This is a genomic window from Actinomyces oris (assembly GCF_001937665.1).
In the GTDB taxonomy this organism is placed as follows: domain Bacteria; phylum Actinomycetota; class Actinomycetes; order Actinomycetales; family Actinomycetaceae; genus Actinomyces; species Actinomyces stomatis.
On sequence record NZ_MSKL01000029.1, the window covers coordinates 1 to 57,671 of the forward strand.

Annotated in this window: 44 protein-coding genes and 1 pseudogene (1 of these 45 running past the window's edge); 11 read left to right on the forward strand and 34 right to left on the reverse strand. The window is 69.0% G+C overall.

Annotation, left to right across the window (positions count from 1 at the left end):
* Nucleotides 1–2,046, reverse strand: a 2,046-nt coding sequence (locus tag BKH28_RS11250; RefSeq protein ID WP_075418881.1) for a right-handed parallel beta-helix repeat-containing protein, incomplete at its 3' end; no start/stop codon positions are given.
* 186 nt (nt 2,047–2,232) lie between these two features.
* On the opposite strand from BKH28_RS11250, the gene BKH28_RS11255 reads away from it, so the two are divergent.
* Complete coding sequence (locus BKH28_RS11255; protein WP_075418882.1) at nt 2,233–2,499, forward strand: RNA-binding S4 domain-containing protein; 267 nt, start codon at nt 2,233–2,235, stop codon at nt 2,497–2,499.
* 26 nt (nt 2,500–2,525) lie between these two features.
* Here BKH28_RS11255 and BKH28_RS11260 read toward each other — a convergent pair whose 3' ends face one another.
* The 12 genes from BKH28_RS11260 to BKH28_RS11315 all read right to left on the reverse strand — a co-directional run bounded on the left by BKH28_RS11260 (nt 2,526) and on the right by BKH28_RS11315 (nt 17,279).
* Nucleotides 2,526–4,529 (reverse strand): BCCT family transporter, encoded by a 2,004-nt coding sequence (locus BKH28_RS11260; protein WP_075418883.1) that lies wholly within the window; start codon nt 4,527–4,529, stop codon nt 2,526–2,528.
* A 307-nt stretch (nt 4,530–4,836) separates the two neighbouring features.
* On the reverse strand, nt 4,837–8,430 hold the full coding sequence (dnaE, locus tag BKH28_RS11265) for a DNA polymerase III subunit alpha (protein ID WP_075418884.1): 3,594 nt from the start codon (nt 8,428–8,430) through the stop codon (nt 4,837–4,839).
* Nucleotides 8,431–8,610: 180 nt separating this feature from the next.
* Complete coding sequence (locus tag BKH28_RS11270; protein WP_075418885.1) at nt 8,611–9,579, reverse strand: ketopantoate reductase family protein; 969 nt, start codon at nt 9,577–9,579, stop codon at nt 8,611–8,613.
* Between the two features lie 66 nt (nt 9,580–9,645).
* Nucleotides 9,646–10,248 (reverse strand): GNAT family N-acetyltransferase, encoded by a 603-nt coding sequence (locus tag BKH28_RS11275; RefSeq protein ID WP_075418886.1) that lies wholly within the window; start codon nt 10,246–10,248, stop codon nt 9,646–9,648.
* Between the two features lie 57 nt (nt 10,249–10,305).
* Nucleotides 10,306–11,226 (reverse strand): RluA family pseudouridine synthase, encoded by a 921-nt coding sequence (locus tag BKH28_RS11280; protein WP_075418887.1) that lies wholly within the window; start codon nt 11,224–11,226, stop codon nt 10,306–10,308.
* Nucleotides 11,223–12,017: a signal peptidase II gene (lspA, locus tag BKH28_RS11285; RefSeq protein WP_075418888.1), complete on the reverse strand. Its 795-nt coding sequence runs from the start codon at nt 12,015–12,017 to the stop codon at nt 11,223–11,225. The genes BKH28_RS11280 and lspA overlap by 4 nt, the downstream gene beginning before the upstream one ends.
* A gap of 228 nt (nt 12,018–12,245) precedes the next feature.
* Entirely contained in the window at nt 12,246–12,854 is a 609-nt protein-coding gene (locus tag BKH28_RS11290; protein ID WP_075418889.1) for a DivIVA domain-containing protein, read from the reverse strand.
* A 165-nt stretch (nt 12,855–13,019) separates the two neighbouring features.
* Nucleotides 13,020–13,316 carry a YggT family protein gene (locus BKH28_RS11295; protein WP_075418890.1) on the reverse strand — a complete coding sequence of 99 codons (297 nt, stop codon included), beginning with the start codon at nt 13,314–13,316 and terminating at the stop codon, nt 13,020–13,022.
* Nucleotides 13,317–13,328: 12 nt separating this feature from the next.
* Entirely contained in the window at nt 13,329–13,793 is a 465-nt protein-coding gene (locus BKH28_RS11300; RefSeq protein ID WP_075418891.1) for a cell division protein SepF, read from the reverse strand.
* A gap of 152 nt (nt 13,794–13,945) precedes the next feature.
* Nucleotides 13,946–14,779: a polyphenol oxidase family protein gene (locus tag BKH28_RS11305; protein WP_075418892.1), complete on the reverse strand. Its 834-nt coding sequence runs from the start codon at nt 14,777–14,779 to the stop codon at nt 13,946–13,948.
* A gap of 30 nt (nt 14,780–14,809) precedes the next feature.
* Nucleotides 14,810–16,183: a cell division protein FtsZ gene (gene ftsZ / locus BKH28_RS11310; RefSeq protein ID WP_178388877.1), complete on the reverse strand. Its 1,374-nt coding sequence runs from the start codon at nt 16,181–16,183 to the stop codon at nt 14,810–14,812.
* Nucleotides 16,184–16,451: 268 nt separating this feature from the next.
* Nucleotides 16,452–17,279 carry a cell division protein FtsQ/DivIB gene (locus BKH28_RS11315; RefSeq protein WP_256695866.1) on the reverse strand — a complete coding sequence of 276 codons (828 nt, stop codon included), beginning with the start codon at nt 17,277–17,279 and terminating at the stop codon, nt 16,452–16,454.
* Between the two features lie 28 nt (nt 17,280–17,307).
* On the opposite strand from BKH28_RS11315, the gene BKH28_RS13455 reads away from it, so the two are divergent.
* Nucleotides 17,308–17,643, forward strand: coding sequence for a hypothetical protein (locus BKH28_RS13455; RefSeq protein WP_143224138.1), 336 nt, complete (start codon nt 17,308–17,310; stop codon nt 17,641–17,643).
* A gap of 40 nt (nt 17,644–17,683) precedes the next feature.
* Here BKH28_RS13455 and murC read toward each other — a convergent pair whose 3' ends face one another.
* From murC to dinB, 13 genes are all read right to left on the reverse strand, one after another.
* Nucleotides 17,684–19,258 (reverse strand): UDP-N-acetylmuramate--L-alanine ligase, encoded by a 1,575-nt coding sequence (murC, locus tag BKH28_RS11320; RefSeq protein WP_075418894.1) that lies wholly within the window; start codon nt 19,256–19,258, stop codon nt 17,684–17,686.
* Nucleotides 19,255–20,514 carry an undecaprenyldiphospho-muramoylpentapeptide beta-N-acetylglucosaminyltransferase gene (gene murG / locus BKH28_RS11325; RefSeq protein WP_075418895.1) on the reverse strand — a complete coding sequence of 420 codons (1,260 nt, stop codon included), beginning with the start codon at nt 20,512–20,514 and terminating at the stop codon, nt 19,255–19,257. The genes murC and murG overlap by 4 nt, the downstream gene beginning before the upstream one ends.
* Nucleotides 20,498–22,033, reverse strand: coding sequence for an FtsW/RodA/SpoVE family cell cycle protein (locus tag BKH28_RS11330; protein ID WP_075418896.1), 1,536 nt, complete (start codon nt 22,031–22,033; stop codon nt 20,498–20,500). Before BKH28_RS11330 ends, murG begins: the two co-directional genes overlap by 17 nt.
* Nucleotides 22,030–23,589, reverse strand: coding sequence for a UDP-N-acetylmuramoyl-L-alanine--D-glutamate ligase (murD, locus tag BKH28_RS11335; RefSeq protein WP_178388878.1), 1,560 nt, complete (start codon nt 23,587–23,589; stop codon nt 22,030–22,032). Before murD ends, BKH28_RS11330 begins: the two co-directional genes overlap by 4 nt.
* A gap of 105 nt (nt 23,590–23,694) precedes the next feature.
* Nucleotides 23,695–24,795 (reverse strand): phospho-N-acetylmuramoyl-pentapeptide-transferase, encoded by a 1,101-nt coding sequence (gene mraY / locus BKH28_RS11340; protein ID WP_075418897.1) that lies wholly within the window; start codon nt 24,793–24,795, stop codon nt 23,695–23,697.
* Nucleotides 24,792–26,243, reverse strand: a complete 1,452-nt coding sequence (locus BKH28_RS11345) for a UDP-N-acetylmuramoyl-tripeptide--D-alanyl-D-alanine ligase (RefSeq protein WP_075418898.1) — start codon at nt 26,241–26,243, stop codon at nt 24,792–24,794. The genes mraY and BKH28_RS11345 overlap by 4 nt, the downstream gene beginning before the upstream one ends.
* Nucleotides 26,228–27,814 (reverse strand): UDP-N-acetylmuramoyl-L-alanyl-D-glutamate--2,6-diaminopimelate ligase, encoded by a 1,587-nt coding sequence (locus BKH28_RS11350; protein ID WP_075418899.1) that lies wholly within the window; start codon nt 27,812–27,814, stop codon nt 26,228–26,230. Before BKH28_RS11350 ends, BKH28_RS11345 begins: the two co-directional genes overlap by 16 nt.
* Nucleotides 27,815–27,922: 108 nt before the next feature.
* Nucleotides 27,923–29,722 (reverse strand): peptidoglycan D,D-transpeptidase FtsI family protein, encoded by a 1,800-nt coding sequence (locus BKH28_RS11355; RefSeq protein ID WP_075418900.1) that lies wholly within the window; start codon nt 29,720–29,722, stop codon nt 27,923–27,925.
* A gap of 6 nt (nt 29,723–29,728) precedes the next feature.
* Nucleotides 29,729–30,193 carry a hypothetical protein gene (locus tag BKH28_RS11360; RefSeq protein ID WP_075418901.1) on the reverse strand — a complete coding sequence of 155 codons (465 nt, stop codon included), beginning with the start codon at nt 30,191–30,193 and terminating at the stop codon, nt 29,729–29,731.
* A gap of 109 nt (nt 30,194–30,302) precedes the next feature.
* The gene (gene rsmH / locus BKH28_RS11365; RefSeq protein ID WP_075418902.1) at nt 30,303–31,430 is read right to left on the reverse strand and encodes a 16S rRNA (cytosine(1402)-N(4))-methyltransferase RsmH; all 1,128 of its coding nucleotides are present in this window, start codon (nt 31,428–31,430) and stop codon (nt 30,303–30,305) included.
* A gap of 272 nt (nt 31,431–31,702) precedes the next feature.
* Nucleotides 31,703–32,134, reverse strand: a complete 432-nt coding sequence (mraZ, locus tag BKH28_RS11370; protein ID WP_075418903.1) for a division/cell wall cluster transcriptional repressor MraZ — start codon at nt 32,132–32,134, stop codon at nt 31,703–31,705.
* A 625-nt stretch (nt 32,135–32,759) separates the two neighbouring features.
* On the reverse strand, nt 32,760–33,173 hold the full coding sequence (locus tag BKH28_RS11375; protein ID WP_075418904.1) for a DUF3040 domain-containing protein: 414 nt from the start codon (nt 33,171–33,173) through the stop codon (nt 32,760–32,762).
* Nucleotides 33,174–33,364: 191 nt separating this feature from the next.
* Nucleotides 33,365–34,645 (reverse strand): DNA polymerase IV, encoded by a 1,281-nt coding sequence (gene dinB, locus BKH28_RS11380; RefSeq protein ID WP_075418905.1) that lies wholly within the window; start codon nt 34,643–34,645, stop codon nt 33,365–33,367.
* A gap of 86 nt (nt 34,646–34,731) precedes the next feature.
* Between dinB and BKH28_RS11385 the strand changes: the two genes are divergently transcribed.
* The gene (locus BKH28_RS11385; protein WP_256695875.1) at nt 34,732–35,568 is read left to right on the forward strand and encodes a spermidine synthase; all 837 of its coding nucleotides are present in this window, start codon (nt 34,732–34,734) and stop codon (nt 35,566–35,568) included.
* A gap of 43 nt (nt 35,569–35,611) precedes the next feature.
* Here the strand turns inward: BKH28_RS11385 and BKH28_RS11390 are convergent, their stop codons facing one another.
* Nucleotides 35,612–36,550 (reverse strand): PAC2 family protein, encoded by a 939-nt coding sequence (locus tag BKH28_RS11390; protein ID WP_075418906.1) that lies wholly within the window; start codon nt 36,548–36,550, stop codon nt 35,612–35,614.
* 503 nt (nt 36,551–37,053) lie between these two features.
* Here BKH28_RS11390 and BKH28_RS11395 point away from each other — a divergent pair.
* The 3 genes from BKH28_RS11395 to BKH28_RS11405 all read left to right on the forward strand — a co-directional run bounded on the left by BKH28_RS11395 (nt 37,054) and on the right by BKH28_RS11405 (nt 43,615).
* The gene (locus BKH28_RS11395; protein WP_075418907.1) at nt 37,054–39,663 is read left to right on the forward strand and encodes a HelD family protein; all 2,610 of its coding nucleotides are present in this window, start codon (nt 37,054–37,056) and stop codon (nt 39,661–39,663) included.
* Between the two features lie 159 nt (nt 39,664–39,822).
* A complete protein-coding gene (locus BKH28_RS11400; RefSeq protein ID WP_075418908.1) occupies nt 39,823–41,739 on the forward strand; it encodes an AMP-binding protein in 1,917 nt (638 codons plus the stop codon).
* 88 nt (nt 41,740–41,827) lie between these two features.
* Complete coding sequence (locus BKH28_RS11405) at nt 41,828–43,615, forward strand: AMP-binding protein (RefSeq protein ID WP_075418909.1); 1,788 nt, start codon at nt 41,828–41,830, stop codon at nt 43,613–43,615.
* Between the two features lie 40 nt (nt 43,616–43,655).
* Here the strand turns inward: BKH28_RS11405 and BKH28_RS11410 are convergent, their stop codons facing one another.
* Both BKH28_RS11410 and dapA read right to left on the reverse strand, forming a co-directional pair.
* Nucleotides 43,656–44,096: a pyrimidine dimer DNA glycosylase/endonuclease V gene (locus tag BKH28_RS11410; protein ID WP_075418910.1), complete on the reverse strand. Its 441-nt coding sequence runs from the start codon at nt 44,094–44,096 to the stop codon at nt 43,656–43,658.
* A gap of 22 nt (nt 44,097–44,118) precedes the next feature.
* Nucleotides 44,119–45,015, reverse strand: coding sequence for a 4-hydroxy-tetrahydrodipicolinate synthase (dapA, locus tag BKH28_RS11415; protein ID WP_075418911.1), 897 nt, complete (start codon nt 45,013–45,015; stop codon nt 44,119–44,121).
* Between the two features lie 119 nt (nt 45,016–45,134).
* Between dapA and BKH28_RS11420 the strand changes: the two genes are divergently transcribed.
* Nucleotides 45,135–45,893 carry a GNAT family N-acetyltransferase gene (locus BKH28_RS11420; protein WP_075418912.1) on the forward strand — a complete coding sequence of 253 codons (759 nt, stop codon included), beginning with the start codon at nt 45,135–45,137 and terminating at the stop codon, nt 45,891–45,893.
* A 42-nt stretch (nt 45,894–45,935) separates the two neighbouring features.
* Here BKH28_RS11420 and dapB read toward each other — a convergent pair whose 3' ends face one another.
* Nucleotides 45,936–46,688, reverse strand: coding sequence for a 4-hydroxy-tetrahydrodipicolinate reductase (dapB, locus tag BKH28_RS11425; protein WP_075418913.1), 753 nt, complete (start codon nt 46,686–46,688; stop codon nt 45,936–45,938).
* A gap of 56 nt (nt 46,689–46,744) precedes the next feature.
* On the opposite strand from dapB, the pseudogene BKH28_RS11430 reads away from it, so the two are divergent.
* Nucleotides 46,745–46,978, forward strand: a pseudogene (locus tag BKH28_RS11430) (SDR family NAD(P)-dependent oxidoreductase); the annotation flags it as partial.
* 277 nt (nt 46,979–47,255) lie between these two features.
* Here BKH28_RS11430 and BKH28_RS11435 read toward each other — a convergent pair.
* Nucleotides 47,256–48,662: a M16 family metallopeptidase gene (locus BKH28_RS11435; RefSeq protein ID WP_075418914.1), complete on the reverse strand. Its 1,407-nt coding sequence runs from the start codon at nt 48,660–48,662 to the stop codon at nt 47,256–47,258.
* Nucleotides 48,663–48,846: 184 nt separating this feature from the next.
* The gene (locus tag BKH28_RS11440) at nt 48,847–51,219 is read right to left on the reverse strand and encodes a polyribonucleotide nucleotidyltransferase (protein ID WP_075418915.1); all 2,373 of its coding nucleotides are present in this window, start codon (nt 51,217–51,219) and stop codon (nt 48,847–48,849) included.
* Nucleotides 51,220–51,649: 430 nt separating this feature from the next.
* On the opposite strand from BKH28_RS11440, the gene fucO reads away from it, so the two are divergent.
* Nucleotides 51,650–52,801: a lactaldehyde reductase gene (gene fucO / locus BKH28_RS11445; protein ID WP_075418916.1), complete on the forward strand. Its 1,152-nt coding sequence runs from the start codon at nt 51,650–51,652 to the stop codon at nt 52,799–52,801.
* Between the two features lie 86 nt (nt 52,802–52,887).
* On the opposite strand, the gene rpsO is transcribed toward fucO, so the two are convergent.
* Nucleotides 52,888–53,157 carry a 30S ribosomal protein S15 gene (gene rpsO, locus BKH28_RS11450; protein WP_010613637.1) on the reverse strand — a complete coding sequence of 90 codons (270 nt, stop codon included), beginning with the start codon at nt 53,155–53,157 and terminating at the stop codon, nt 52,888–52,890.
* A 216-nt stretch (nt 53,158–53,373) separates the two neighbouring features.
* Nucleotides 53,374–54,399, reverse strand: a complete 1,026-nt coding sequence (locus tag BKH28_RS11455) for a bifunctional riboflavin kinase/FAD synthetase (RefSeq protein WP_075418917.1) — start codon at nt 54,397–54,399, stop codon at nt 53,374–53,376.
* 287 nt (nt 54,400–54,686) lie between these two features.
* Between BKH28_RS11455 and BKH28_RS11460 the strand changes: the two genes are divergently transcribed.
* Nucleotides 54,687–57,017: an FtsX-like permease family protein gene (locus BKH28_RS11460; RefSeq protein WP_075418918.1), complete on the forward strand. Its 2,331-nt coding sequence runs from the start codon at nt 54,687–54,689 to the stop codon at nt 57,015–57,017.
* An 11-nt stretch (nt 57,018–57,028) separates the two neighbouring features.
* Nucleotides 57,029–57,671, forward strand: partial view of an ABC transporter ATP-binding protein gene (locus tag BKH28_RS11465; protein WP_075418919.1) — the 5' portion only. It continues 152 nt past the right edge of the window; 643 of the gene's 795 nt are visible here — the first part of the coding sequence; the start codon lies at nt 57,029–57,031; its stop codon lies off the right edge, out of view.

Consider the following 57,671-nt stretch of genomic DNA (forward strand, 5'->3'; position numbering starts at 1 on the left):
GTTGTCAGCCTTGCCACCGTTGTTGGCGTTATCAGCGGGGGCGTCCCCGGCACCGGGGACGGCGCCGCCGCCCCAGGCTACGTTGACCAGCGCACCGCGGTTCACGGCGACGTTGGCGTTGACGCCGAGGGTCTTGGCGACGTCCTCAGACAGGGCGTGGCCGTTGCCGGAAGCGGGGCTGCCCTCCTTGAGGTGGAAGTCCGAGGTCTTGTCCATCGGGTTGGCCGACTCCTTGACGAAGAACGGGTTGTTCTCCGGGGAGCCGTGCAGGTCCAGACCGTTGGACTCCTTACCGGCGGCCTTGACGTTCGAGCTGGCCGTGAAGTCGGAGAGCTTCTCGGCGTTGACCGACTGAGTCTTGCGGTCGGCGCCGTAGTTCCACAGGACCGTGGTGGACAGGGTCTGGGGGTTCTCGTGGCGGTAGTAGGCGTCGTAGTCGATGGTGGAAACCATCTCGTTGGCGTAGACCGCGCCGGAGCCGTCCTGGTTGGCCCCGCCGAGGACCTGGACCATGGCCGAGTAGCGCCACGGGTCCCCGGGCATGGGGGTGGTCTGCTCGGAGGAGAAGATGTTGTTCATCACCGTGGTGTTGGTGGTGTCCCAGCTCAGTCCGTGCTCGGCGCTCCACTTCTGCACCTGAGTGCACACACCCTGGGCGTTGCGGGCGTTGCAACCGTCGGAGCGGGTGTCCTCCTGGACCCACAGGCTGGTGAGAGCGTGGGAGACGGTGTTGTTCCACACGCGGGTGTCATTGGACCCGGAGATGTGGATGCCGACACCCGCCCCGGCCACGATGTTGGAGGCGATGAGGTTGTTGGAGGAGACCTCGTTGAAGATCGCCACCGGGACGTTGACGAAGTAGTTGCCAACGATCTCAGAGTCCATCACGCCCTCGTCGAACCAGACACCCGCAGCCCGGTTCTGGTCATAGGCCGTGGGGTCGGAGATGTCCACGCCGGTGGCCGAGTAGTCCACGGTGTTGTTGGCGAAGCGGATGTTCTTGGAGTGGGTGATCTTGGTGTCGGCCAGGGTGCAGTAGGCACCGCAGTCCTTCGTGATGAAGCCGGAGGTGTTGTTGTTCCTCCACAGGTTGTTCTCCACCTTGGCTCCGCTGGAGTCATTGATGCCGAAGGCGTTGGAGCCGTTGTTCTCGAACAGGTTTTTCGAGACGACCGCGTTGGTCGAGTCGATGACCTGCAGCGCTCCCGCGGTCGAGGAGTAGCGGAAGGTGGAGTTCTCGATACGAGGAGCACCGTGCGCAGCCACGATCATTCCTCCACCGGAGATGGTGCCGATCTCAGGGTCGTTGTAGTCCCAACGCTGCACCGCGGAGTACTTCTCCACCGTCAGCCCGGACAGGGCGATGTTGTCGGCGTTGAAGGACAGCGCGCGAGAGTGCTGAACCACCTCGACCTGGTGCTGGTTGGGGTCGACGCCGATGACGTAGGAGGTGCCCCGGTGCGGCTTGACCTTGTAGCCGGCCTGGTTGTTGTTCGGGTTGTTCAAGGTGACCGGATCGGGGTCATCGACGAAGAAGGTGGACGCGGTGACCTCATCACGGCTGAGCACCTGGGTCAGGGGCTTGCCGTCGACGAACACCTGCTCGGGGTGAGCGGCGATACCTTCCTTGGCAGGGTCGGCGTTGATGGTGCAGACCGTGCAGAAGCGGACCATGTCCTTACCTGTGGACCACTTTCCGTCACCCCCCGCACTCCAGTTGGTGGGGACCTCGGCGCCGGTGAGGACCGGCTTGGCCCCCTCGGCCGCCTTGATGGTCACGCCCTTGTCCACGGCAAGCTCACCCTCGCGGTAGGTGCCGTTGGCCAGCTCAATGGTGTCACCGTTGCCGACCTTCTTGAGGGCCGCCTTGATGGTCTGGAAGGGCTTCGCAGCGGATCCGTCTCCCGCGTCCGAGCCTCCTTCGGCTGAGACATGGATGGTGCTGCCGTCCGCAGCAGCGGCTTCTGGCGCGTGCGTGACGGCCAGAACAGGCGCCGACAGCGATAGAGCGAGTATCGCCATCTGGGCGACGATTCGACGCTTCATGGTGTCTCCGTCTCCGTAGTGTGATCAGAACGCCGTTACCCTACCGTGATAAATTTTGTTTAGCATCCGTTATATCCGCTTACTTCCGAGAGAGGCTTCTCTCACCGACGTCACAGTCACGGACCTGTCTCAGGTGCCACCTGGCCCGACGTGCGCTCCACACCCCCTTTCTGGAAGGATCAACCTATGACGCACGCAACACCCCCGAACACATCGCGGTATCCGAATGTCTCAGTGTCTGGAAGCATCAAGCTCGGCCAGTTCCTCAAGCTGGCCGGCCTGGTGGAGGACGGCGCCGAGGCACGTATCGCCATCCAGTCCGGGGACGTCATGGTCAATGGCGCCACAGAGATGCGTCGTGGGTACCATCTTTCCGGCGGCGATGTGGTCGTCGTCGACCACCCCGCCGGCCAGGTCGGCGCCATTGTCGAACAGATGGGGCCCGAGGACTGACCCCGGACCCCATCTACGGCGACGGCTTACCTGCTCTGCTCCCCGTCGAAGTCGGCAGTACCACCATCAGCACTGGCGTCGACGTCGGAAGCCGGTTCCCGCCCGACGTCGCCACAACCGCCCTGCTTGTCCTCGCTGGCAGCAGTGGAGGACAAGGTGGTATGCAGCTCGATGGTCTCGACCTCATGAGGCTCGTCGGCGGCCGTGACCGCAGTGGTCACCGAGTCGACCAGGACCTGGTTGGCCAGCGAGTGCCGCAGCAGCATGGGGTCATTGTTGAGGTCCCTGTAGAGCGAGACGCATAGCAGCAGCATGACGAAGACGAAGGGCAGAGCCGAGACGATCGTGATGTCCCGCAGACCAGTGAGCACCTCCGCAGGATCGTCTCCTCCGGCGAGCAACATGGCCGAGGCCACACCACCGGTGGCCACGCCCCAGAAGACGACCGTGAAACGGCTCGGCTCGATCGCACCCTTCTCCGAGAGCCCTCCCATGACGATGGAGGCCGAGTCCGCACCGGTGACGAAGAAGATCGCCACCAGGACGACCGCTAGCACCATGAGCACGATGAGGACCGCCCTGTGCACCGGCATGGCGTTGAGCAGGTCGAACAGGATGGTGTCGAAGTTCACGTCAGGTGTGCCGTCAGCCTTGAGATGGACGAGGGCGTCTGCCGCCCTCCCGGCGCGCTCGGCCCGCTCCTGGAGGCCAATGGCACCGCCGCCAAAGATGGCGAACCAGATGAGAGAGACGACCGAGGGGACGAACATGACCCCGGTAACGAATTGCCGGATGGTGCGGCCGCGCGAGATGCGGGCGATGAACATGCCCACGAAGGGCGTCCAGGAGATCCACCAGGCCCAGTAGAAGATCGTCCAGGAGGACAGCCACTCGGACATGTCCTTATTCCCGACTGCCGTGGTGCGTGAGGCCATGGCGGGCAGCTCATCGATGAAGTCGCCGATTGCCGAGGGGATGATGTTGAGGATGAACAGCGTGGGCCCTCCGACGAAGACGATGATTGCCAGAAGCACCGCCAGTACCATGTTGATGTTCGACAGCCACTGGATGCCCTTCTCGATACCGGAGATGGCCGAGGCGACGAAGCAGGCGGTCAGGACCGCGATAATGGCGACGAGCATCCCCGAGCTCACCTTGTCGACGAGATTGGTCGACACCATGCCTCCCCCGATCTGCAGGGCCCCCAGCCCCAGGGAGCATGCGGATCCGAACAGGGTGGCGACGATCGCCAAAATATTGATGATGCGCCCACCGACCCCGTCAATGGCCTGCCGCCCGAACAGGGAGGTGAACATCGCGGAGAAGAGCTGAGAGCGTCCCAGGCGGTAGGTCCCATAGGCCATTCCGAGCCCCACCAAGGCGTACATCGCCCACGGGTAGATGGTCCAGTGGAACAGCGCGGTGCCCATCGCCGTGCTGGCGGCCTTGGCCGTCTGAGGATCGACGGTGTCCGGCGGGGGCGACATGTAGAAGTAGAGCGGCTCACCGACTCCGTAAAAAATCAGGCCGATCCCCATTCCGGTGGCGAACATCATGGAGACCCAGGAGCCGGTGGAGTACTCGGGCTCCTCGGCGTCCCCACCCAGTGGAATCTTGCCGAACCGGGAGGCCGCGACGAAGACGATGAACACGACGAACAGGGTTGATGACAGGACGAACAGCCAGCCGAAGTTGCTGATCGTTCCCCCCAGGGCCCACTTGGAGACTCGCCCCAGCCCGTGCGGATCGACGAAACCCCACACCACGAACGCGATGGTCGCGGTCGCGGCGACGCCGAAGACCACCTTGTCCATTCCCTCACCGATGTCATGAGGCTGGCGGGAGACCGATCTCCTCAGGCGCTCGAGCAGATGGCGCTGCCGCCGTTTCACGGTTGCCGGGGAGGTCTGGAAGGCCGGCGTGGCGGCCGCCGCGGCCTGGATGTTCTCCCCTGCCTGTTCTGTCTGCGGGCCGGCGTCCCGCTCCTCTTGCTGTGTCATCGTTGGAGGGTTCAGATCCTCGTCACTCATCAAATAACCTCATAGACAATACAGTCACCGACTGCTTGTGGACATCACGAGAGTATCAAGATGAAGACGGGACGACACCTGAGAGCGAGCCGCCACGGAGTTTGCACGATTTCTGGAATGCCGCTTCAGAACCCGGATCCTCGTTCCTGGACACGGGTCCGCACCAGGAACGAGCCGCTACGCGTCGCATATTGATCAGGATACGGCGAGATCACGAGCAGACATTCCGCAACGATGCCCGAGCAGGCCGGTGTCGCTTCGGCGGCTTCACCTGGGCAGGCGATGACCGCTCGTCCGGAGAGGACCGCTAGTGGCGCAGGCAACCCGGCCCGAGCAGGGCCTTGATGTCGGAGTAGAAGGCAGGAGAGGCCTCCACCCGCAGCGAGGCGTCCAGCTGGGTGCGCACCTCACGCCCTGGGCTGGTGAGCGTCAGGCGCACCGTCGATCCGCCGGGGTGCTTGGTGAGCACGTCCTTGAACTGCTCCACCAGCGGCCCGGTGCACCGGTTGGTGGGCAGGGTGATGAGGACCGCCTCGTGGGCGGCGCTGGAGATGTCCGGGATCGTCATCTCCTGGGCGTACAGGGCGACCTGCCCGTCACGCCGGTTGAGACGTCCGCGCACCGTCACCACCGTGTCCGGGGCCAGCATGGTGGAGACGGTCTGGTAGGTCTGGGGGAAGAAGAGCACCTCAACGCTTCCGGCCAGGTCCTCGACCTGGGCGATGGCCCACAGGTTGCCCTGCTTGGTGGTCTTACGGGTCAGCGAGGTGATGAGTCCGGCGATGGTGACCATGGCGCCGTCGGGCAGCTCATCGTTCTCGTGGAGCTCGGAGATCTCCTTGTCCGCGAGCTTGCCGAGCAGTCCCTCCAGCCCCATGAGGGGGTGGTCGGAGACGTAGAGTCCCAGCATGTCGCGCTCGTAGGCGAGCTTGTCCTTCTTGTCCCACTCGGGCAGGTTGGGAACGTCGGAGGAGAAGACCGGGCCGTTGCCGAAGGGCGAGTCGTCGGCGTCGTCGGGACCGCCCATGAGGGAGGCGAACAGGTCGAACTGGCCGGCGGCCTCGTTGCGCTTGACACCGATGACCTCGTCGACGAAGTCCTCGTGACAGGCCTGCAGGGAACGCCGGGTGTGTCCCAGGGAGTCGAAGGCTCCGGCCTTGATGAGTGAGTCGATGGTGCGCTTGTTGCACACGACTGCGGGAACCTTGTCGAGGAAGTCCTCGAAGGAGGTGAACTCGCCCTTCTCCTCCCTGGCGGCGACGATCGCGTCGACGACGTTGATGCCGACGTTGCGCACCGCGGACAGCCCGAAGCGCACGTCCTCGTCGACCGCGGAGAACTGGGCCCGTGAGGCGTTGACGTCCGGGGGCAGCACGGTGATGCCCATGTGGCGGCACTCCCCCAGGTAGACGGCCAGCTTGTCCTTGTTGTCCTTCTGGCTGGTGAGCAGGGCGGCCATGTACTCGGTGGGATAGTGCGCCTTGAGGTAGGCCGTCCAGTAGGACACGACGCCGTAGGCGGCCGAGTGGGCCTTGTTGAAGGCGTACTTGGCGAAGGGGACGACGACGTCCCACAGGGTCTTGACGCTCTCCTTGGAGAAACCGGCCTGGACCATGCCGGCCTCGAACTCGACGAACATCTTGGCCAGGATGTCCATCTTCTTCTTACCCATCGCCTTGCGCAGCGCGTCGGCCTTGCCCATGGAGAATCCCGCCAGGTCGGTGGCGATCTTCATGACCTGCTCCTGGTACACGATGAGACCGTGGGTGGTCCCCAGGATCGGGTCGAGGGCATCCTTGAGCTCGGGGTGGATCGGGACGACCTCCTGCAGGCCGTTCTTGCGCAGTGCGTAGTTGGTGTGAGACTCCGCCCCCATGGGGCCGGGCCGGTAGAGAGCACCGACGGCGGAGATGTCCTCGAAGTTGTCGGGCTTCATCAGGCGCAGCAGTGTGCGCATCCCCCCGCCGTCGAGCTGGAAGACGCCCAGGGTCTCACCGCGTGAGAGCAGCTCGTAGGTGGCGCGGTCATCGAGCTCGACGTGGTCGATGTCCAGGGCGGGTTTGCCGTTGGCGACGATGTTCTCCAGGGCGTCGGAGATGACCGTGAGGTTGCGCAGTCCCAGGAAGTCCATCTTGAGCAGGCCCAGGTGCTCGCAGGTGGGGTAGTCGAACTGGGTGATGACGGCGCCGTCCTGCAGACGCTGCATCATGGGGATGATGTCGGTCAGGGTGGCCGAGGACATGATGACGGCGCAGGCGTGGACGCCCCACTGACGGGTCATGCCCTCCAGCCCCTTGGCCAGCTCGACGATCTTCTGGGCGTCGGGGTCCTCGGCGTGGAGCCTGCGGAACTCCTCGGCCTCGCCGTAGCGCTCGTCGTCGGGGTTGAAGATGCCCTTGATGGAGATGTCCTTGCCCTGGACCGAGGGGGGCATGGCCTTGGTGAGCCTGTCGCCGACCGCGTAGGGGTAGCCCATGACGCGGCTGGAGTCCTTCAAGGACTGCTTGGCCTTGATGACACCGTAGGTAACCACCTGGCTGATGCGGTCGGCGCCGTACTTCTCGCGCACGTACTCGATGACCTCGTCGCGCCGGCGCTCGTCGAAGTCGACATCGATATCAGGCATGGAGATGCGCTCAGGATTGAGGAATCGCTCGAAGATGAGTCCGTGGCGCAGCGGGTTGAGCTCGGTGATGCCCATGGCGTAGGCGACCATGGACCCGGCTCCCGACCCGCGTCCCGGTCCGACCCGGATGCCGTGGGCCTTGGCCCAGTTGATGTAGTCGGCCACGACGAGGAAGTAGCCGGGGAATCCCATCTGGGTGATGACGCTGATCTCGTACTCGGCCTGCTTGCGGCAGTCCGCGGGGATGTCACCGTTGAACCTGCGGTCCATGCCGCGCCAGCACTCCTTGATGAACCAGGACTCGTCGGTCTCCCCCTCGGGGACGGGGAAGGCCGGCATGTATGAGGCCCCCTCGTCCACGGTGCGGAAGTGCACCTCGCACTGCTCGGCCACGAGCAGGGTGTTGTCGCAGGCCTGAGGCATCTCGGAGAAGAGGCGGCGCATCTCGGAGCCGGGGCGCAGATAGTAGGTGTCGCCGTCGAACTTGAAGCGGTCGGGATCGGAGAGCACGGAGCCGGAGTTGATGCACAGCATCGCGTCCTGGATGGTGCGGTCCTCGGGGCGCACATAGTGGGAGTCGTTGGTGGCCAGAAGCGGGGCTCCGAGCTCCTTGGCCATACGCAGCAGATCCTTGGTGACACGCTGCTCGATCTCCAGGCCGTGGTCCATGAGCTCGACGTAGAAGAACTCCTTGCCGAAGATGTCCTGAAGCTCCCCGGCAGTGCGCAGGGCCTCATCCCACTGGCCCAGCCGCAGACGGGTCTGGACTTCCGACGAGGGGCAGCCCGTAGAGCCGATGAGACCGTCCGCGTAGCGCGAGAGCAGCTCGCGGTCGATACGCGGTGCCTTGCCCCACTGGCCCTCCAGGGAGGCGAAGGAGTCCATGCGCATGAGGTTGTGCAGGCCCTCGTTGTTGCGAGAGAGCAGCGTCATGTGCGTGTAGGAGCCGCGGGCCGAGACGTCGTCGCTCCTCTGGGACTCGTCGCCCCAGAAGACACGGGTCTTGTCGAAGCGGGAGGTGCCCGGCGTCATGTAGGCCTCCACCCCGATGATGGGCTTGATGCCGGCGGCCTTGGCTGCCGCGTAGAACTCGTAGGCTCCGAACATGTAGCCGTGGTCGGTGATCGCCAGAGCGGGCTGTCCCAGCCGCTTGGCCTCGGCCACGTAGTCCTTGATCTTCCCGGCGCCGTCCAGCATGGAGTAGTCGGTGTGGACGTGGAGGTGGACGAAGTCGTCCTTGGGGGCTGCATCTTCCTGAGTGCTCATCTCCGCCATGCCCCCATCCTAGGCCCGCCCGGTGTCGTGTCTCCTGGAGGGGCAGAGCGCGCCGTCCGGTGGGAAGGCGGAGTTTCCCGGCCATGACGGGCCACTGCCGGTGTGGCGGGTAAGCCGGGTGAGAAATCCGCCGCCGGCGGGCGGCCTGCTCCCCTCCTGGTCCGAAGAGGCGTTCCGGAGTCAGCCGCGCGCCCGGGCGGCAGCCTCTCGCGGAGCCAGGACGCAGTGCGCAAGGTCGAGTACGGGGGTGGGCACGCCCGCCTCGTCGCCGGCGCGGCACACGGCACCGAGCTGGGCGTCGAACTCGCTGGGCAGACCTGAGGCGATGTCCCGCTGCATCGATGTGGTGGCGCCGGCCGGCTGGGCGTCGGCCATGCGCAGGGCCGCAGCGACCGGGTCGGGGGCGTCGTCGGTGGCCAGGTCGTGTCCCAGTGCCGCGGCGACGGCGACGACCTCGTGCACGGCCTGGGTGAAGGTGTCTCTCAGATCACTGCGCAGGACGCCGATAGGAGCGTTCGTGGCGGCACCGAGTGCTCCCTGAACGACGACGAAGGACACCTTGCGCCACAGCTCCGCCCAGATGGAGTCGGGGACCCAGGCGCGGATGCCTGCCGCCTGCAGGGCCTCGACGGCGGCGCTGCTGCGAGCAGTGGCACCGCCGTCCCACTCCCCCAGGGCCAGGGAGCCGGTGTTGCCGACAGTACCCACGGTGCCGGGCGAGATGATGGCGGAGTACACGCGGGCGACTCCGGGCAGGACGTGCTCCTTCCCGACGGCGTCGGCGAGCAGCTCGGGCGCGCTGATCCCGTTCTGGGTGGAGACGACGCCAGTGGTGGAGCCGGTCAGGCGCCTGAGAGCAGGAGCCAGCTGCGGCAGCGCATCGACCTTCGTGGTCACGAAGACCAGGTCCGGGTCACCGCCCAGAGTGCCGGTGAGAGCCACCGGGTCATCACTGGCCAGTGGTGTCTCGATGCGGGCGGTCACGGTACCGGGCTCTCCTCCGGAGCAGTCGCGCAGCATCAGCCCGCCCGAGCGCAGGGCCGCCAGGGTGCGGCCGTGAACGAGGAACCCGACCTGCTGGCCACTGGCAGACAGGTGGGCGCCGAGCCATCCTCCGATGCCACCGGCACCGATGATGACGATACGCATACGTGTCTCCTCTCGGTCCTGGTGTCTTTCGCATGTGCACGCGTGCGCGGGTGTCAGCAGCCGGCCCTAGACGGTGCCGCCGTCACTGCCCGTGGCGATAACGGTGCTAACGATGCGGGCCATGTCCTGGTGCCAGATGCCGGCGTCGAGGTAGCGGTGGCCGCTGAGGACCCGGTACCCGCAACGCTCGTAGAATCCCATCGCTCGCTCCTGGGCGGAGAGGACCACCTCCACGCTGGAGCGACCGGAGTGGCTCAGCGCGGTCTGCTCGAGGGCCGCGACGACGCGGGCCCCGAGCCCCGTACCGCGAGCGATGCTACGGACGGCCAGGCGTCCCAGATGGACCCGCCCGGGGTGCTCGGGCTCCAGCAGAATGCGCCCGGCACCCAGGGGCGTGCCATCGGCTCCGCTGGCAAGCAGGTGGATCGTGGTGGGCTCGTCGTCGCGGGCATCCATCTCCTGGACGAGGGGGACCGACTGCTCCCCCACGAAGACCTCCAGGCGAACGTCGGCCAGGGCCTTCCGCAACCGCTCGGCCGCAACCCCGGTCTGGTCACCGCGTGCGGTGGCGAAGACAACGGGCTCCTGGACCGACATGGCGGGACGGATCTCGAGGACGGGGGCTCCTGAGACCGCCTCGCCAGCGCTCGACCTCGCCGTCGGGCCCATGGCCGGGCGATGGACGTGATCAGTCACTGTGCTCACTCACCTCCACGGCGATCCCGTTCACGGCAGGCGCAGGACATCGAGGGCGTGGACGAGGTCGTCGGAGTAGTCGGAGGTGAAGACCATGTGCTCACCGGTGATGGGGTGGGCGATGCCGAGTTCACGGGCGTGGAGCCATTGGCGGATGAGACCGGTGCGCGCTGTCATGGCCGGATCGGCGCCGTAGGTGGCGTCTCCGACGCAGGGGTGGCCGACGGCGGCCATGTGGACGCGGATCTGGTGAGTGCGTCCGGTCTCGAGGTGGATCTCGGCAAGGCAGGCCCCGGGCATCGCCTCGATGACGTCGTAGTGGGTGATGGACTCGCGCCCGCCCTCGATGATGGCCATCTTCCACTCCCGGCTGGGGTGGCGGCCGACGGGTGCGTCGATCGTGCCGCTGGAGGGATCGAGATGGCCCTGAACCAGGGCGTGGTAGACCTTGTCCACCGTGTGCTCCCGGAAGGCGCGTTTGAGCACCGAGTAGGCCCGCTCCCCCTTGGCCACGATCATGACGCCCGAGGTGCCCACGTCCAGGCGCGAGACAATGCCCTGGCGCTCGGCGGCGCCTGAGGTGGCCACTCGGACGTGCATGGCTTTGAGAGCGCCGAGGACGTCGGGGCCGTCCCAGCCCATGGAGGGGTGTGCGGCCACACCTGCCGGCTTGTCGACGACGACGATGTCCTCGTCCTCATAGAGCAGCTCCATGCCCTCCACGGGAGTGGCGACCGGTTCGACGGGTCGAGGCTCGGGCAGGTCGACCTCAAGAAGCTCGCCCGCACGCAGACGGGCGGACTTGCCCAGGCTCTCACCGTTCCTGCGCACGTCACCGGCTTCGCACAGGTCCTCGACCCGGCTGCGGGACAGACCCGTCATCCGGGCCAGCGCGGCATCGACCCGCTCGCCGTCGAAGCCGTCGGGCACGGGCAGCAGACGCATGCTCATTGCGGCTCCGCTGAGGTCGACTGCGCTGACACCCCGGAGGACCCCGATGAGTTCGAGGGGGTCTCACCATTGTCCTTCCGGCGGGATCGGGCTCCTCGGCGGGTTGAGGAAGCCATCGCGCCGCGCCCTCCGGTCTCCCGGTCGTCTTGGGATCCGGCGCGCGTGCCGTCGATCTCCCAGCCTCCCAGGGACAGGACGATGATGCCCGCGGCGGCCAGCACGATCGCGATGTCTGCCACGTTGCCCACGAAGTAGCCGCCGTAGTCGATGAAGTCGATGACGTGACCACGCAGGAAACCGGGCTCCCGCAGGAGACGATCGATGAGGTTGCCGACCGCCCCGCCGAGCACCAGGCCGAGAGCCACCGCCCAGGAGCGGGACGCCAGGTTCCGGGAGACACGGATGATGATGACCACGACCAAGGAGGCGATAAGCGCGAAGATCCACGTCTGCCCCGTGGCGAAGGAGAAGGCGGCACCCGGGTTGCGCACCAGAACCAGCCCCAGCACGCGACCGAGCAGCGCTGTGTGCTGGCCGTCGGCCAAGGCCGAGAGCGCCCATTGCTTGGTGGCCTGATCCACGACGATGATGACAACCGCCACCAGCCACAGCACGATCACCGGGAGGCGTTGGGACCATCTCCTGCCCGTCTCCCCATCCTCCTGCGACTTCATGGATCTCTCCATGGCGCTGAAGGGATTATCTGTGGGCAGTGAGACAACGTTGTCAGTGTTACCGGTGCTGCCGGAGGCTTCCTCCACGGAGGAGGCAGGATCGACGTGGTCAGGCATAGGGCTTTCTCGCATTGTGCTCAGAGGAGAACGGGTGACGAATGGGCTGCGTACCCAGCGAAGGGCGGCGACCCGCGCGGGTCGCCGCCCTTCGTGGGAGGCCGTGTCACTGACGACTGGAGGAGCTGGACCATCCTGAGCGGATGGGGACCACTGTGATGGGGCTCCGTTGGCCAGTCCCTGAGGTGTTCACGGGGGTGAGCCGGGAGGCGATCACGGCCTGAAGGATCACAGACCGGAGATGGTGCTCTCGCCGCCGTCCTCGACGTTGGCCAGCAGGTTCTGCAGGTAGCTCTTGAGACGGGTGCGGTAGTCGGACTCGAAGCGCCGCAGCTCGTCGATCTTCTGCTCGAGGGCGGAACGCTCCTTCTCCAGCTGGGCGAGGGTGCGGTTGCGCTGGTCCTCTGCCTCACGCACGATCTGCTCACCTGTGGAGCGGGCCTCGGTGACGATGCGCTCACCCTCAGCCTTACCGTTGGCGACGTGCTCATCGTGGAGGCGCTGGGCCAGCTCGAGCATGCCGGATGCGGCGGCCGGGCCCTGACCGCCGGACTCGCCGGCAGAGACGGCCGGCATGGACATGGCAGGCTCTGCCTGAACCGGAGATACGGGGGAAGCGGGGGCAGAGGGGATGGCGGCCCCCTCGCCGAGCTGAGCCACTCGGCGGTTGGCGGCCTCGAGCTTGGCCTTGAGGTCGGCGTTCTCAGCCTCCAGCTGACGCATAGCCTCGACTACCTCGTCGAGGAACTCGTCGACCTCGTCCTGCTCGTAGCCCTCACGGAACTTGGTCGCCTGGAACTTCTTGTTGAGGACGTCGTCTGCTGTCAGCAGCGTCATGGGTCGTCACCTCGGTGTCGTTACGGATAAGGTCACGAGCACCGGGCATCCGGTCACTCATGCGGACAGAGTACCTGAACTCGAGGTTCAGGCCACATCAAGCGCGCTATCTCACGCTGACGTGAGAACAGCACTCTAGCGGTTCGCTGACAACTTCACACCTGTTCAGATGAGAAGTCGGAGGAACCACTGAAGCACCCAGATCCCGAAGACCAGGACCAGGAAGCTCAGGTCGATACCGACCCCTCCCAGGCGCGCCATGGGAACCCTCTGACGGATCACTCGCAGAGGCGGATCCGTCAGAGCGTAGACAAGATTGGCCAGCACCAGGACGACCCCCTGGGGCCGCCACTGGCGGGCGAAGACCTGAATCCAGTCGAGTACGACCCTGACCAGGAGGATGAGGAAGTACAGGCTCAAAATGCTCGACAGGATCCCTGCCACTACGGAGACGAGGTTCACGTCCCGGTCAGCTCAGCTCTGATTGAAGAAGCGGCCGCGAGCCTCGGCGACCTCACCGCCGTCGATCTCCACGCTGGCCGGAGTCAGCAGGAACACACGCGGGGTGACACGTTCGATAGCGCCGTGCAGGCCGAAGACCAGACCGGCGGAGAAGTCCACCATGCGACGCGCGTCAGACTCGCTCATGCCGGTCAGGTTGATGATGACGGGGACTCCGTCACGGAAGGACTCGCCAATGATCCTGGCCTCGTTGTAGGTCGAGGGGTGAACCGTGACGATACGGCGAAGGTCCGGGGCAGCAGCAACGGGCTCGGGAGCAGCCGGGGCGGAGAAGTCCTCGTACCCGTCGTCAACGAAGTCCTGCTCGTGCTCCTGCACGGCGTAGCCCGCGTCGACAGCCTCATAGCTGTCCTCGTAGGTCTCCTCCTCCGGCTCCGAGTAGCCGAGGAAACTGGTCATACTGCGCAGCGCGCCCATCTATCGCTCCTTGGTTCGTCCGGTCCCCTGCGTTCCGGATGTGCTGCGACGGTATCCGCCCCTGCGACACCGCACGGGGACCTCAACTCGGCGTGTCCCCCACCTCAGGTTTCAGGTAGGTCACGCCCAGGAGTCACTCAGCAGACTGGGCTTTACCTTGGAATTGCAACACCTGCCAGGCGGCCGGTCACTCCGTCCCGTCGGTAGGAGTAAAAGCGGGAGTCCTCGTACGTGCACCACTGGCCAGCACTGATGTGCCCAACGCCGGCACGCTCCAGCTGAGCGAGGACACCTGCCGCCACGTCGAGGCCCGGCGTGCCCCACGATGTGCGCGAGGCGCATGCAGGTTCGCGCTGCGCGGACAGCGCCAGCATGTCATCCGGGACCTCGTAGCAGGAGCCGCAGATCGAGGGGCCCACTGCGGCCCACAGGTCAGCCGGCTCCGCTCCCGCACGCTGAAGGAAATCAATCGTGGCGGGAACGACGCCGTCGAGCATGCCTCGCCGCCCGGCGTGCACGGCCGCCGTCAGAGCACCATCCCGGGATGCCAGCAGGACGGGGACGCAGTCGGCCACGAGGACGCAGCACCCTGCAGACGCGTCGGCCGTCCGGGCATCCAGGACGAGTGCATCCGCCGTGGGAACCTCATCGACCTGGGCGGAGGACACAACGGCGGAGTGAACCTGGTTCATCCAGGCCAGGTGACGCCCCTGCTCAAGTCCAAGCAGCTCCTCAAGTCGACGACGGTGACAATGAACACGTTGCGGGTCATCTCCGACATGGAGCGCCAGGTTCCACCCGTCGTAGGCGGCCCCGTCCTCACGTCCACCGCTACCGTCTTCGGCTCCCCGAGCCTGAGTGCCGACGTCGTTCGGAGCGGAAACGGGACGAGCCCGCAGACCGCGGGTAGTGAAGTACCCACGGACCCGCGGGCCCAGATCCACTTCGATCAGGTCCGAAACCTCAACGGCGCTGGCGTCACACACGGCTGCAGTGTTCCCGGACAGCGGCACCGTTCAGCGCAGGAAATCGGGCAGATCAATGCCGTCGTCGTCGGCGTCTACCCCGATCACCTGAGGAACCTCAAGATCGGAGACCGACTGCTGCTGCGCCGATACCGAGCCGTAAGAGCCGTAGGACTCATCCACATAGGCCGGCATGCTTCCCGACGAAAGCGCCTCGGCCGCACCGACCTCCGACAGATGCGCCGCGGCCGCCGGCGACGACGATGGCGGAGGAGCCAGCGGGACCGGACGAGTTACCGGGTTCTGGGCGGCATGGGCACCGCCGCGAGGAGCGGGAGCCGGGGGCAGGTCATCAACCGGGGAGGAGGGCACCGGCGGGACGGCGGCCGCCCGCGACAGTCGAGTCATCGGATCGGCCAGACCGCCGACAATCGGCTCGGAGTCGAAGCCGGCGGCGATGACCGTCACCCGTACCTCGTCGCCCAGGGCGCCATCGACAACGTTTCCGACGATGATGTTGGCCTCGGGGTGGACGGCCTCGCGCACCAGGTTGGCGGCCTCGTTCATCTCGAACAGGCCCAGGTCGGAGCCGCCCTGGAAGAAGAGCAGCACACCGTGGGCGCCGTCGATCGAGGTCTCGAGCAGCGGCGAGGCGATGGCCTCCTCAGTGGCCGTGATCGCACGTCCCTCACCAGTGGCCGAGCCGATACCCATGAGCGCGCTGCCGGCGCCCTGCATCACGGACTTGACGTCATTGAAGTCGACGTTGATGAGGCCGGGGGTGGTGATGAGTTCGGTGATGCCCTGAACACCCTGAAGAAGAACCTGGTCGGCCTGCTTGAAGGCGTCCACGACGGAGATGTTCTTGTCGGCGATCTGCAGGAGGCGGTCATTGGGGATGACGATGAGGGTATCGACTTCCTCGCGCAGCGCCTGGACGCCGTCCTCGGCCTGGGCCGAGCGGCGGCGCCCCTCGAAGGAGAAGGGACGGGTGACCACACCGATGGTCAGAGCGCCGATGCTCTTGGCCAGGCGGGCGACGACGGGGGCCGCACCGGTGCCGGTGCCACCTCCCTCACCCGCGGTGACGAAGACCATGTCCGACCCGTCGAGGGCCTCACGGATCTCGGCCTCGTGGTCCTCGGCGGCCTTGCGGCCGATCGCCGGGTCGGCCCCCGCTCCCAGGCCTCGGGTCAGGTCCCGCCCGACGTCGAGCTTGACGTCAGCGTCGGACATGAGCAGCGCCTGGGCGTCGGTGTTCACGGCGATGAACTCCACGCCACGCAGATCGGCCTCGATCATGCGGTTGACGGCATTGACACCGCCACCGCCAACACCGACGACCTTGATCTCTGCCTGGTAGTGCTGTGAGTCGTCCACAGCCATGCTCTCGACCACTGGCGTCCCCTCCGCGAGTTTCGTCATGAGTCCTCTGACGAGGACTCCCCTCAAACCTCAACCTCAAGTTAAGGTCAATACTTATGTCATTCTCTGAACGACGGGCTTAACGCTATGAGACTTCCAGGACGTCGTATCGCATTGAAGCCCGGCGTGTTCGTGTGCAGTTGCCTGCGGATTCCCTGCTATATCGCTGCGATTTACCTGCAATAAACCTGAAGGAGCGAGTAGTGCATGCTGCTTTCCGCTCCACAGTCCCGTGAAGCGTCGTTCAGCGGTGGCGCGGAGGATCCGTTCAGGATGCCTGAGATGGTGCCGCGGCGGTCGTGGCCGCCCCGTCGGCGGACCGGGTGGTGGGGCGATGAGGCGATGAGACGTCGTAGACGGACGCAGTGGTCGTCATGAGAGTCGCCAGGACGCGCGCCTTGAGCCCGTTGTCCTGGCTGTTCCCCCAGACCACGCTCGCCCCGCTGGACAAGGTGAGTGTGACCTGTCCCGCCTCAGTGGCGCTTCCGCTGCTCACCTGCGCCAGAGTCTCAGGTGTGAGGGAGCCCACCACCTGGGTGACGGCGGCGACCTGCTTGGCTGAGATCCTCTGTGGCCCCGATGTCTGCGCAGCTGAGTCGGGCACGATGGTCACCAGCCCCGACGGCGCCTCGGAGACCCGTTCGAGGACCACGGCCTCGTTGTCGAGGACCTGGTAGCCGTCCGAGTCCTGCACGGTGGCCACCGGCACACGCATCGTCAGGTGCACCCGCAGCCCATGGGGCCAGGCCCTGGTCACCTGCGCCCGACGCACCCGGACCAGCTTGTCACTGACCTGGGTGGAGAGCCGGCCGGTGTCGAGCCGCAGCAACGAGTCGCCCTCGTACGAGGCCAGAACGTCACGGACCTGCTTATCGGAGACACTGCCGTCCGACCCCGCCACGGAGATCCTTCGGACCTGTAGGCCCAGGAGGGGTGAAAAGGCCAGGGCCCAGACCGTCAGAACGATGGCGAGCACAACAACGGCGGTCTTCACCGCCCTTGTCAGGCGCAACCGGCGCAAGGCGGTTTGACGCTCCTTGAGACGATCGGCGAGCCCGGTGGAGACAACCCGGTCGTCTCCTCTGGAAAGAGCCACCTGCCGGCGGCCGAACACTGTCAGCTCGGTGCTTGCTGCTCCATCGGGGCTGGAGGACGTCTCCTCAGGGCTGGTCCGGTTGGAACCTTCGCCGCTGCGGTGCGACGCGGGAGACGCGCCGGATGCGCCTCTCGACGTCGTCGGACGTCGAGGCCGCGAAGGCGCCGACGCGCCGCTGTTCGCGTCCCTGGATGTCCTGGAGGCGGCAGCGGTCCGGGGCCGCCTGACGGGAGCCGACGGACCGGCCTGCTCGGTCCCCCGATCCGTCGGGGTGCTCGTCGCTGACGGCCCCTGTGCCGAACGGGCGGGGCGCGGACGTCGGGGGCCGGAACGGCGCGGCGGGATGCTGGCCGGAGCGTCCTGAGCGAGGTTGGAGCGCTCGGGACGGGGGGCTGAGGGCTTCCTCATGCCCGCTCGCCTCGGTCTTCAGGTGAGGAGGCTGCACCGCCCTCACGCGCCGCCAGGTCGGTCAGTACCGTGGCGGCGAGTTCTGTGACGTCTCCGGCCCCGACTGTCAGCAGCAGGTCACCGGGGCGCGCCAGGTCGGCCACCGTGTGCGCGGCGTCGAGGCGCTCGGCGACGAATCTGGCTCTGCCACCGGGGACCTCCTGGGCGACCGTGTTTCCTGTGACACCGGGGAAGTCCGACTGCGTCTCTCGAGCGGGGTAGACATCCGTGATGACGACGGCGTCAGCCAGGGCAAGTGCCTGTCCGAAGCGGTCGGCGAAGGCCCTGGTACGGGAGAACAGGTGCGGCTGGAACAGAACCAGGACCCGGCCTCCGCGCTCCTGGGCCACGCCCCGCGCCGTACGCAGCAGTGCCTCGATCTCCGTGGGGTGGTGGGCGTAGTCGTCGATGACGCGCACGCCGTCGACCTCGCCCCTGTCCTCGAAACGCCGGCCCGTACCTCCGAACGCTCCCAGTGCCCGGGCCATTCGGACGGGTTCGACGCCGAGCTCGATGCCCGCGGCCCAGGCGCCGGCGGCGTCGAGGGCCACATGGTCGCCGGGCACGGCAAGCACAAGCTCAACCGGGCTGTGGACCGCCTCCTCGCCGGTGCCGCCGGCGGGCGCACGGTCGGTCGCCGCGGTGAGGGTCAGCAGCGCATGAGTGGTTGAGGCTCCGCGATCCTGGATATCCAGGTGGACGTGTCCCTCCCCCACGAGCGCTCCGCCGGGGAGGGTGTCGGGGCCTCCGAAGGAGTAGGTGACCACGCGCAGGCCCTCGGCGGCTGCGGACTGCGCCAGACGCAGTGCGCCGGCGTCGGCGGCGCAGGCAACCAGGAGCCCCCCGGGCACCAGACGGTGAGCAAAGTCGACGAATGCCTCCTCGAAGGCCTCCGCGGTGCCGTAGCTGTCGAGGTGGTCGGGCTCGACGTTGGTGACGATCTCCACGCGGGGCGAGTAGTTGAGGAAGGAGCGGTCGGACTCATCGGCCTCCGCGACCAGGGCGGGACCGCTCCCCAGGTGGGCTCCGGTCCCCAGGGCCCGCACGACCCCGCCGATGGCGAAGGAGGGGTCGGCGCCGGCATCCGTGAGGGCCTCGGCGAGCATGCCTGAGGTCGTCGTCTTGCCGTGCGCACCCGCCACGGCGACGAAGTCCAGCCCCTGAGCGGCCAGGGCCAGCGCCTGAGACCGGTGGATGACCTCCTGGTCCCGCCGGCGGGCCTCAGCGAGCTCCGGGTTGGTCTCCTTGATCGCGGTCGACACCACGACTGTGCTCCGCTCGGGAACGTGTGCGGCGTCATGCCCCAGGTGGGTCGTGATGCCCAGGTCGGTCAGGTGGTCGAAGGCGGGACCGCCACGGGCGTCGGAGCCGGAGACCCGGGCCCCACGGGCGGCGAGAAGCTGAGCGACCACGCTCATCCCCGCTCCCCCGATACCAATGAGGTGAAAGGCCCTGTCTGCCAGCGTGCATTGGTCGCCGCCGGCCGGCCGGCCGGCGGTGCGGGAGCTGTCCTGGGATGTCGTGGCGGTCATGCCGCATTCTCCTCATCAGTGGGAGTGCCGTGGATGGAGGCGCACTGCTGGATGAGGGCGGCCAAGCGTGCCGCCGCATCCTGGACGCCGGTGGAGGCAGCGGCCCGGGCCATGGCGGCCTGCCGCTCAGGGTCGGAGATGAGCATCGCGAAGTCAAGGATGTCGGAGGGCGTGAGATCGGCGTCGAGCACCATGCGTCCGCCTCCTGAGGCCAGGACGTCAGCCGCGTTGAGACGTTGCTCCCCGTTGCCGATCGGCAAGGGGACGTAGAGCGCTGGAAGTCCCAGAGCCGTGATCTCTGCGACGGTACCGGCGCCGGACCGGCACAGGACTCCGTCGGCGCAGGCGTAGGCCTGTTCCATCGTGGTCAGGTAGTCGAGCACGTGGTACCGCCCAGTGAGGTCCTCCGCAGCACCTGAGGCCACTGCCGCCTCGAGAGCGGCGCGCACCGGGGCGTCCTTGTCCTTACCGGTCAGGTGCAGCACCTGCAGTCCGGTGGGCAGGGAGCCCAGCGACTCACTCAGAACCTCGTTGAGATGCTGGGCCCCCAGGGAGCCGCCCGTCACCAACAGCGTGGGCAGGTCGGGGTCGAGTCCCAGTGCCTGCGCACCCTCGACGCGAGCCCGGCGCGTCCCCTCGCTCGTGGCCCTCTGCGCCACCAGGGTGGCGATGGCCGGGCGCAGCGGCAGTCCTGTGACCTCGGTGCGTCCCTTGGATGCCTTGAGGCGGGTGGAGGCGAAGGTCAGGGCGACCGCCTGAGCCCAGGACGCCCCCAGTCGGTTGGCCAGCCCCGGGCGGGCGTTCTGCTCATGGATGACGACCGGTACGCCGGCCTTCCTGGCGGCCAGGTAGGCCGGGGTCGACACGTAGCCGCCGAAACCGACGACGACGTCGGCCCTGACCGTCTCAATGGCCTCGGTGGCCGCGCTGATCGCCTTCCCCAGCCGGTGCGGCAGACGCAGCAGGTCACCGCTCGGGCGCCGAGGCAGAGGGACCCTGGGAACGAGCGCCAGCTCGAAGCCGGCCTCGGGCACCAGCCGATTCTCCAGTCCTTCGGCGGTCCCCAGGACGAGGATCTGCGTACGAGGATCGCCGCCCAGGGCCGGGTCCTGCAGGGCCGCGGCCGTGGCCAGCAACGGGTTGACATGGCCGGCAGTGCCCCCACCGGCCAGCAGTACCCGCAACGGCCGGGGCCGCTCCGCGCCGCTGGGACCCACCTGCTGGGGCGAGTTTGCGCTCTCACTTGTCTCGGGCACGGTTCCTCCTTGGGACAATCACTGCCAGGGAACGACGCAGCGCCCCGGGACTCGTGGACAGGGCCTCCTGCGCGCCGGGTTCGTGGCGCGCGAAGGCGAGAAGCACCCCGATGGCCAGGAGGACCGACACCAGCGCGGTCCCTCCACGGCTGACGAGGGGAAGCGGGACTCCCAGCACCGGCAGCGCGCCGGTGACGACCCCCATGTTGATGATCGCCTGCCCCACGATCCACGCACCGATGGCCGAGGTCGTGGCCACGACGTACGTGGAGGTGTGACGTCTCATGAGCCGCAGGCAGCAAGCACCGATGGCGGCGAACAGGGCGATGACGACGAGCGTACCCACCAGTCCGAACTCCTCACCGAGCACGGCGAAGATGTAGTCGGAGTCGGCCTGGGTGAGGTAGCCCCACTTCTGGCGCGAGGATCCCGGTCCCACCCCGAGCCAGCCTCCGGTCCCCAGCGCCCACATCCCGTGCTTGGGTTGGTATCCCACGCCCGTGGGGTCCGCGCCCTCGGGATGGATCCAGGCGGTGATCCGGGCGCGCCGGTTGGCGCTGAGCATGGAGGCGGCCGCGAACATGACGACGCCACCGGCACCCAGGAGGGCGAACCAGCGCTTCCTCATTCCCCCCACCCACAGGGCTCCGGCGACGATGCTCACCAGAATGATGACGGTTCCCAGATCCTGTCCGCCGAAGACAGTCAGGATCGCAACGGCGACGCCGCACCAGCCCGCCGCCCACACCCGGTCGCGAGGGCGCTTGTCCGTGTACCAGGTCACCAGGGTGCCCAGGACCAGGGCGAGGGCCACCTTGATGAACTCCGAGGGCTGGGCCGTGCCGACCCCCGGGACCTGGATCCAGTTGCGGTTGCCGTAGACGTTGACACCGATGGGCGTGAACACCAGGCACTGCATGGCGATCGTCAGCACCAGGAGGACCCAGGCCATCCGCGGGAACCAGGACAGCGGTATGCGGGAGACCCCCACCATGCCCAGGGTCCCCACCGCCGCGAAGATGAGGTACTTGGCGAAGTCGGTGAAGGCGTTGCCACCGTTGGCGGCAACAGTCACCGACTGCACGGAGAAGACCATGATGAGTCCGAAGGTCTCCAGCACCAGGGTGGAGACGAGCAGGCAGTAGTAGGTCAGAGTCACCTGCTCGGAGCTCCGAGCGGAGTCGGGCCCGCCGGCTGAGGGACGCCGACGACGCTTCTGAGAGGCACCATCGACCTGGGAGCCCCCATCACCGTCCCAGGGCCGCGAGAGCCGCTCGCCCCAGTGCGCCAGGCGCCTGCGCCAGGCGTCACGCAGGCGATCACGCGACCCCGTGGGCAGTGAGCCGGATGGCTTCCTCGGCTGCTTGGACGGCGTGGCCGTCCCCCTCCGGGGCGCGGTCCGCTCCTGCTTGCGACCGGCGCCGGCCTCTTGTGGCGAACGTGCGGACGCCCGCGAGGAGCCTGACGAGGAGGGGGTCGACGAGCGGGGAGCGGTTGCCGAGGTGGACCCGGTCTTCACAGCTGCTCCTGGTCGCCGGAGGCGTCCGTGTCCCGGCCGCCATCGCTCCGGGTGTAGGCCTGGGCTTCGGCGGCGAACAGGTCACCGCGCTGGGCGTAGGACGTGAACTGGTCCCAGGAGGCGCAGGCAGGGGCCAGTATGACGGTGTCACCACTGCGGGCCATGGCACCGGCGGCCTCCACGGCCGCGGCGCTCACCTGCTCGGCGGTGCCGTCACTGACGCGGGTGACGGGCAGGCCGGGGGCCTCCCGCTCCAGAGCCGCCAGGATGTCGTCCTGGTCCTTACCGATGACCACGGCGCCGCGCAGGTGGGGGCGCACCGTGCGGACCAGATCGAAGAACTGGGCGCCCTTGGTGTCACCGCCGCAGATCCAGACGCCGGTCCCCTGCGGCAGAGAGGTCAGCGCGGCCTCGGCGGAGTGCGGGTTGGTGGCCTTGGAGTCGTCGACCCAGGCAATGCCGTCCGCCTCGGCGACGGTGACGATCCGGTGGGCTCCGGGACTGTAGGCGCGCAGTCCGGCCACGACCGCCTCCGGGTCGACTCCGGCCGCACGGGCCAGTGCGGCGGCCGCCAGGGCGTCGGCCAGCAGGTGCGCGGGAAGGTTCTGGGCGCGCCGCCCTGGCGCCAGGTGCGCGAGGTCGGCGGTGGTGGCCAGCTCGATGCCACTGGAGCGTCGCTGGGCGTGGAAGGCGCGGTCGACCAGCAGGTCCTCGACCATGCCGACCTGTCCCAGCGCCGGAGCGGCCAGGGTGAAGCCGACAGCGCGACAGCCCTCGACGACGTCGGCCTGACGGACCATGTCCTCGGTGGTGGCGTCGGCGAGGTTGTAGACGGCGGCCAGCCGGGTGCGGGAGTAGACGCGGGCCTTGTCCTGGGCGTACGCCTCCAGACCCCCGTGCCAGTCGAGGTGGTCGGCGGCCAGGTTGAGGCAGGCCGAGGCCAGGGGCGCCAGGGTCCTGGTGGTGTGGAGCTGGAAGCTGGACAGCTCCACGGCCAGGGCGTCGGCGCTGCCGGCGAGGACCGCCTCAATGACGGGGGTACCGATGTTGCCGACGGCCGGGGCCGTGAGCCCCTGGGCCGCCAGGATCGCCGAGAGCATGCTGACCGTGGTGGTCTTGCCGTCCGTACCGGTCAGAGTCAGCCAGGGGACGTCCGGACGCGATGAGTCCTGCTGGATCCTCCAGGCCAGCTCGACCTCGCTCCAGGTCTCGATACCCGCCGCCTCAGCGCTTCGCAGGACCGGCCCGGTGGCCGGGACTCCGGGCGAGACGACGAGGAGCCGCGCCGGTGAGTCCGCCAGGGCGGCAGCGGTCGCCTCAGCGTCGGCGATCGTGGTGGAGGCCACGGGGGTCTCCAGCGTCTCGATGGAGGACTCACGGCTGTCGAAGACGTGGATGCGGGCCCCCAGTGTGGCCAGGGCATCGACGACGGCGCGCCCGGTGCGCCCGAGTCCGACGACGACCACGTGGGCGCCGTCGAGCTGGTCGCTCAGGGACCCGCCGGGGCCGGTGACGGCGCTGGGCGGATCACCGGGGACTTCAGTCAGACTGGTCACGGTGCGGGCTCACGCTCCTGGTTCCTCGCTGCTCCTCGCCGGGCGGCCGGCGGGATATGACTGCATCAATGGTTCGTCGGGTCGCAGAGGCCCGAGCATCCCGGCTCACCCGAAGATGAGCTGGCGCAGGTACTCGGCGTAGAAGAGTCCGAGTCCCGCGATGACGCACAGGCCGGCGATGATCCAGAAGCGGATCACCACATTGACCTCGGTCCATCCTCCCAGTTCGAAGTGGTGATGCAGTGGAGCCATGCGGAAGACGCGTCGGCCTGTCGACTTGAACGAGACGATCTGGATGATGTCGCTCATGACCTCGGCCAGGAAGAGTCCGCCCAGGATGACGGCGAGGAACTCGGTGCGGGTAAGGATCGACAGGCCGGCGACGGCCCCTCCCAGGGCCAGCGACCCGGTGTCGCCCATGAAGATCTTGGCCGGTGAGGCGTTCCACCACAGGAAGCCGAAGCAGGCACCCATGAGGGCGGCGGCGATCATGGCCAGATCTCGTGGGTCCCTGACCTGGTAGCAGGTGGTGGGGACCATGGTCTCGTGGCCGTAGTTGCAGGACTGGTTCGTCTGCCACACCCCGATGAGCGTGTAGGCGCCGAAGACCATGGCGGAGGCGCCGGCGGCCAGTCCGTCGAGACCGTCGGTGAGGTTGACGGCGTTGGACCAGGCGGTGATGAGGAAGTTGGCCCACAGGATGAACAGGATGAGCCCGACGACGCTGCCGGCAAAGGCCAGATTGATCGCCGAGTCCCGGGCGAAGGAGATCCGGGTGGAGGCGGGGGTGAGCCCGTTGCGGTCCGCGAAGTGCAGGGCCGCCACCGAGAATCCGATACCGATGAGCGCCTGCCCCACGATCTTCTGCCAGGCCCGCAGCCCCAGGGAGCGCTGCTTGGAGATCTTCTCGAAGTCGTCCAGGAATCCGATGAGCCCGAGCCCGACGATGAGGAAGAGCAGCAGGACCCCGGAGGCGCGCGGAGTGCGCAGCTGGGTGAGATTGGCCAGGGTGTATCCCAGGACGGTGGAGATGATGATGACGAGGCCGCCCATGGTCGGCGTGCCGCGCTTGGTGAAGTGTCCCTGGGGGCCGTCCTGGCGGATGAACTGTCCGTACTCCTTGGCGTGGAGGTAGCGGATGAGCAGAGGGGTCCCCAACAGGGTGCCCACCAGTCCGACCACGCCGGAGATGAGGATGGCGGTCATCGGGGACGAACCTCCTTGAGGTGATCGGCCAGGCGCCAGGCGCCCGAGCCGTTGGAGCCCTTGACCAGGACGGCGTCGCCGTCGGACAGCAGGGCGTCGATCTGGGAGATGGCGGTCGCGGCGTCATCGAAGCCGACGACCTCGACCCCTCGCGCCCCGGCCGCCTCGAGTGCCTCCTGGGTGGAGCCGATGCCGATGAGCATAGCGGCTCCGGCTTGGGCCGCTAGCTCTCCGGTGCGCGCGTGATCGGCGGCCGAGGACTCCCCCAGCTCGAGCATCTCGGAAACCACGACGACGCGACGCCGGTCCCCGGCCAGAGCCGGCAGTACGGCCAGCGCCGCCGTCATGGAGTCGATGTTGGCGTTGTAGGAGTCGTCGATAAGGAGAAGATCCCCACCGAGCTCCGACACATCCATGCGGTGGGGGCTCTCGATGCTCACGGAGCAGAGCCTCTCGGCGATGAGCTCCGGGGCGATCCCTGCGGCCAGGGCCAGTCCCGCGGCGGCCAGGGCGTTGGCGACGTTGTGAGCGCCGGCGACTGCCAGCTGGACGCGTCGGGGGGCGTCCAGACCGGGCAGGTGAAGGTCGAAGGCAGCTCGGGCGGCCGCGTCCAAGTCCACGTTCTCGGCCCTCAGGTCGGCCGCCCGACCTTGGGCGGAGAAGGTGAGGACCTGTGCCGGTGCGAGCTCGGCCATGGCTGCGGCGCGGGCGTCGTCGGCGTTGAGGACGGCGGTTCCTTCGGGCCGCAGGCCGGCGATGATCTCCGCCTTGGCCGCGGCGACGCCCTCGATGGAGCCGAAACCGCCCATGTGGGCGTGGCCGATCATGAGGACCCCGGCCGCGTCCAGGGGGGCGATGTCGGTGAGGTAGGCGATGTGCCCGGGCCCGGAGGCCCCCATCTCCAGGACGAGGTAGCGGGTGGACTCGTCGGCCTCCAGCACGGTCAGCGGCAGGCCGATCTCGTTGTTGAAGCTGGCCCTGGGGGCCACCGTGGGGCCGGAGGCGGCCAGGAGCTGACGGGTGAGGTCCTTAGTGGTGGTCTTGCCCACCGAGCCGGTCATCGCCACCACGGTGAGACACTCACCGCGCTCGGCCGCGGCCCGGCGCAGAGCGTCCAGGTGGGTACGGGCCAGCGCGCCGAGGGCCGTCACGGTGTCCTCCACGAGGACGAGCCCCATGGACGGCTCCTCGGTCCGCCCCTGAGACAGCCCGCTGCGGGCGGCCTCCAGGTCGGAGACGATGGCTCCGACGGCGCCCAGGGCTCCGGCCGATCCCAGGTGGGCGTGGCCGTCGGTGCGTTCGCCGTGAACGGCGACGAACAGCGAGCCCTCGGCGGCCTGACGCGAGTCGGTGACGACCGGTCCGGTCACGGGGGCGTCCGGGCCGATGAGTCTGCCGCCGACGGCGGCCGCGATCTGACTCAGGCTGAGCCTCATGCCCGTCCCCATTTCTCCTCGACGGCCTCGGCCATCACGGGCGCGTCGTTGTAGCGGATGAACTCCCCGGCCATCTCCAGGAAGGGCTCGTGCCCCTTCCCGGTGACGATGACAGTGTCGTCGGGTTCGCACAGCTCGACGCCCCTACGCACGGCGTCGCCGCGCCAGGTGGTGATCTCCTCGACATCCTTCAGGTCGGGGCGCACGCCGCGCACCCCCTCCAGGATGGCGTCGCGGATGAGCTGGGGGTCCTCGCTGCGGGGGTTCTCGTCGGTGACGACCAGAACGTCCGCCAGGCGGGCGCACACCTCGCCCAGCATGGGCCGCTTGCCCTGGTCGCGGTCGCCGTCGGAGCCGAAGACCACGATGAGACGGCCCGGGGTGATGGGACGCACGGCCTTGAGGGCCAGTTCCATGGCCTCGGGGGTGTGGGCGAAGTCGACGATGCACAGGCCGCGTCGGCCGTCGCGCTGGCTGATGCGCTGCATGCGGCCGGGGATGTTGTGGGCACCGGCCAGGGCGGCGGCGGCCGTGGCGGCGGGCACCCCCGCACGGATGGCCATGACCAGGGCCAAAGCGGCGTTCTGGACGTTGACAAGTCCGGGCAGGGGGCAGGACGCCTCGATCTGCTCGCCGTCGGGCCCGTGAAGGGTGAAGGTGGTGGCGGAGTCGGTCAGGGAGACGGCGGCGTCACTGACCCACCAGTCGGCGGGAGTGTCACCGGGGTAGGCGCGCACGCGGTCGATCTCGATGGGTGCCTCGGCGGCCAGAGCGGCGCCCCACTGGTCATCGACGCAGACCACGCCACGGCGGGCGTGCTCGGGGGTGAACAGCTGCGCCTTGGCCTCGAGGTAGCCCTCCATGGTCTTGTGGAAGTCGAGGTGGTCGCGCTGGAGGTTGGTGAAGCCGGCGACGTCGACGACGAGGCCGTCGAGGCGGTGCAGGACGATGGCGTGGCTGGAGGCCTCCAGGGAGGCGGCGCCGACCCTGTCCTCCACGGCCAGGGCCATCATCCGCTGCAGGACGGGGGCCTCGACGGTGGTGCGCGGGGACTCCACGGAGTGCTCCCCCACGCGCAGCTCGACGGTTCCGGCCACCATGCAGCCGCCGACGTGGGCGGACAGGATCGCGTCGAGGAAGTAGGCGGTGGTCGTCTTGCCGTTGGTCCCGGTGACGGCGGTGGTGATCAGACCGCGAGCCGGGTGGTGGTAGGCCTCGGCACTCAAGGGGCCGACGACGGCACGGGGGTCGTCGTGCACAAGGACCGGGGTACCGGGAGCGGACTCGTGGACGATCCGGGCTCCGTCAGCATCGGTCAGGACGGCAACGGCACCGGAGGCGATGGCCTCGGCGGCGAAGCGGGCGCCGTGGGCGGTGAAACCGGGCAGCCCCACGAAGAGCTCGCCCGGGGCGGTGTCGGCGGAGTCGACACTGACCCCCAGGATGCTCAGGTCGTTGAGGGTGGCGGCATCCTCAGCTGAGGCGGGAGCCAGGGAGAAGCGCTCGCTCAGGGTACTGATGGGGATGGGACCATTGGAGCTCGGCCGTAGGGCGGCGGCCGACTCGTAGGCGTGGTTGCTCATAGTTCCTCAATCTATCGCGACCTTCCACTGTCGATGTTCCACAAGAGCATCTCCGGCCTACTTCGCCGAGGTGCTGGTGGTCACGCTTCTCTCACCCCATACACCACCTCACTGGCTCGCGTCCCGCTCGCCACCGGCTCCGTTCCGAGCGGCCTGAGCCGCCACGACGCTCGGGTCCGGGGCGATATTGAGGGCCTGCATGGCGGCCAGAGCCACCTCCCGGAAGACGGGGGCGGCAACGGTGCCTCCATAGATTCCCTCGGGCCGGTTGACGATGACCGCGATGGCCAGCACCGGGTTGCGGGCCGGCAGGAAGCCGACGAAGGAGGCCACAGTGGAGTCGTCGGTGAGGATCTCGGTGGTTCCGGTCTTACCGGCCACCAGGTATCCGTTGATGGAGGCGGACTCCGCGGTGCCGCCCTCCTGGGTGACGCCGATGAGCATCTCAGTGAGGGTCTTGGCAGTCGCCTCAGAGATGACCCGCACCCCCTCGGGGCGGGTCTGCGGAGTCTCCTTGCCGTCGGCATCGATCCAGGCGTCGATGACGCGCGGGGCCACGCGCACGCCCTTGTTGGCCACGGTGGCCAGTACCTGGAGGGACTGGAGGGTGGTGCCGGCGACGCCCTGCCCGAACATCGTGGTGTAGCGGGTGCGGTCGTCCCAGGAGCTGGGCGGGTAGAGGATGCCGTCGGACTCCGCCGGCATCTCGATGCCGGTGGCCTGCCCCCAGCCGAAGCGCTTCATGTAGTCGTAGCGGACATCGTCGGAGACCTTCTCGCCGATCTGCACGGTGCCGACGTTGGACGACTCCGCCAGGACACCGGCGGTGGTCATCGTCTGGGTCTCGTGCTCGTGGGCGTCCTTGAAGGTCTGCCCACTGGCCGAGGACCAGGTGTAGGGGATGGTCCAGGTGTCCTCGGGCTTGACCGCCCCCTCCTCCAGAGCGGTGGCGAAGGTGACGACCTTCCCGACGCTTCCGGGCTCGAAGACGGCCTGGACGCTGCGGGCGGTGCGGTTCTCCTCGGATGTGGCTGAGGGATCGGAGGGGTCGACCGAGTTGGAGTCGGCCAGGACCACGACCTTGCCGGTGGCCGGCTCCATGGCCATGACGATGCCCCAGTCCGCGTGCTGGGCGGCGACCGTTCGGTCGATGGTCTCCTGGGCGATGGACTGCAGGTCGGGATTAAGGGTGGTGCGCACCGTGGCGCCGGGCCGGGCAGGCTTGTCCTCCTGCTCACCGGTGGGGATGATGACGCCGCTGCGCCCGACCTCCTCGCTTCCCTTGCCGTCGGTTCCCGTGAGGTGCTTGTTCTGGGTGAGCTCGAGCCCGGCCGCCCCGATGAGCTCGCGGTTGTGCTCGCCCTCGTGGGTGAAGCCCAGGACGTTGCCGGCCACGGTCCCGGCCGGGTAGGTGCGTCGGGTGCGCTGGTCGGGCTCAACCCCGGAGATGTCCAGGGCCTTGATCTTTCGCCAGGTGTCAGGAGATACCTCCTGGGCGATGACCTCGTAGCTCCGGTTGCCCACGAGCTTGGCTCCGAGCTCAAGAGGATCGACGTTGAGGATCGGTGCGAGCTGGGCCGCGACCGCCGCCGCCCCGTAGTCGACGACGACCTCCTCGTTGACGCCGGTGGATTCGTTGAAGCGCATCTCAGTGCGCTCGTACTGAGCGATGAGGGGCTGGTTGACGCCGACGTCGTAGCTGACTGCCGAGGAGGCCAGGACGGTACCGTCCCGACCGGTGATGTCACCTCGGGGGGCTCGGTTGACCCAGGTGACCGTACGCTCGGCCTTCGCCTTCTCAGCAAGCTCCGGTCCGTCAACCGCCTGGACGTAGACGGTGCGCCCGGCCAGCGCGGAGAACACGAGCAGCCCTCCGAGCTGGAGGGCCTGACGACGCGAAGGATTCACAGGCGCCTACTTCCCGGTCTTGGGGGCATGGGCGGGAGTTCCCTCGGTGAGCTGCCCCTTGTTGACGTCGACGACGCCGGGCGCAGCGGCGGGCACCATCCCCAGCTCCTTGGCGCGGCCGGCCAGCGCGTCGGGTGCCGATGCCTCCTGGACCTGGGTGCGCAGCGTCTCGACGTGGTCCTCAGCGACGTTGAGCTCGACCTGCTTCTCCTTCATCCGGTAGGCGGTGTCGGCCATCTTGGCGTTGAGGAGCATCGATGTGATGAGAGCACCGGCCAGCACGAAGATGATGAGGGAGAGGAAGGGGAGGGACGATGAGGCCGCTCGGGAGGAGCCGCTGACGACGCGCAGCTGGGGCCGCTTGACGGAGCCCGCCTCCGCGCGCCCCTGGGTGCTGGTGGAACCACTTGCCTGGGCGGTGCGCCGCGTCGCGATTGGGCGGGTGACTCGAGCAGTAGCAGTGGCGCTCATCAATGTGCCTTCCCTGTGGCGTAGCTGGACTGGTGTGGATGGACGATGGTGCAGTGGAAGTCGATGACCGTCTGGGACGGTCTGCCGACGTCTGGAACGGAGGGCCCGCCTAGCCCCGGTGGCGACGGCGGACGGAGTGTTCACCACTCCTGCGGCCGGGATCCCGCCCGCGGCCGTCGGCGGGTGCTGACGTCTCCGGTGAAGGAGCCTGGTCGGCCGGACGCAGACGGGCGGCTGCCCGCAGTCGCACTGGCGCGGAGCGGGGGTTGTGGTCGAGCTCGCGGGCATCGGCCTTCTCCGCACCGTTGGTGAGCAGCTCGAGGTAGGGACGGTCCGCCTCGGGGATGACTGGCAGGTCCTGGGGCGCCCGGGAGGTGGCTCCGTGGGCGAGGGCCCGTTTGACGATGCGGTCCTCCAGGGACTGGTAGGACTCCACCACGAGGCGCCCTCCTACGCGCAGGCTGTTGAGTGCTCGGGGCACGGCCCGCTCCAGGACGTCAAGCTCGGCGTTGACGGCGATGCGCAGCGCCTGGAAGGTCCGTTTGGCCGGATGCCCGCCGCTGCGTCGCGCCGGAGCAGGTACTGCCTGACGGACGAGCTCAGCCAGGTCCTGGGTGGTGGCGACCGGCTCCCCGGCCTCACGGCGACGCACGATGGCGGCGGCGACGCGGGAGGCGAACCGCTCCTCGCCGTAGGTGCGCAGGATGCGGGTGAGCTCGACGGCGTCCGCGGTCTCGAGCAGGTCCTGGGCGGTCATTCCCGAACCCTGGTCCATGCGCATGTCGAGAGGCGCGGGGCGGGCGTAGGAGAAACCTCGTGAGGCCTCGTCGAGCTGGAGGGAGGAGACTCCCAGATCCATGAGGACGGCGTCCACCGTTCCCTCCGCGCTGGCGGAGTGCTCACGAGCCACCTGGTTGACGGCGTCATAGGTCGCCTGAACCGCGATGAAGCGGTCCCCGAAACGCGCCAGACGCGCCGAGGCCAGCGCGATCGCCTCGGGGTCGCGGTCGATGCCCACGACCTTCAGAGCCGGGAATCGCTCGAGCGCCGCCTCGGTGTGCCCACCCATACCCAGGGTGCAGTCGATCATGACCGGCCGGGCCGGACTGCCCGTCGACGTACCGTCGGCGGGGCTCTCGATGGCGGGAGCGAGCAGGTCCAGGCAGCGCTCAAGGAGCACCGGCTCGTGCCGGCCGGCGGCGTCGGCAGCGGATGCCTGTGCCTGCGAACTGGTCATGAGGCGTGCTCCTTTCTGGTGCTGGCTCGGCACCTGGTCCGGGTACCTGGCTGGTTCTCAGTTGCTGTTGGGTCCTCGACGTCCGCCGCTCACGCTCCCCGAGGAACCGGGGGGGCGGCCATCTCACCAGGACTCCTCCCGTGGTTCCGGCGCCGGGGAAGAGGCGTCGGACTCGACATCGGGCGGAGACCTCACGAGATGGTTCGCCAGAGCCCTGATGGCGTCTGCGTGCGGTCCGTCGGGTTTGTTCAGTTGTCGAGAAGGTCGCGGTGTCAGAAGAAGCCCGGGATGATCTCCTCGGCCGTATCGGCGAAGACCTGTTCCTGAGCCTCCAGGTAGGTGCTCCAGGACTCGGAGTCCCAGATCTCCACCCGGGCGCCGGCCCCGATCACCGCCAGGTCCTTCTTCAGGCCCGCGTAGGCCCTCAGTGGCGCAGGCAGCGTGATACGCCCCTGCTTGTCCGGGATCTGCGAGTCCGCCCCCGAGAGCATGACGCGCACATAGTCGCGCGCCTGTTTCTGAGCGAGGGGGGCCTCACGCAGCTGGGCATACATGCGCTCGAACTCGGCGGCGGTGAAGGCGTACAGGCAGTGCTCCTGACCCCGGGTCAGAACCACGCCGCCCGCAAGCTCTTCACGGAACTTCGCCGGGAGGATGAGACGGCCCTTCTCGTCCAGCTTGGGTGCATGCGTCCCCAGGAACATGAGCCACCTCCTTCCCCTCGACGACCCCGTGCACCCCACCCTACTCCACTTCCCTCCCTTTTCTCCCACCCCTCCCCTTCGAGAGCATCACAACTACATATCACCGACGGCACCACCACCGCCGCAACCCCCTCACTCTTCGTTGGAATGACAGCGATCCAGCACCTTGGGAAGCGGAGTGGAGGAAGGTGGAGGACGGGTGGAGGGAGGCGTTCACCACCACCTTCCTCGGCGTGGTGGACATACAGGAAAAAAGCAGAATCCACTCGGCCCGCATGTAGAGTTCCGGTAGGGCTCAGGACTTCTGCAGAGAGGCACGAGGAGAGCCGCGGTGCTCTTCCCGAAGCCTCCTGAAATCCGATGAAATCCTTGGAATCTCGACGACTATCCCCGGGCTCGCGGGGTCTGCCGAGCGCTGATCGGGTCCTCCATACGCTCAGGTCCTGCCTCGAACGGGTGAGCGTTGGAGACAGGACCTGTCGAGTCGTACCAGCGGGAGGGATGCGGGGGTGGGGGGAAGTGGGGGAAGTGGAGGAAGGTGGAGACCGGTGTGCACTGACGCGGCCTGAGGGACGCAGGGATGCGGACGGAGAAGATCAGGGAGGGAGAGGGGGATGTGAGCCGGTCAGTCCTCGGAGTCGCGCCTGCGATCCCAGCGCTCGGACTGGCGGTCCATGAAGGAGGAGCGCTTCTTCCCTCTGTTCCCATCCCTGGCTGGCCTGCCTCGACCTGCCGCGGGCCGCCGTGAGCTCGTAGAGCTCTCGACCCGGGTCAGTGCCAGCGCGACACCGCCGACGGCTACGAGGAAGCCCGCGACCCCCAGCAGGATGGAGAGGACGTTGTGGGGCACCGAGACCCCCGCGATGAGAAGGGCCAGACCGACCAGGACCAGGGCCACGCCGCCCCCGATATGGCGGGGCGAGGGGCGTGAGAGCCGACGCTCCTCACGCTGGAACGTCTGAGCCAGTTCGGGGTCATCCTCATGGAGCTGCGATTCCAGGTCTCGCAGGACCTGCTGCTCTCGCTCTGACAGTGCCATCATGCTCCTTGCTTCCGGGCGGGGCCGGGGATCTGCGCCGTAGTTGCCAGGATAGGCGCTATGGCGGCTCAGGAGAAACTCTCCTGAGCGGTTGGACCGGACCGATCCGGGGCGGAACCGCCCTCCTGCCCTGATCGGCCTCGTCCGGGGATCGTCCGACTCAGTGCCTCCATCGTGACGGTCTCCCGTCGCTACTGCGACTCGCTCACGTCATCCGGCCCTTGTCGCCTCGCCTCGTCGGGCGGTGTCCGGGCGGCCCCGTCTCCCGGCAGGAGGCTGGCAGGGGCCAGCGCGTGTGCGCCCCACCTGCGGCGTACGGCGTCGGCAACCCGCTCGGAGGCGCCGCGCCGAGGATCCTCGTCCAGGAGGAGCTGCACACCGTCGTCGAGACGCAGCAGTCCCTCGACCCGCACCCCCAGGAGGCGAAAGCCTCCGGGTGGGGTGGGCAGGGCGGAGTAGAGCGAGGAGACGGTCTCCCAGATGTCCTGAGCGAGGTCGGTGGGAGTGGCCAGGGTGCGTGATCGGGTGACGGTGGTGAAGTCGGCCCCTCGGGCCTTGAGAACGGCGACACGGCAGCGCAGGTCTGCCGCGCGCAGGCGTGCGGCGCACTGGTGGGTCTGGTCCAGCAGTACCCGTCGGGCGTGCTCCCGGTCGGTGAGGGTCTCGAAGAAGGTCGTCTCGGTCCCCACCGACTTCTCCTCACGCACCGGCTCCACCCGGCGGGGGTCGACACCGTGGGACAGCTCGTGCAGGTGGCGTCCGGCGGCCCGGCCGAGGATCCTCTCCAGGTGGCGCACGTCGGTGCCTGCCAACGTGCGCACGTCCTTGATCCCCCACCTGGCCAGGACCTCCTGCGTTCGGGCGCCCACACCCCACAGTGCCCCGACCGGCAGCACGTTGAGGAAGTCCTGCGTGGCGCCGGCCGGCACCAGGAGCAGACCATCGGGCTTGGCGTGGGAGGAGGCGAGCTTGGCGATGAACTTGGTGGAGGCAATGCCCACCGAGGCCGGAACACCCACTCGCCGGCGTATCTCGGTGCGGATCCACCGGCCGATGGTCACCGGAGAGCCCATGCGGCGCCTGGCCCCGGTCACGTCCAGAAAGGCCTCGTCGATACTCACCTTCTCCAGGACGGGGGTGACCTCCGCCAGGACGGCCATGACCTGGGCGGAGACCTGGGAGTAGAGGCCGTGACGTACGGGCAGGACCACGGCATGGGGGCAGCGCCGGGATGCCTCTGCCATGGACATCGCCGAGGAGACGCCGAAGGCGCGGGCCTCGTAGGAGGCGGCCGAGACGACGCCCCTGCCGTCGCGGCCGCCGACGATGACGGGGCGGCCGACCAGCTCGGGGTGCTCGAGGAGCTCGACCGAGGCGAAGAAGGCATCCATGTCGACGTGGATGATGGGGGTGGCGGAGTCATCGTCCCCCCAGGACCGGCGCGCGGCCTGGGAACGGGGCGCCCTGCTCATCTCCACCTCCTCAACGAGTGCGACGTGCTCACCGGTTGGCAGGACCAGATGAGTCTCCTGCGCTCCTCTCAGGCTACCGTGGGGCTGTGACACGCAGACGCAGGGCCTCCCGCGCCCCGGCACTGACCGACCTGCCCTCAGGCCCGGTGAGCACCTCCTGCGCCACGGCCGAGCTGGTGGCGCGAGACACCGGGATCCTTCTCATGCTGGACGGCGCGGAGTCCTCATTCCTGGACCTGCGCGACCCCTCCCACCTGGATTTCGAGTACCACCAGCAGATGGACGCGGTACTCACGGCGTTGCGCGGCGAGGGCGGTTCTGTCAGGGCACTCCACCTGGGTGGGGCTGGTTGCGCCCTGGCCAGGGCGTGGGACGTGACCCGACCCGGCTCCCAGCAGGTCGCCGTCGAGATCGACGAGATCCTCGCGGACCGGGTGCGAACCTGGTTCGACCTGCCCCGATCCCCCAGGCTGCGGATCCGGGTCGGCGACGCCGCCGAGGTGGTTACTGGGCTGCGGCCCGGCCAGTGGGACGTCGTGGTGCGGGACGTGTTCAACGGCGGAGGCGTGCCTGCCTCCTGCAGGAGCCAGGAGTTCCTCGACTCCTGCCTCAGGGCACTGGCGCCTGGCGGACTGCTGCTGGTCAACACCGCCTCCGTGCCACGCGCACAGACGGGCGCCGAGATCGCAGCGCTCACCAGCGTCCTGGACGGGGACACCTCCCGCGCGCTCATCGTCGCCGACCCCGCCGCGATGCGTGGCCGGCGTCGAGGCAACCTGGTGCTGGTGGCCCGCCAGGATCCCTTCACGGCGAGCGAGCTCGAGGAGGTCGAGCGCGCGGTGCGTCGCCTGCCGCTGCCGGTGCGCACCTGGACGTTCAACGACGCCGCGGTACCGCGTCCCGAGAGCGGCCGGACCCGCTAGAGGGGGCCAACCGGCCAGACCGGCTCGGGCCGCTCAGCAACGCTCAGCCCCCGGGGCCGGGGTTCCAGCCCTGGGGTCCCAGGTCCCCGGAGTCGTTGGCCTCCAGGAATGCCTCCAGGCGGGCACCGATCTCGTCGGCGCTGGGCAGGTTGAGGATCGGCGCGGAGGTGTCGACCTCACCGATGGCGATCTTGGGAGCCATGGCATCGTACTGGGCCTCCAGGGCCGATACGACGGCGCTGACCTCCGGCTGCTGGGCGGCCTCGGCGTTGATCTCGGCGCGGTTGATGCTGGCGGCGGCCTCGAGGTCCCCCACTGGCAGCGCCAGGCCGGTGGCCTGCACGACGGCGGTCAGCAGTGCCGAGGCCCCCTGCGGGAACTCGTCGCGGGCCACGTAGTGCGGGATCGCGGCCGAGACTCCCCGGGAGTCCAGGCCCAGCTCGCCCAGCCGCAGCTCCAGATAGGCCGACATCGACCCGGGCAGCTCGACATGTCCGAAGAGCTCGGGCTGGTTGGGCAGCAGGTCGGGCTGGCTGCCGTGATGGTGCACGTAGGTCGGACGCGTGTGGGGCACGGCCATGGGGACGCCGCTCATGCCGATGGCCTGGCTCACGCCCATGGAGACGGCCAGGTGGGCCACGGCTCCGACGAACTCGTCCCAGCGGTAGTCCGGCTCGCTGCCGTGGAGCAGGAGGACGTCCTCGCCGTCGTCGTCATGGAGGAGATCCAGGACCAGCTCGGGCATGATGACTGAGGAGTAGTTGTTGTGGACGAAGGTCATCGTGGGACGCCTGGCGCGGTAGTCCACGAGGGCGTCGATGTCGAAGGTGGCGACACGCTCACTGGGAAGTGTCATGAGCAGCTGGTCGACGGCCAGGGCGCCGGCGTTGCCGGCGTCCATGGCGCCCTCGAAGTGGTGGATGAGGACCCTCGGGGAGATCGGCTGATCCGCGGGGTGCTGGATGGTGAACAGTGGTCTCACGAGCCCGTCTCCTCCTGTCTGGTCTGATTCATCCTCTTCATCCTCCCGCGGCATGGGCCCGTCGGTCTCGCCCGACCTGACGGTCGGGCGAGACCGACGGCGCCGAGGAGAGCGTGTCCGTGTCGTGCAATGGTCTCAGCATGGTCTTGGTTCGTTGCCCGGAGCGGCCCCGTCTCAGTCACGTCTCAGTCGTGTCTCGGTCGAGCAACGTCGAGTGACCTCGGCTCAGTGACACGATTCGGCGTTTTATCAGGATTCGTCCGGGTGAGTGCCCGGGAACGGTGGTTAGCGTCCTGGGCACTCCTGCCAACACCTTCTGGATTGTCGATGTTCCCACCCGCGCCGGGTTCGGGCGGCTTGTTCGCCCTCGGCGTCCCCGTCGGGGCGTCAGCAGGAGAATAATGGGTCGACCGTACTGAAGCCATCACCGACCCCAGTACCCGTCAGCGTCAACCAGAGCCGGTCAGCGCGCCCTACGCGCCTGCCGACCAGAACCAGAACCGATGCGAGGCCTTGTGAGTCAGACGATCCCCTCTCCCCCACCGCACTCCCAGCGGGAAGCGTCTCAGCGGGCGGAGGAAGATGCGGGCAGCGTCCGCGAGCGCGAGATGCGCGGTGAGCAGGTTGTCGTCGACCTCGCCTACAGCGAGCTGGACCGTCAGCTGGCTCAGGCCCGTCACTCCCTTGCCCGCACCGAGGCCCAGGGCGTCAGCGGCACCCACCAGTCTCGTGGAGAGCGGGACGCCTACGCCGTGCACTACTCGTCACTGGTCTCCTCCCTGGAGGGAGTTGAGGACCGTCTGGTCTTCGGACGGATGGACATGAGCGGGTCACCCGATGACGCACCGGACTCAGGAGCCTCCGGGAAGGCCTCTGCCTCCCCCACGGGCTCCGGTAAGGGCGCGGCGGGAGGCTCCTCCCCGGTGACTGATGGGGGGCGGCGTCACTACGTGGGTCGTATCGGCCTGCAGGACGCTCAGCACCGTGAGGTGATCCTGGACTGGCGCGCCCCTCTGGCCCGGGCCTTCTATCAGGCCACGGCCTCCCAGCCCATGGGGCTGGTGCGTCGGCGGCATATCGATACCCGGGCCCGCCAGGTGCTCGGGGTGGAGGACGAGGTCCTGGATCTGACCGCCCTGGAGGCCGGCGAGGCCCCGGCAGGTTCGTCCGGGACCGCCGTGGCTGCCGGGCAGCTGCAGGGCGAGGGGGCGCTCATCGCCGCGATGTCCAGCGCCCGTGACGGCCGTATGGGTGACATCGTGGCCACGATCCAGGCCGAGCAGGACCGGGTCGTCACCTCCTCGGGCCGGGGTGTGCTCGTGGTCCAGGGCGGTCCGGGAACGGGTAAGACGGCGGTGGCGCTGCACCGGGTGGCCTACCTGTTCTACTCCGAGCGCGAGCGCCTGGAGCGCTCCGGCGTGCTCCTGGTGGGACCGTCTCGTACCTTCCTGCGCTACGTGGAACAGGTACTTCCCTCCCTGGGCGAGACGGGGGTGGTCTCCACGACGATCGGCGACCTGGTCCCCGGGGTGCGGGCCGCGGCGCAGGAGGACGCCCGGATCGCCGAGCTCAAGGGACGCTCCCTGTGGGTCAAGGCCCTGGAGCGGGCTGTGCGGGGCCTGCAGCGCGTCCCGGAGGCTCCACGTGAGATCGAGGTGCAGGGTGTGCGTCTGTCGCTGAAACCCGACGACGTGCGTGAGGCCGCCTCACGGGCCCGTCGGGGCGGCAAGCCCCACAACCTGGCCCGCGAGGCATTCGTGATCTGGCTTCTGGAGCGCCTGACCGACCAGTACGCGGAGGCCACGAACCAGGACGCCTCGGACGCCGACACGCGCGCCTGGATCCGTGAGGACATCCGTACCGCCCGCGACGCCCGCCGGGAGATCAACCTGTGCTGGATGCCGACGACGCCCCAGGGGCTGCTGGAGCGGCTGTGGAGCCGGCCATCCCTCCTGGAGCAGGTGGCGCCCTCCTTGAGCGAGCAGGAGCGCGAGCTGCTGCGCCGTGAGCCGGGAAGCGGACTGACCGCGGCGGACATTCCCCTCATTGACGAGCTGGCCGAGCTGCTGGGCCCCAGTGAGGACGCCCAGGCCCGGCGCGCCCGGCTGGAGGCCCGCCGCCGCGAGGACCTGGTGGCCTACGCGGCCCAGGCGATCGAGTCCCAGGAGCTGGGCGATGGGATGGTCAGTGCCGAGATGCTGGCCGACCGGGTCTCCCAGAGCGGTCCCACTCTCACTCTGGCTGAGCGGGCCCGGGCGGATCGGACATGGACCTACGGGCACGTCGTCGTCGATGAGGCCCAGGAGCTGGGCACCATGGCGTGGCGGGCACTGGCGCGTCGCTGCCCGGTGCGCTCCTTCACGGTAGTGGGAGACCTGGCCCAGTACTCGGGTCCCCACGCCCCGGGCAGCTGGGGCGAGGTGCTGACCGCACTGGGGACGGCGTCGACCCAGGAGGCTGAGGGCCGCTCCTGCTCGCAGTCCCGTCACCGGGCCCGTTCGCGCTCGCGGCAGAGCAGGCAGTCGGGGCGCTCGCGAGGCGGGTCGACCCCACTGCGCGAGGAGGCGCTCAGCGTCTGCTACCGCACGCCGGCCACGATCATGGAGGTGGCAGAGGAGACGGTGGCGCATCTGGGTCATCCGCCGGTCTACCCGGTGCGCTCGGTGCGCGACCTGCCGGACTGTCTGGAGGTCACGGACCTGTCGCAGTCCCCTCAGGGCGCACAGGCCGATGCCTGGGCGGGATTCCTGCGCGAGGTCGTCGTCCAGGAGTCGGCCCGCCTGGATGAGCAGGTGGGTACCGGCGTCGGGCGTATCGCGGTCATCTCCCCCTCCCCCGGCCGCACGAAGGCGCTGCTGCGCCAGGACGCGGACCTGGCCGCGGCGATGGAGGCGCCGGGAGGCGATGTGCTGCGCTCGCGGCTGCTGGTGGTTGACCCGGTGCTGTCCAAGGGGCTGGAGTTCGACGTCGTGGTGCTCGTCGACCCGGCTGAGGTCGGTGAGCGCAGCGCGGGCGACCTGTACGTGGCGATGACTCGCCCCACGCGCCGCCTGCGGGTGGTCAGCCGCCTGCCTCTGCCCCGGGGCCTGGAGCCGCGTTCCAGCAACCGGTGAGCCGGATCGCACACGGTTGTCAACGGCACTGACCGCGCAGGTTACGCCACCGTAGGTTACGGTTGCTCCTGACTTCTCGTCGTCGCGCCGTGCGGCACCCGCGGCGGGCGAGACCTTCTCCGGCAGGGGAAGGCTCACGGCAGACAAGGGGGAAGACCCATGAGTGCTTCACGCACGTCGGTACCCGCGTTCACTGACGACGCCGCATCGGCGACCGGTTCAGGCGCCTCTCGGGATGAGGCCCTCAACGCCGTCTACCGGCAGGCCGGGGTGCCCTCCACGATCCCGGAGGTCAGCGAGCCCCTGTCCTGCATGCTGCGTGACGCCGCCCGGGACTTCCCGGACCGGGTGGCCCTGGACTTCCTGGGCGCCACCACCACGTACTCCCAGTTGGAGAACCAGGTGGCACGGGCCGCCGAGTCCCTGCGGGGCTTGGGGGTCGGGCGCGGAGACGTCGTCGGGGTCATTCTTCCCAACTGTCCTCAGCACGTGGTCGTGGCCTACGCAGCCTGGCGCATCGGGGCGATCGTGGCCGAGCACAACCCGTTGGCGCCCGCCGCCCAGCTGCGCGAGCAGTTCCACATCCACCGCGGGCGTGTCATCATCGCCTGGGAGAAGACCCTCGAGCGCCTCGTGGCGGCAGTGGGTTCCCTGGAGGCGGCCGGCCTGGGGGGCCTGAGCGTGTACTCGGTGGACCTGTCCCGTCATCTCCCACTGCGCAGCCGCCTGGCCCTGAGGCTGCCAGCGGCCGCCGCCCGCACCCAGCGCCGAGAGCTGCGCGGCAGGGTACCGGCCGGGGTGCGCTCCTGGGACGACCTGGCCGCCTCCGCCATCCCCTTGGCCACAGGATTCCCGCTGCCGAGCGTCTCGGAGGCGGCGGCTCTGCTGTACACCGGGGGGACGACGGGAACTCCCAAGGCCGTGTGCCTCAGCCATGAGAACCTGCGCTCCAACGCTGAGATGTCCTTGGCCTGGGCGTCTCGCACCACGAGTGCGGGCAAGGAGACCTTCTACGCCGTCCTGCCCTTCTTCCACGCCTTCGGCATGTCTCTGTCGTTGCTGTGCGCGGTGGGGCTGGCCGCCACCCAGGTGGTACTGCCCAAGTTCGGGGCGGACCTGGTGCTGGCCGCCTGGAAGCGGCGCCCGGCCACCTTCTTCCCGGGGGTGCCGGTGATGTTCGACCGTCTGGTGACCCGAGCGCGGGCCACGGGAGCGAATCTGTCCTCCTGCAAGATCGCCGTGTGCGGGGCCGCCCCCAACCCGCTGGCGGTGGCGCAGGCCTGGGAGGAGGCCACCGGCGGCACCATCATCGAAGGCTACGGGATGACCGAGTCCTCCCCCATCATCCTGGGCAACCCGATCTCGCCGGCGCGTCGACCCGGCACCCTCGGGGTGCCCTACCCCTCCACCCAGGTGCGTCTGGTGGACCCCGAGGACGTCGAGCGCGAGGTGGCCCCCGGTGAGGTCGGCGAGCTGCTGGCCCGCGGCCCCCAGGTCTTCATCGGCTATTGGGACAACCCCGAGGAGAGCGCCGAGGTGCTGCTGGACGGGGGCTGGCTGCGCACGGGCGACCTGGTGCGCCAGGAGGCGGACGGCTTCTACGTCATCGCCGACCGCCGCAAGGAGCTCATCATCTCGGGGGGCTTCAACATTTACCCCACGGAGGTGGAGGCCGCGGTCCGCTCGATGCCGCAGGTGGAGGACGTCGCCGTCGTCGGGCTGCCGGCCGAGGCCGGTAACGAGTCCGTCGTTGCCGCGATCCTGCCCAAGGAGGGCCAGACGGTCACCCTGGAGCAGGTGCGCGAGTGGGCGGCCAAGAACCTGTCCAACTACGCCCTGCCGCGCCAGATCGCGATCCTGACCGAGATGCCCCGATCCCAGATCGGCAAGGTGCTGCGGCGCGTGGTGCGCGACGAGCTCCTGGCGGCCCGTGAGGCGGCCTCCGGGGCGGCGACGGCCGCGGCCGTCTCCATCGTTGAGCACTTCCCCGGCAGGAGTGACCGCAAGGAGAGCAGTAAGCAGGAGGCCGGCCAGGACGGCAAGGCCGGGCCCCAGGGCGATGCAGCATACCGCTGAAGGCCCGCCCTTAAGACCGCAGCCGTTCCAGATCACCTGACTGTTTTCTCTCCCCCACACCGTGACAGCCCTATCCGACCCCACAGACATGAGTGACAGCACCACTATCGACGCCGGCGCCTCGCCGCAGCAGGCCACCCAGGACCACCGCCACTACCTGCGCCCTCACTACCAGCCCGGCATCCCCGCGGCGATCGAGGTTCCCGACGCACCTTTGAGCGAGCTGCTGGAGACCGCGGCGCGGTTCTACCCCGACCGGGTCGCCATCGACTTCCTGGGCGCGGCGATGACCTACCGCGAACTGCTGGAGGCCTCGGAGCGCGCGGCGCAGGTGCTGCGGACCTCGGGGGTGCACAAGGGCGACCGGGTGGCTCTCATCATGCCGAACTGTCCGCAGCACGCCGTTGCCCTCTACGGGGCGCTGCGCATCGGCGCAATCGTGGCCGAGCACAACCCGCTGGCGCCCGCCGAGGAGATCCGATCCCAGCTGGATGCTCACGGAGCCCGCGTCGTCATCGTGTGGGAGAAGGGCGTCGATCTCGTCACGGCTCCCGCCACTGGTTCGCGTGACGGCGGCGATGCGCTCCAGGGACGCACGGTCTTCAGCGTGGATCTCTCGGCGGCGATGCCGAAACGCCTGCGCGCCGCGCTGCGTCTCCCGGTGGAGCGGGCCCGTCGGCAGCGGGCCGCATTCCGGGCCCAGAGCCTGCCGGCGGGTGTGCGCTCCTGGGACAAGGAGGTGGCCGGCGCTCACCGGATCCCCTCGCGCTTCCCCTACCCGGCCGGCTCCGATGTGGCGGTCCTGCTGCACACCGGTGGGACGACCGGCACGCCCAAGGCGGCGATGCTCACGCACACCAATCTGCGGGCCAACGCCAACCAGGCCATCGCCTGGGTGCCGATGCTGCACGAGGGCGGGGAGAACTTCCTGTGCCTGCTGCCCTTCTTCCACGCCTTCGGGCTGACCTTCAACCTCTTCTGCGCGGTGCAGAAGGCCGCCACCCAGGTGATGCTGCCCAAGTTCTCGGTGGATCAGGTCCTCGCCGCGCACGAGCGGCGCCCCTTCACCTTCTTCGTCGGCGTGCCGGTCATGTTCGAACGGATCCTCGACGGCGCCCAGAAGCGGGGCACGAGCCTTGGCACCCTGCGCTATGGGGTGTGCGGGGCGGCCCCGATGCCGCCGGAGGTCGGGGCGCGATGGGAGAAGGCGACCGGCGGGTTCTTCGTCGAGGGCTATGGCATGACTGAGACGAGTCCGATCGTCGCGGGCACGCCCATGGGGCCCTCGCGCCGCCTGGGGGCGCTGGGCCTGCCCTTCCCGTCCACGGACGTGCGCGTCGTCGACCCCGAGGAGCCGGACCCCGACCGGGAGGTCACCGACGGCGAGCCGGGCGAGCTGCTGGTGCGTGGCCCGCAGGTCTTCGCCGGCTACTGGGAGGATGAGGCAGCCACGCAGGCCGCGATGCTGCCGGGTGGGTGGCTGCGCACGGGCGACATCGTGCGCAGGGACGACTCCTTCCTGTGGATGGCCGACCGCAAGCGCGAGCTGATCCTCACTGGCGGATTCAACGTCTACCCCAGTCAGGTGGAGGCGGCGATCCGCTCTATGAAGGGCGTGGCCGACGTCGCGGTGGTGGGTCTTCCCGACGGCGCCAAGGGCGAGCTCGTGTGCGCCGCTGTGGTTCTCACCGAGGGGACCGAGCCGGGGTCGGTGACCCTGGAGGCGGTGCGGGAGCACGCCGAGCGGACGGTCCCGCGCTACGCGCTGCCGCACCGCCTGGAGGTCATTGAGGAGATGCCACGCTCCCAGATCGGCAAGATCCTGCGTCGCGTCGTGCGCGAGCGGGTACTCGAAAGAACCGCGGAAAGGGACTGATCGGCCGCGGCACCGGTTGCCTCCGATACCGCCCCAGGGCTTAAAGTGCCCGCTCCCAGGGCTCGACGTCGCCGGGGACGAGCCGGAAGATCGGGTGCGGCTCAAGCCGCTCGGGCAGGGGCAGGAGCTCGGGGGCGCGCCCGGCCAGCTTGGCCTCAAGGTGCCTGCGCTCCAGGTCCATCTGGCCATCTGTGACCGTCAGGCTGACACCGGTGCACTCGGCCTCGGGCAGGTCGATGCGGGAGGCGTCGAAGCGGTAGCCGCGCCGGACGGCCTCCCGACGCAGTCCCCAGAGGTAGGCGCCGACCGCCACCGCGGGGGTGACCGGTTCGGGGGCGGCGCGGAAGCGTTCGAGCTGGGGGTGGTTGCGGTAGCCGCGGGTGCGTCCGGCCAGGACCGCCTGGGCCAGCAGCGACTCGCGCCAGCAGGCCACCAGGCCCGCACGGTCCAGGTGGCGCGGGTGCAGCGACCACATGCGCATGGCGGGCCCTCCCTGCCGGTTCTCAGAGAAGCCCGGAGGCGGCCAGGACCTCGCGCAGGGCGGCGACCTCGGCCTCCTCGGCCCGCACGAGGGGCAGGCGTAGGGCGGGGCTCGGCAGGCGTCCCTGGAGGTGCAGGGCCTCCTTGGCCATGACGGCCCCCTGCCCGCCACCCATGATGGCGTGCACGAGGGGGCGCAGGCTCCGGGCGAGGGTGCGGGCGCTGGCCAGGTCTCCGGCGTCGACGGCGCCGATCATCTGGCGCCAGGAGTGGGCGTCGGCGTGGGCGGCCACGGAGATGACGCCGGAGGCACCGTGGGTGAGCCAGGCGAAGTTGAGGCCGTCATCGCCGGAGTAGTACTCCAGGCCGGTGGACTCCATGCGCTGGAAGCCCTGCTCGACGTCGCCGGTGGCATCCTTGACGGCCTTGACGCGGGGGTTCTCGGCCAGGCGGGCCAGGGTCTCCTCGGTGATCTTCACGCCGGTGCGCCCGGGGATGTCGTAGACCATGACGGGCAGGTCGGTGGCCTCAACAACGGCATTGATGTGCCGGTAGACACCTTCCTGGCTGGGGCGGTTGTAGTAGGGGGCGTTGATGAGCAGGCCCTCGGCGCCGGCCTCCTGGGAGGCCACGCCGATGCGCACCGCGTGGGCGGTGTCGTTGGAGCCGGCGCCGGCCATGATCATGGCGCGGCCGGCCAGGGCGTCCTTGACCTGGCGGATCAGCTCCTGCTTCTCGGGAGTGTGGGTGGTCGGGGACTCACCGGTGGTGCCCGAAAGGAGGATCAGGTCGGCGCCGTCGTCGACCAGGCTGACCGCCAGGGCACGGGCGGCGTCGAAGTCGACCTCCCCACTGGGCGTGAAGGGGGTGACCATGGCGACGCCGACGGAACCGAAGCTGCGGGAGGGGGCTGCGCTCATGGCGCCACCCTAACGCGCACCGCGCCCCCAGCGGTCCCCTTCTCATGATCTGTCACATAGGCGTATGCATTCCCGGCTGCGCTCAGGGCCCCGTCAGGGCCGTCACTTAGGCTCGGTCCATGACCTCCTCGACCCCCGCGCCCGCATCGCCCTCATCGCCCTCCGGGAGCCGGGACGGCTCCGTCCTGGGCGCCGATCCGCTGGCCGGGCTGAGCCCAGACCTGGACGCGCGCACGCCGCATGACCACTCCCACAGCGCTCACGACTGTGCGGAGCATGATCATGAAGGCCCCCAGACACCGGCAGGCTTCGTGCGCCCGGCCCGGATGGAGGACTTGATGGCGATCGGGCAGGTCCAGGCCGCCACCATGCTGGCCTCCCTGGAGGCCGGCCACACCGCCGAGCACAGTGCACCCCTGCCCGAGGGGGTGCGGGCGATGATCGCCGCCCCCGTCATCGCGGCGGGCTGGGAAACGGCGGTGAGCGCGCCGCCTTCGACCGAGCACCACGTCCTGGTGGCCACCACCGCCCAGCCAGACGCCGAGAGCCGGACGGTGGTGGGCCTGCTGGGCCTGGCCCCCACCCAGTCCATGGACGCCGAGGGCCACGTCGACGAGGCCGGGGTGCAGGCCGTGGAGGTCACGGCCCTGGGCGTGGAGCCGGCCAGTCAGCGCCGGGGACACGGCTCCCGGCTCCTGGCGGCCGCCGTGGACCTGGCCCGTCAGGACGGCGCCAGAGCGCTCGTGGCCTGGGCGGTGCGCGGGGACGAGTCGATCCGCCGGCTCCTGACCTCGGTCGGCATGGCACCCACCGGGGCCCACCGGGTGCTCGGCGTCGGCGAGGGCATCACCGAGGACTGCTGGGCGGCCTCGCTGTAGCGCCTCACCGCTCCTGCCCGGCTGGCGCCCCCTCCCTGCGTCTTAGAGGTCGAGCAGGGCGTCCAGACCGATGGTCAGACCGGGGCGGCTGGAGACCTGCCGTACGGCGAGAACCACACCGGGCATGAAGGAGGCCCGGTCGAAGGAGTCGGTGCGGATGGTCAGCTGCTCGCCGGGGTTGCCGAGCACGACCTCCTCGTGGGCGGTCAGCCCCCGCAGGCGCACGGCGTGGACGTGGACGCCGTCGACGACCGCCCCGCGAGCGCCGTCGGGGTCGGTCTGCGTGGCGTCCGGCATGGCACCCAGGCCCGCCTCGGCGCGGGCAGCGGCGATGCCCTGAGCGGTGGCGACCGCGGTGCCCGAGGGCGCGTCAACCTTGTTCGGGTGGTGGAGCTCGATGACCTCGGCGGACTCGAAGTAGGGGGCGGCCTTCGCGGCGAAGCTCATGGCCAGCACGGCGGACAGGGCGAAGTTCGGGGCGATGAGGACGCTGCGGCCGGCGGCCTCGGGCTGGGCCAGGTGCTCACGGATGCGCCCGTAGGACTCCTCGGTCCAGCCGGTGGTGCCCACGACGACGTCCACCCCGGCGTCGAGCAGGGCATGGACGTTGGCCTCTGTGACGCTGGGGACGGTGAAGTCGACAGCGACATCGGCGCCCGCCAGGTGCTCAGCGTCGAGGGTGTCCCCCACGTCCAGGCGGGCCACGAGCTCAAGGCCCTTGGCGTCCTGGACCGCCTGACAGACGGTCGATCCCATGCGCCCGGCGGCGCCCACAACAGCTACGCGAATCGTCATGGCCCCACCCTAGCGACTCACTCACCCACCACGAGGTCACGTCCGCCTCCCGACACCGTCTCCAGGCCCTGACCACTGACGGCATCCGCCCGCTGGCCATGGACGTGACCGACAATGCCTCCATGAGCGCCGGCGTGAACCGCATCCTGGAGGAGACCGGTCGCATCGACGTCCTGGTCAACAACGCCGGCTACGGCTCCTACGGGGCCATCGAGGACGTCCCGCTCGACGAGGCCCGCCGCCAGTTCGAGGTCAACGTCTTCGGTCTGGCCCGCCTCACCCAGTTCATCGGTGCCGCCTTCGGCTTCCGTCGCTGAGCGACGGGCCCACGTAACCCCGCCAGCACCTGGGGCCGACGACTGGAATCAGCCTGTCGGTGTCCATATCGGAGACAAAGGACCTCCACCTCTTAGAGCGCAGGCTGGAGAACCTTGGAATCATGCGGTTGCGCATCGGCTGGATGAGAGCGATCCGCGCCTTTGTCACCGATTTGGACATTCAGCCTCTCTTCTGACTCCTGCGGTGTTCGATGAGCGGGTCATGGGCCCCGTCGGTTGTCGGCAGCAGTCAGTCGACCGGGCCCACGAGGATGCGGGCGCGCTTCTGCTCCACCAGCCAGGCGGCCATCTCCCGGACCTCCTCGGGGGTGACGGCCTCCAGGCGGCGCAGGTTCTCCTCCATGGAGCGCAGGCGCCCGGTGACGACCTCGGCCCGCCCCAGGCGACCCATGCGCGCCAGGGAGTCCTCTCCCCCGAGGACCATGGCCCCGCGCAGCTGGCCGCGGGCGCGCATCATCTCCCGCTCGGTGACGCCGTGCTCGGCGAGCTTCTCGAACTCACCGATCATGACGGCGCACACCTCGTCGACGTCGCCGGGGGCGCAGCCCGCGTAGAGCCCGAAGGCTCCGGCGCCGGCGTAGGAGGTGTCGAAGGCGTAGGTGGTGTAGGCCAGGCCCCGCTTCTCGCGTACCTCCTGGAACAGGCGCGAGGACATGCCCCCGCCTAGGATGGTGGTGAGCACGCTCATGGCCCAGCGCCGCTCGTCGCGCACGGCGATGCCCTGGCAGGTCAGGTACAGGTGGGTCTGCTCGCTCTCGCGCGGGACGGTGATGTCGTGGACGTCCAGGGGCGCGAAGGGCTCGATCTCGAAGCGGCGCTCGCGCGGGACGGCGTCAGGTGAGGCGTCCCAGCCGGCCGCGGCCAGATCGGCCAGGACCCGCTCGCAGACCTCGTCGTGGTCAACGGCGCCGGCGGCGGCCACCACGAGGGTGTCGGAGGCGTAGGTGCGCTTGTAGTGCTCCCACACGGCGTCACGCGGGACGGCGGTGACGGTCTCGTTGGTGCCGCCGATGGGGCGGCCCAGCGGCGTGTCCTCACCGAAGGCGGCACGGGCGAAGGCCTCCTGGGCGACGTCGGCGGGGTCGTCGGCGGCGTCGGCCAGCTCGGAGACGATGACGCCGCGCTCGGTCTCGACGTCGGTGGGCTCCAGGAGGGAGGAGGTCACCATGTCGGCGAGCACGTCGAGGGCCTGCATGCTGTCGGGGGCGAGCACGCGGGCGTAGTAGGAGGTGTGCTCCTTGGAGGTGGCGGCGTTGGACTCCCCGCCGATCATGTCGAAGGCCTCGGCGATGTCGTGGGCGTCGCGCGTGGCGGTGCCTTTGAACAGCAGGTGCTCCAGGAAGTGGGTGGAGCCCTCCTGGCCGGGCACTTCGTCGCGGCTGCCGACGCCGAACCACATGCCGATCGAGGCCGATCGCAGCCCCGGCACGGACTCGGTGATGACGCGCACCCCTCCGGGCAGGACGGAGCGGCGGGTGAGCGCACCGTCGTCGTGCAGGGTCAGCTCGGTGCCATCGCGGCCGGGCCGCCCGCGCCCGAGATCCACCTCGGCGTAGTCGGTCGGGCTCGAGGACTCCCCGGTCGCGGGGGTCGAGGAGGGTTGAGAGGCCGCCTGCCGGCCTGATCCGGCGCGCATGTCTGGGTTGGTCACCCGCGAAGACTAGCGGGCGAGCGGGCCCACTGTCGTTCCCCTACCCGGCCGCGCCCTGCCGCGCGCAGCGAACGCGCTCCCCGATGACGACGGTGTCCCCGCCCGGCCCAGGGGACCGAGCGGGGACACCGTGAATACACGTCAGTCGGCTAGCGCCGCTGAACGGGGCTCACTCCTCCTCGGAGGAGTCGGCACTGCGCATGCGTCGACGGCGCGGACGGCGCTCACGGCGGGGCTGCTCGCCGTCGCCGTCCCTGCTCTCACGGCTCTCGCGCTCGCGGCGCGGACCGTTATCGCGGGCGGCCTTGCGGGCCACCTCGCCCTCGGCCTCGGCGGCGAGCTGCTCGTCAGTGAGGACCGCGTGCAGGCTCAGCTTGCCGCGCTGGTCGATCTCGGCCAGCTCGACCTGGACCTTGTCACCCACGTTCAGGACGTCCTCGACGTTCTCCACACGCTTGCCGCCGACGAGCCGGCGGATCTGGGAGATGTGGAGCAGGCCGTCCTTGCCGGGGGTCAGCGAGACGAAGGCGCCGAAGGTTGTGGTCTTGACCACGGTGCCCACGAAGCGCTCGCCGATCTCAGGCATCTGCGGGTTGGCGATGGCGTTGACGGCGTCGCGGGCGGCCTCGGCCGAGGGACCGTCGGAGGCGCCGATGTAGACGGTGCCGTCGTCCTCGACCGTGAGGTCCGCGCCGGTGTCCTCCTGGATCTGGTTGATCATCTTGCCCTTGGGGCCAATGACCTCGCCGATCTTGTCCACCGGGATGCGCACGGCCAGGACGCGCGGGGCCGTGGGGGCCATCTCGTCGGGGGCGTCGATGGCCTGGGCCAGGACGTCGAGGATGAACAGGCGGGCGTCGCGGGCCTGACCGAGCGCGCCGGCCAGCACCTCGGAGGGCAGACCGTCGAGCTTGGTGTCCAGCTGGAGGGCCGTGATGAAGTCGCGGGTTCCGGCGACTTTGAAGTCCATGTCCCCGAAGGCGTCCTCGGAGCCGAGGATGTCGGTGAGGGTGGCCCACTTGGTCTCGCCGTCGATGACCTCGTGCATGAGGCCCATGGCGATACCGGCCACGGGCGCACGCAGCGGGACACCGGCGTTGAGCAGGGAGAGCGTGGAGGCGCACACCGAACCCATGGAGGTCGAGCCGTTGGAGCCCAGGGCCTCGGAGACCTGGCGGATCGCGTAGGGGAAGTCCTCGCGAGTGGGCAGGACGGGCACGATGGCCCGCTCGGCCAGGTTGCCGTGGCCGATCTCGCGGCGCTTGGGGGCGCCCACGCGGCCGGTCTCTCCGGTGGAGAAGGGCGGGAAGTTGTAGTTGTGCATGTAGCGCTTGTGGGTGACCGGGGAGAGGTCGTCCACCTGCTGCTCCATGCGCAGCATGTTGAGGGTGGTCACGCCCAGGATCTGGGTCTCACCGCGCTCGAAGATGGCCGAGCCGTGCACGCGGGGCAGGACCTCGACCTCGGCGGCCAGGGTGCGGATGTCCTTCAGGCCGCGCCCGTCCATGCGCACGCCCTCGGTGAGGGTGCGGTGGCGCACGATCTTCTTGGTCACGGAGCGGAAGGCGGCCTTGAGGGCCTTGGTGTCCTCCTCGGTGGGGAAGGACTCGGCGAGCTCGGCCAGGACCTCGTCGCGCACGGCGTCGGTGGCCAGGTCGCGGGCCTGCTTGCCCTCGGTGGCGATGGCGTCGGCCAGGCCGTGGGCCTCGGCGGCCTTCTCGACGGCGTCGTACTGCTCGTCGGAGTAGTCCAGGTAGAGGGGGAACTCGGCGGTGGGCTTCGAGGCGTGCTGGGCGACCTCGAGCTGGGCCTCGCACAGGGCCTTGATGTGGGGCTTGGCGGCCTCCAGCCCCTCTGCGACGACGGCCTCGGTGGGGGCCACGGCCCCGGCGTTGATGAGCTCCCAGGCGTGCTCGGTGGCGCCGGCCTCGACCATCATGATGGCGACGTCGCCGGACTCCAGGACGCGGCCGGCCACCACCATCTGGAAGGTGGCGCGCTGCTGCTCGGAGTAGCGGGGGAAGGCCACCCAGTGCCCGTCGATGAGGGCCAGGCGGGTGCCGGCCACGGGCCCGGAGAAGGGCAGACCGGCGATCTGGGTGGACATCGAGGCGGCGTTGATGGCCAGGACGTCGTAGTCGTCGTCGGGGTGGATGGCCAGGACGGTCTCAACGACCTGGACCTCGTTGCGCAGGCCCTTGACGAAGGAGGGGCGCAGCGGGCGGTCGATGAGGCGGCAGGCCAGGATGGCGGCGGTGCCGGCGCGGCCCTCACGGCGGAAGAAGGAGCCGGGGATGCGACCGGCGGCGTACTGGCGCTCCTCGACGTCCACAGTCAGGGGGAAGAAGTCGAACTGGTCCTTGGGGTGCTTGCCCACGGTGGTGGCTGACAGGACGGCGGTCTCACCGTCGAGGTAGGCCATGGCGCTTCCGGCGGCCTGCTTGGCCAGGCGGCCCGTCTCGAAGCGCACCACGCGCTTGCCGAAGGAGCCGTTGTCGATCACTGCCTCGGCGGCGGTGACCTCGGGGTCGTCAATGAACATGAAGTCTCTTTCTCGCGATCGTCGTGCCGGGTCCGTGGCCTTCGATCGAGGCCCACGGAGCCGAGTCCTGCCACACGCAGATCTCCATGATCCAACGGCGCGAGCGCGGTTCCGGAGGCCACCACCGAAAACCGACGGGGCCGGCCGCTCCCCGGGTCTCTTCCCGGAGGCGGACTGCGACTCCCCCGTACTCCTGGTCGGCTCACACGCTGGGAGAGCATCGAAGAACCGTGGCGAGTACCCAAGGGCGCAGCCGCGCAGATTCTATCGTGCGCGGCCTCATGATGCCGATCAGCGCCACCGGATGCCACGTGAGATGGGACGCGCGGAACCGTTGACTTCCTGGACCGGGCTCGCCCGATCGTGACAGAGTGGTGACCAACGGCAGGACGAAGCAGTCCTGTCTCGTTTCTTCTCAGGAGTGTCAACGATGACCCACCGCATGATCTTCAACCAGACCGGCTACTTCGGCAGGGGCGCGATCGCCCATATCGCCCCCGAGATCACCCGCCGGGGCCTGACCAAGGCCTTCATCGTCACCGACCCGGTCCTGGCCGACAACGGCACCGCCGCCCGTATCACTGACCTGCTCGACGAGGCCGGCATCGGCTGGGAGGTCTTCTCCGACGTCGCCCCCAACCCGCCGATCGAGAAGGTCCAGGCCGGTCTGGCCGCCTTCCGCGCCTCGGGCGCCGACGTGCTCATCGGCCTGGGCGGGGGCTCGCCCCAGGACACGTGCAAGGCGATCTCGGTCATCGCCACCAACCCCGACTTCGAGGACGTGCTGAGCCTGGAGGGCCTGTCCCCCACCACCAGGCCGGGCGTGCCGATCATCGGCGTGCCCACCACCGCCGGTACGGCCAGCGAGACCACCATCAACTACGTCATCACCGACACCGCCAAGCAGCGCAAGTTCGTGTGCGTCGACCCCCACGACATCCCGGTCCTGGCCATCGTGGACCCCGACCTCATGGACGGCATGCCCCGCTCACTCAAGGTCGCCACCGGGCTGGACGCCCTCACCCACGCCATCGAGGGATACATCACGCCGGGTGCGTGGGAGCTCTCCGACGCCCTGTGCCTGCGTTCCATCCAGATGATCGCGGCGAACCTGCGGGCCGCTGCCGACGGGGACGCCGACGCCGTCGAGCAGATGGGCCTGGCCGCCTACATCAACGGCATGGCCTACTCCAACGTCGGGCTCGGCCTGGTCCACGGCATGGCCCACCCTCTGGGCGGGCGCTACAACGCCCCGCACGGGGTCGCCAACGGGATCCTCCTGGCACCGGTCATGGCCTTCAACGCCGAGCACACCGGGGAGAAGTATCGCGATATCGCTGAGGCCTTCGGGGTCGAGGGGGCCCGGACGATGCCACTGGAGGAGGCGCGCTCCGCGGCCGTGGAGGCCGTGGCCGAGCTGACGCGGGAGCTGGGCAACCCCACCCGGCTCTCCGAGGTCGGAGTGGAGGCCGACGGCATCGAGGCCCTGACCGACGATGCCTTCGCCGACGTGTGCACGCCGGGCAACCCACGCCCTGCGACCCGCGAGGACATCAAGGCGCTCTACACCTCACTGCTCTGAGCGTAGGCGAAGCGTCCCGGAAACGCCGTGCGGCCCGGCTCCCCTTACAGGGTGCCGGGCCGCACGGCTCGAGGCTGTCAGCGCGCTCAGCGGCGGATGCCGAGGCGGGCGATGAGGGCACGGTAGCGCTCGATGTCCTCCTTCATGAGGTAGTCGAGCAGGCGACGGCGCTTACCGATGAGCAGGTAGAGGCCGCGACGCGAGTGGTGGTCGTGGGCGTGGCCCTTGAAGTGCTCGGTGAGGTTGGAGATGCGCTCGGTGAGGATGGCGACCTGGACCTCCGGGGAGCCCGTGTCACCCTCGTGGGTGGCGTACTCGGCGATGATCTCTTGCTTGCGCTCTGCGGTAACCGACATGCGGACTCCTTCGGGTCTCGTTGCACGGAGCGCCGGGGCAGGTTCTCCCGGGCATGAGGTATCCGTGGCCGATCGACGGCCCGCCAACCTTACCAGCGCCGCTTCCCTCCATTCACGTCAGAGGCTGTGCGAACCGGCACAATTGCAGGTCTGAAGCGGGATGTCGTTCGGGCTCGACGACGAGCGCCCCGCGATGGCCCCGCCCCGCCCCCAGAGCTACTGCGCGGTGACGTCCTCGGGACGGATCGGCTCGGGGACCGGCACTCCCAGAATCCGGGCGGTGTCCTCGATATCGGCGCGCATCTGGACCAGGAGCGCATCGAGCCCGTCGAAGGCGAGCATGGGGCGCAGGCGCTCCACGAGCTCGATCCCCACCTCCTCGCCGTAGAGGTTGAGGTCGGCACGTCCCAGGACGTGGGCCTCGACGGTGCGTTGGGGGACGTCGTCGAAGGTGGGATTGGTTCCGATCGAGATGGCGGCGGGCAGCCGCTGGACGTCGCCTTCGTCTGCACAGCCGCGAATCAGCCAGCCGGCGTAGACCCCGTCGGGCGGCACGACGCCGGCGGTGGCGGCCTCCAGGTTGGCGGTGGGGAACCCGAGCTCGCGGCCGCGGCGCAGGCCTCGCACGACGATGCCGCGCAGCCGGTGGGGACGACCCAGGACCTGGCTTACCTGCCCCATGTCCCCGTCCTTGAGGCACTGGCGGATCCACGTCGAGGACCAGCGCCGCCCCTCGTCGGAGCGGATGGTGGAGACGATCTCCACCGCGAAGCCGTCGTCGTGACCGATCTGCTCCAGGGTGGCGGCGTCCCCGGCGTTGTGCCGGCCGAAGCGAACGTCGTCGCCGACGACGACCGCGCGGGCCCCGAGCAGCTCCTCCAGCCAGGTGCGCACGAAGTCCTGCGGGCTCTGGGCGGCGAAGTCGAGGGTGTAGGTGATGACCAGGACCGCGTCGAGACCAAGGTCCTTGAGAGAGGCCAGGCGGTCGGTCAGGGAGGCGATGAGGGGCAGGTCGGCCTCGGGCTGGTGGACGCTGCGGGGGTGGGGGTCGAAGGTGACCGCGACGGCCAGGGGCCGCCGGCCGTCGCCGGCGAGCTCGTCGGCCAGCTCGACGACACGTCCCAGGACCGCCTGATGCCCGCGGTGGACGCCGTCGAAGATGCCCATCGTGACCACCGCACCCGGTCCTTCCGGAGCGCTCAGGCTCGCTGGCACCTGCTCGGCGCCGTACCAGACCTCCACTGTCGCTGTTCCTGCTCTCATCGGCCCGTGGGGCGCACCGCGCCCTGTCTGCATCCGCATCCGCACGCTCCCGCCCACCCCGCCGGGTCGGGAGAGGTGCTTGCGCGGGACAACCCTGCCACGGGGGCGCCGCCGGATGCGAACCAGCCACCCTCGACACGCCTTGACGCGTTTCGACCGTCAGTCTATTCTCAATACCGACTGCCAGTCGATTAGCGTTAAGAACCGTTCCCTCACCTGGGAAAGAGCCCGCAAGACCGAGGACAGACTCCAAGGAGGCTGCTGTCATGCTGATGCGACTTCTCAAGGCGGACCTGGCGCGCGGTGCCGTCGTGGCCGCCACTCTGACCGCCCTCATCGCTTTGGCGGCCACACTGATGTCGGCCGGGACGTCCCTGGTCGTGGACAGCCTGTCGGCGACGCAACGGCTCTCGCAGCGGGCCAAGCTGCCGGACCTGGTGCAGATGCACTCCGGCCGGATCGACGACCGCGACCTGCAGGCGATCGAGACGTGGATGCAGGCGCGCAGCGAGGTCACCGACCACGAAGTCATCAAGAGCCTGCCGGTGGCGCGCCAGGAGCTGTCCATCAACGGTGTCAACCAGTCCGAGTCCTACAACGAGCCTGCCTTCGTCACCTCCCCCAAGCACCTCGACCTCCTGCTCGACGACGATGGCAACCCCGTCAGCCCGGGGCCGGGAGAGGTGGTCCTGCCGATCCACTACCGGGCGATCAAGAGCGCCGAGGTCGGTGACACCGTGACCGTCAGCAGCGGCGGCAAGACAACGACCCTGACCGTTGTGGGATTCGCACGCGACGCCCAGATGAATGCCGCCATGATCCCCTCCAAGCGCCTGGTGGTCTCGCCAGAGGACTTCTCCGCCCTGGAGCAGCAGATCACCGAGCCCGAGTACCTCATTGAGATGGCCCTGACCAGCTCCGCCCGTCCCGGCGGCGTCATCGACGCCTACAAGGAGGCGGGTCTGCCCAGTAACGGCATCAACGTCAACGCCTCGATGATCCAGTTCATGAACTCACTCAACGCCATGCTCATCGTGGCCGTGGCCCTGGTGGTGGCGATCATTCTGGCGGTTGTCGCCGTCCTCGCCCTGCGCTACACGGTGCTCGCCGCCGTCGAGACGGACCTGGCCCAGATCGCGGTGCTCAAGGCCATCGGGGCACCACTGAGGCGGATACGCCGCCTCTACGTGGCCAAGTACCTGGCTCTGTCAGCACTGGGGGCGACCCTGGGCTACGTGGCAGGCCAGCCCCTGGCTGCCGCCCTGGAGGCCCCGACGACCCTCTACCTGGGTCGGCCCCCGACAACCCTGTGGAGCGTGGGACTGCCGATCCTCACGGTGCTGGGTCTGGCACTCGGAGTCATCGGCTTCACCTGGTTGGCCCTGCGGCGCATCGGCCATATCTCGGCCATCGAGGCCCTGCGCAGCGGCACCAGCGCCTCCCTGCGCCCGCGCCGGCAGCACTGGAGACTGACATCCCTTCGCCGCCTCCCGGTTCAGGCATGGCTCGGGGCGCGCGAGGCGCTGCGCCCCTCCAATGCCCTGATGCTCGGTGTCCTGGCGCTGTGCACCTTCACCATGGTGCTGCCGTCGAATGTCTCCTCCACCCTGAACGACCCCCGTGTGGCCACCTACCTGGGGGCCGGTCGGGCCGATCTACGCATCGACGTGCGCGCCGGGGTCCAGGACCTGGCCGCCGTTGAGAAGGCCGTCGACTCCGACCCTCGCGTCACCCGGCACGCCACCATGCTGCGCCGCAACTACAAGATGTCCACGGCCGCCGGCGGCTGGGAGACAGCGCTCATCGATATCGGGGACCATGAGGCCTTCCCCATGGAGTACCTCTCCGGGCGCGCTCCCGCCACCGACGACGAGGTCGCCCTGTCCTACAGCCAGGCCCAGGACGCGGGCGCCAAGGAGGGATCCACGGTCACCGTCAAGACCGCCGACGGCGACAAGGACCTGACGGTCACGGGTGTCTACCAGGACATCACCAATAACGGGCACACCGCCAAGGCCACCTTCGACGACGGTACCCCCGCGCTGTGGCAGATCGTCTACGCCGACGCCGGCTCCCCCCAACAGGCCAGTGCCCTCGCCAAGCAGCTGAGCGGCCAGTACCCGGGGATCCAGGCGATCAGCATGAATCAGTACGCCGCCCAGTTCTTCGGGGCCACCGGCTCCCAGGTCCGCGTCGTCACCACGCTGGCCTGCGTCATCGCGCTGGGGCTGTCCTTCCTCATCACGATGCTGTTCACCGTCCTCATCGTCTCACGGGAGCGGCCTCAGATCGGCGTCCTGATGGCGCTGGGGTGCACCAGGCGGGCCGTTGCGGGGCAGTACCTCATCCGTTTCGGCCTCCTGGCGCTGGTGGGGACCGCCCTGGGGCTCCTGGGGGCCTCCACTCTGGGCAGCCCCGCGATCGGGACGGTCATGGCCTCGCGCGGAGCCCCCGACCTTCAGCTCCTTCCCAACTGGTGGCTGGTCGGACTCGTCCTGCCGGGGGCACTGCTGGCCACCGTCGTCGGCGCCGTCGCCCTGGCACTCAGACGCTTGCGCACCATGCCCCTGACCATGACCCTGACCACCGGCGAGTAAGGAGAGACAGAATGCGCGCCTCCACCCCATCGGGCTCTTCAATGCGCACCGGCTCAGCAGCCGGGCAATCGGCTCTGCGGGCCCAGCACCTGACCAAGAGCTACCACTCCCCCGTTCTGCGAGACCTCGACCTGGATGTCGCGCAAGGGCAGTTCGTCGCCATCATGGGGCCCTCCGGGTCCGGGAAGTCCACCCTCCTGCACTGCCTGAGCGGTATGGACCGGCCCGATGCCGGCTCGGTGCTCCTGGGCGGCCAGGACATCACGAGCCTGAGTGAGAAGGAGCTGGCGGCGCTACGACTGACGCGTTTCGGATTCGTCTTCCAGCAGGCGCACTTCATGACCACCCTGTGCCTGCTGGACAACATCGTCCTGCCCGGGTTCCTGGCGGGTCTGCGCCCGCGCCCCGAGGTCACGGCGCGCGGAGAGGAGCTGATGGGGCGCATGGGGATCGCCGAGCTGGCCGCCAGCGGCGTCACCGAGGTCTCCGGAGGCCAGCTGCAGCGCGCCGGCATCTGCCGGGCCCTCATCAACGACCCCGGGATCGTCTTCGCCGACGAGCCCACCGGAGCGCTCAACTCCGCCACCGCGCTGCAGATCCTCGACCTGCTCGGGGAGATTCACGCCTCGGGAACGACTCTGGTCATGGTCACCC

Coding starts and splice junctions, on each gene's coding strand:
- BKH28_RS11255 (WP_075418882.1), top strand. CDS start 2,233: ATGACGCACGCAACACCCCCGAACACATCGCGGTATCCGAATGTCTCA.
- BKH28_RS11260 (WP_075418883.1), bottom strand. CDS start 4,529: ATGAGTGACGAGGATCTGAACCCTCCAACGATGACACAGCAAGAGGAG.
- dnaE (WP_075418884.1), bottom strand. CDS start 8,430: ATGGCGGAGATGAGCACTCAGGAAGATGCAGCCCCCAAGGACGACTTC.
- BKH28_RS11270 (WP_075418885.1), bottom strand. CDS start 9,579: ATGCGTATCGTCATCATCGGTGCCGGTGGCATCGGAGGATGGCTCGGC.
- BKH28_RS11275 (WP_075418886.1), bottom strand. CDS start 10,248: ATGGGCCCGACGGCGAGGTCGAGCGCTGGCGAGGCGGTCTCAGGAGCC.
- BKH28_RS11280 (WP_075418887.1), bottom strand. CDS start 11,226: ATGAGCATGCGTCTGCTGCCCGTGCCCGACGGCTTCGACGGCGAGCGG.
- lspA (WP_075418888.1), bottom strand. CDS start 12,017: ATGCCTGACCACGTCGATCCTGCCTCCTCCGTGGAGGAAGCCTCCGGC.
- BKH28_RS11290 (WP_075418889.1), bottom strand. CDS start 12,854: ATGACGCTGCTGACAGCAGACGACGTCCTCAACAAGAAGTTCCAGGCG.
- BKH28_RS11300 (WP_075418891.1), bottom strand. CDS start 13,793: ATGGGCGCGCTGCGCAGTATGACCAGTTTCCTCGGCTACTCGGAGCCG.
- ftsZ (WP_178388877.1), bottom strand. CDS start 16,183: ATGACGAAACTCGCGGAGGGGACGCCAGTGGTCGAGAGCATGGCTGTG.
- murC (WP_075418894.1), bottom strand. CDS start 19,258: ATGACCGCCACGACATCCCAGGACAGCTCCCGCACCGCCGGCCGGCCG.
- mraY (WP_075418897.1), bottom strand. CDS start 24,795: ATGACCGCCATCCTCATCTCCGGCGTGGTCGGACTGGTGGGCACCCTG.
- BKH28_RS11345 (WP_075418898.1), bottom strand. CDS start 26,243: ATGGGGACGGGCATGAGGCTCAGCCTGAGTCAGATCGCGGCCGCCGTC.
- BKH28_RS11350 (WP_075418899.1), bottom strand. CDS start 27,814: ATGAGCAACCACGCCTACGAGTCGGCCGCCGCCCTACGGCCGAGCTCC.
- BKH28_RS11360 (WP_075418901.1), bottom strand. CDS start 30,193: ATGAGCGCCACTGCTACTGCTCGAGTCACCCGCCCAATCGCGACGCGG.
- rsmH (WP_075418902.1), bottom strand. CDS start 31,430: ATGACCAGTTCGCAGGCACAGGCATCCGCTGCCGACGCCGCCGGCCGG.
- mraZ (WP_075418903.1), bottom strand. CDS start 32,134: ATGTTCCTGGGGACGCATGCACCCAAGCTGGACGAGAAGGGCCGTCTC.
- BKH28_RS11375 (WP_075418904.1), bottom strand. CDS start 33,173: ATGGCACTGTCAGAGCGAGAGCAGCAGGTCCTGCGAGACCTGGAATCG.
- dinB (WP_075418905.1), bottom strand. CDS start 34,645: ATGAGCAGGGCGCCCCGTTCCCAGGCCGCGCGCCGGTCCTGGGGGGAC.
- BKH28_RS11395 (WP_075418907.1), top strand. CDS start 37,054: ATGCGAGGCCTTGTGAGTCAGACGATCCCCTCTCCCCCACCGCACTCC.
- BKH28_RS11400 (WP_075418908.1), top strand. CDS start 39,823: ATGAGTGCTTCACGCACGTCGGTACCCGCGTTCACTGACGACGCCGCA.
- BKH28_RS11405 (WP_075418909.1), top strand. CDS start 41,828: ATGAGTGACAGCACCACTATCGACGCCGGCGCCTCGCCGCAGCAGGCC.
- BKH28_RS11410 (WP_075418910.1), bottom strand. CDS start 44,096: ATGCGCATGTGGTCGCTGCACCCGCGCCACCTGGACCGTGCGGGCCTG.
- dapA (WP_075418911.1), bottom strand. CDS start 45,015: ATGAGCGCAGCCCCCTCCCGCAGCTTCGGTTCCGTCGGCGTCGCCATG.
- BKH28_RS11420 (WP_075418912.1), top strand. CDS start 45,135: ATGACCTCCTCGACCCCCGCGCCCGCATCGCCCTCATCGCCCTCCGGG.
- dapB (WP_075418913.1), bottom strand. CDS start 46,688: ATGACGATTCGCGTAGCTGTTGTGGGCGCCGCCGGGCGCATGGGATCG.
- BKH28_RS11435 (WP_075418914.1), bottom strand. CDS start 48,662: ATGCGCGCCGGATCAGGCCGGCAGGCGGCCTCTCAACCCTCCTCGACC.
- BKH28_RS11440 (WP_075418915.1), bottom strand. CDS start 51,219: ATGTTCATTGACGACCCCGAGGTCACCGCCGCCGAGGCAGTGATCGAC.
- fucO (WP_075418916.1), top strand. CDS start 51,650: ATGACCCACCGCATGATCTTCAACCAGACCGGCTACTTCGGCAGGGGC.
- rpsO (WP_010613637.1), bottom strand. CDS start 53,157: ATGTCGGTTACCGCAGAGCGCAAGCAAGAGATCATCGCCGAGTACGCC.
- BKH28_RS11460 (WP_075418918.1), top strand. CDS start 54,687: ATGCTGATGCGACTTCTCAAGGCGGACCTGGCGCGCGGTGCCGTCGTG.